We start from the raw sequence: 43,517 nt of genomic DNA, 5'->3' as shown, positions 1-43,517 counted from the left end.
CCGTGCCCGGCCTCTACGCCTGCGGCGAGGCCGCCTGCACCGGCGTCCACGGCGCCAACCGCCTCGCCTCCAACTCCCTCCTCGAAGGCCTGGTCTTCGCGGAGAACATCGCCGCTGACATCGCGGGCGGCGGCTCCGGTGCGGCTGAGCGTCTCACTCCCGCATCCTCAACTCCCGTACCGGACAAGGCCGTTGACGCCGAGCCGGACGGCGGGCCCGTGCCGCTGCTCGACCCGGGCGCCCGCATCCAGATCCAGCGGATCATGACCAACGGCGCCGGGGTGCTGCGCTCCGCCGAGAGCCTCGCCGGGGCGGCCGCCCGCCTGGAGGCGATCCGCGCCGACGAGCACAAGGCCGCCGTGCCGGGCGTCGAGGCGTGGGAGACCACCAACCTGCTGCTCGTCGCCCGCGTCCTGGTCGCCGCGGCCGCCGCCCGCGAGGAGACCCGCGGCTGCCACTGGCGCGAGGACCGGCCGGACCGCGACGACGCGGCCTGGCAGCGCCACCTCGTCGTCCGCGTCACCCCCGAGCGGTCGCTGGACATCCGTCCCACCGCAAGCGCCACCTTCCCCCCGACCGTCGCCGCCACCCCCCTGGAGCCGTAACCGTGAGCACGCCCGAGGAACTCCGTCCCCAGCCGGTGGACGTCCCCCTGATCCAGATCGGTGCGCCCGTCCAGGGCGGCGGCTGCGGCGACGACTGCGGCTGCGGCGGCGAGGAGGTGTACGAGTGCGGGCTCGACCCCGCGCTCGCCGCGCTGCTCGCCGAGTCCGGCCTGGACCCGGTCCAGGTCGAGGACATCGCCCACCTCGCCATCGAGGAGGACCTGGACGGCGGCGTCGACGTGACGTCGGCGGCCACCGTCCCCCAGGACGCCGTCGCCACCGGCGACTTCACCGCCCGCGAGGCCGGTACGGTCGCGGGCCTGCGGGTCGCCGAGGCGATCCTGTCGATCGTCTGCACCGAGGAGTTCGAGGTCGAGCGGCACGTCGCGGACGGCGACCGCGTGGAGGCCGGGCAGAAGCTCCTCAGCGTCACGACCCGCACCCGCGACCTGCTGACCGGCGAGCGCAGCGCGCTCAACCTGCTGTGCCGCCTGTCCGGCATCGCGACCGCCACCCGCGCCTGGGCCGACGCCCTGGAAGGCACCGGCGCCAAGGTCCGCGACACCCGCAAGACCACCCCGGGCCTGCGCGCCCTGGAGAAGTACGCGGTCCGCTGCGGCGGCGGCGTCAACCACCGCATGTCCCTGTCGGACGCGGCGCTGGTCAAGGACAACCACGTGGTCGCCGCGGGCGGCGTCGCCGAGGCCTTCAAGGCCGTGCGCGACCGCTTCCCGGACCTGCCCATCGAGGTCGAGGTCGACACCCTGGCCCAGGTCACCGAGGTGCTGGACGCCGGGGCCGACCTGATCCTGCTGGACAACTTCACCCCGGCCCAGACCGCCGAGGCGGTCGCCCTGGTCGCGGGCCGGGCGATGCTGGAGTCCTCGGGCCGACTGACCCTGGCCAACGCCGCCGAGTACGCCGCCACGGGCGTCGACTACCTGGCGGTGGGCGCCCTCACCCACTCCTCGCCGATCCTGGACATCGGCCTGGACCTGCGCGAGGCCGGGCGAGAGGGCGCGGCCTGATGCTGCTCACCATCGACGTCGGCAACACCCACACCGTCCTCGGCCTGTTCGACGGCGAGGAGGTCGTCGAGCACTGGCGGATCTCCACCGACGCCCGCCGCACCGCGGACGAGCTGGCCGTGCTGCTCAACGGCCTGATGGGCACCCACCCGATGCTCGGCGCGGAGCTCGGCGACGGCATCGAGGGCATCGCGATCTGCGCGACCGTCCCGTCCGTGCTGCACGAGCTGCGCGAGGTGACCCGCCGCTACTACGGCGACGTCCCCGCGATCCTGGTGGAGCCCGGCATCAAGACGGGCGTGCCGGTCCTGACCGACAACCCGAAGGAGGTCGGCGCCGACCGGATCGTCAACTCGATCGCCGCGGTCGAGCTCTACGGAGGCCCGGCGATCGTGGTCGACTTCGGCACCGGCACCACGTTCGACGCGGTCAGCGCGCGCGGCGAGTACGTGGGCGGCGTGATCGCCCCCGGCATCGAGATCTCCGTGGACGCGCTCGGCATCAGGGGCGCCCAGCTCCGCAAGATCGAGGTGGCCCGGCCCCGCTCGGTGATCGGCAAGAACACCGTCGAGGCCATGCAGGCGGGCATCGTGTACGGGTTCGCCGGGCAGGTCGACGGCGTCGTCAAGCGCATGAAGCGCGAGCTGGTCGGCCCCGACGGCGACCCGCACGACGTCACGGTCATCGCCACCGGCGGCCTCGCCCCGATGGTGCTCGGCGAGGCCGAGGAGATCGACGAGCACGAGCCGTGGCTGACCCTGATCGGCCTGCGTCTCGTGTACGAGCGCAACGTCTCGCGCTCCTGAGGAGGCGGCCGGGCGCCGGGGGCCCACCCCGACAACGCGCCCGGCATGCCCTCATTAACACGATTTTGTCCATTTAGGACGTATCGTCACCGCATGCCCACGCCATACGGATCCCGAGGCGGCATGGCGTTCGGTGCGGACGAGCTGCGTGTGCTCCGACGCGCCCTCGCCATCGCCCTGCACCCCACCGCCGCCCAGGACGAGGACATCCAGGACTGTCTGCGACTGGCCGACTCCGTGGACGAGGCCGTCCGCGAGGCGGGCCGGCTGCGCGCCTTCCTCCTCGCCGACCTCGCCCGTTACCGTGACGCCCTCCCCGGCTCCCTGCCCGGCTACACCGAGCTGCTCCAGGACGCCCTGGCGGCCGGCTACGACCCCGGGCCGGACGACCTGGCCGCCCTGCGCGCGCTGCGCTCGGACCCGGTCTGCGCGGCCCTCCTGGAGCGCTGCCGCCGGATCGCCGAGCGGTCGGTGCGAGCCCGCCTGGCGGGCCGCACGGTCACCGCTCCGGGGCAGCGCACCCGGCTCCTGACGCTGATCGGCGGGGGCGCGGGTGAGGCCGGGGGCAAGGACAAGGACAAGGCCGCCGAGAAGGACGAGGGGGCCGGTCCGGGCCGCCCGGGGCCCGTCCGGCCCGCACCCGAGCGCCCCGTACCGAAGCCCTCCGAGGTCTTCCCGCCACGCCGCCGCCCGGTGCCCCCGCCCGAGCAACGGCGGGCGGGCTAGCTACTCTGTCGGGTATGGACTACGTTTCCGCGCTTCTGCCCCCCGTGGTGATGGCCATCTTCTTCATCGCGCTCGTCGTGACGATCGTGAAGAGCCAGGGTGGTCCCAACAAGGGCAAGGAGGACGCGGCCGTGGACAGCGCGCTCGCCCGCGCCGAGGCCGCCCAGCAGAAACACCCCGCCTCCTGACCGCACGGTCCGGACGGCACACTCGCAGCGGGGGCGCACGGGGCATTTCCCCACGTGCGCCCTTTTTGCTGCGCGCTAACTGCAAATAACCAGCCATTCGCGACATCTCCCACTATGGTGCAGATGTGCCCCGTCAATTGGGAGAGCTGGAAGACGCCGTCATGACCCGGGTCTGGCAGTGGAACCGTCCGGTGACCGTCCGGGAAGTCCTCGAAGACCTTCAGCAGGAACGGTCCATCGCATACACCACGGTCATGACCGTAATGGACAATCTCCATCAGAAGGGCTGGGTCCGCCGGGAAGTCGACGGCCGGGCCTATCGATATACGGCGGTCTCCACGCGGGCCGCGTACGCCGCCGCCCTGATGAACGAAGCCTGGTCCCGGAGCGACAACCGGGCCGCCGCTCTCGTCGCCTTCTTCGGCATGATGTCCCCCGAGGAGCGCGAAGCGCTGCGCGATGCCGTGCGCATGGTGCAGGAGCCGGAACCCGAACGGGAGCGGGAAGCCGAACAGGGATCCGAAGAGTCGCCAGAGGCCGATGCGCCCGGGGACGGGACGGGGCGATAGCGTCCAGGCATGTCTTATCCCGCCGCAAATGCGGTCACCGTCCGCCGGGCCAGGACCGGCGATGTACCGTCCGTGCGAAGCCTTCTCGACGCGTACGTCGGTGATGGGATCCTGCTCGACAAAGCGACGGTCACCCTTTACGAGTCCATCCAGGAGTTCTGGGTCGCGGAACGTGACTCCGACGCCCGGGTGGTCGGCTGCGGGGCGCTGCACGTCATGTGGGAAGACCTCGCCGAAGTGCGCACTCTCGCCGTGGACCCCGAGTTCCACGGCAGCGGCATCGGACATCTGGTGCTCGGCAAGCTGCTCCAGACCGCCCGCTGGCTCGGAGTGCGCCGGGTTTTCTGCCTCACCTTCGAAGTCGCCTTCTTCGCGAAGCACGGGTTCACGGAGATCGGCGAGACTCCGGTCGATACGGTCGACACAGATGTCTACAGCGAGCTGCTGCGCTCCTATGACGAGGGCGTCGCGGAGTTCCTCGGTCTCGAACGAGTGAAGCCGAACACCTTGGGCAACACCCGGATGCTTCTGCACCTGTGATCGGGGAACCGGCAGGAAGCTGTCGGAACCCTATGTCCGAATCGCGTACGTTTCCCGCGGAGCAAGGATCCTGAACCTCTCCAGGGGGTTTGTGTTTTCCAGTCAAAAGCGGTTTCCTTTCCGCGTACTGCATTTTCGATGAAAGGAAATCCGGTGGCACAGAAGGTTCAGGTCCTTCTTGTCGATGACCTCGACGGTGGCGAGGCTGACGAGACCGTGACGTTCGCTCTTGACGGGAAGAGCTTCGAGATCGACCTCACCACCGCCAACGCGGACAAGCTCCGCGGTCTCCTGGAGCCGTACGTGAAGAGCGGCCGGCGCACCGGTGGCCGCGCGGCGGGCGGTCGGGGCAAGGCCCGCGGCGCCCTGCTCGGCACCGGCAACCAGAACACGGCCGAGATCCGCAAGTGGGCCAAGGAGCAGGGTTACAACGTGAACGACCGCGGACGCGTCCCGGCCGAAATCCGTGAGGCCTACGAGAAGCAGAACGGCTGAGTTCCCGCGTTCCCCGCACCACCTGGGGATTTCGCGTGAAACAACCGGGCCCGGTGGCATTCCGTCGCCGCCGCGGCCACCAGCCTCACGAGGCTGAGGCCCGCGGCGCGACCGCCCGGCAGGCCCTCGGGCCCCCCGGAAGGCCCCTTTCCGCCGGCACCACCGCACTGGGTGAGACCGGTGAACGAGGGCAGCCGCGCTTCCACCTCGCACCCGGGCTCGGGGGGTCGCAGCCACACGGCGGCCCCCCGCGAGCCGGCCCACCCCGGCGGGACGGGAGCGGTGATCCGGCCTCCGGCGCCGACGGCCGTCAGATCGAGGCCGACGCCGCCCCACTCCAGCCAGTCGAGCAGCCCGGGCAACTCGTCCGCGCTTCCGGCCGCGACGAGCAGCCGCATCCGGCGCCCCGCGAGGGCGACCGGGCCGGTGTGCTCGTACCGCTTCAGAAGGGCGAACCCGGCGGCCGCCGGGAGCTCCAGGACGTCGAAGCGCAGCCCGGTGAGCAACTGGACCGGGGGGCCCGCCGAAACGGCCCAGCCGAGCTCGCGCTCGTACCACTGCGCGAGCGAGTCATCCAGGGGGACGCGGGGTGCCGGCACGGTGAAGGCCATGTCCGGAGCAACTGGAGAAACGGCCCGGAGTTACGCAGGGTTTCCGGACGACTGCGCTCCGTCGCGGGAGGCGGGGCGCGCAGGGGTGTGAGCGGGGGCAAGGGTGTTCGCCCGTAGCTTACGGAACCGGGGTCTTCCGCATGGAGTGTCAGTCCCGACGGGTAAGACATTCCTAGTGGGGAGGGGCGACACGCTCGTCAGGCGGTCTCACGTTCGCCATCGGCGTAGTGGAGACAGGGGTATCTGTCTGGCCTGCGGGAACATCGTCTCGCACCATCGGGTTGGAGCAGTTGTCGGCTGTTCGGGCCGGGAGGCAATGAACGGGTGTCGGCAGTTGGAATGAGCTGTCCCGCCCTGCGGGACTAGCATGCGGAAGGACAGGGAGGGGACCGCCCCCTAACTGCCCGACCGCTCTGAGGAGCGATTAACGATGTTCGAGAGGTTCACCGACCGCGCGCGGCGGGTTGTCGTCCTGGCTCAGGAAGAAGCCCGGATGCTCAACCACAACTACATCGGCACCGAGCACATCCTCCTGGGCCTGATCCACGAGGGTGAGGGTGTCGCCGCTAAGGCCCTGGAGAGCCTCGGGATTTCGCTCGAGGCGGTCCGCCAGCAGGTGGAGGAGATCATCGGCCAGGGCCAGCAGGCCCCGTCCGGACACATCCCCTTCACGCCCCGTGCCAAGAAGGTCCTGGAGCTTTCGCTCCGCGAGGCCCTCCAGCTCGGCCACAACTACATCGGCACCGAGCACATCCTGCTCGGCCTGATCCGCGAGGGCGAGGGCGTCGCCGCCCAGGTCCTCGTGAAGCTGGGCGCCGATCTCAACCGGGTGCGGCAGCAGGTCATCCAGCTGCTCTCCGGCTACCAGGGCAAGGAAGCCGCCACCGCCGGCGGCCCTGCGGAGGGCACCCCCTCCACGTCCCTGGTGCTCGACCAGTTCGGCCGCAACCTGACGCAGGCCGCTCGTGAGTCCAAGCTCGACCCGGTCATCGGGCGCGAGAAGGAGATCGAGCGCGTCATGCAGGTCCTGTCGCGCCGTACCAAGAACAACCCGGTCCTCATCGGCGAGCCCGGCGTCGGCAAGACCGCCGTCGTCGAGGGCCTCGCCCAGGCGATCGTCAAGGGCGAGGTGCCCGAGACGCTCAAGGACAAGCACCTGTACACGCTGGACCTCGGCGCCCTGGTCGCCGGTTCCCGCTACCGCGGTGACTTCGAGGAGCGCCTGAAGAAGGTCCTCAAGGAGATCCGCACCCGCGGCGACATCATCCTGTTCATCGACGAGCTCCACACCCTGGTGGGTGCGGGTGCCGCCGAGGGCGCGATCGACGCGGCGAGCATCCTCAAGCCGATGCTGGCCCGTGGTGAGCTCCAGACCATCGGTGCCACCACGCTCGACGAGTACCGCAAGCACCTGGAGAAGGACGCCGCTCTCGAGCGCCGCTTCCAGCCCATCCAGGTCGCCGAGCCGTCGCTGCCGCACACCATCGAGATCCTCAAGGGTCTGCGCGACCGCTACGAGGCCCACCACCGCGTCTCGATCACGGACGAGGCCCTCGTCCAGGCCGCGACGCTGGCCGACCGGTACATCTCGGACCGCTTCCTGCCGGACAAGGCGATCGACCTGATCGACGAGGCCGGTTCCCGGATGCGCATCCGCCGGATGACCGCGCCGCCGGACCTCCGCGAGTTCGACGAGAAGATCGCGGGCGTGCGCCGCGACAAGGAGTCGGCCATCGACTCCCAGGACTTCGAGAAGGCGGCCTCTCTCCGCGACAAGGAGAAGCAGCTGCTCGCCGCGAAGGCCAAGCGCGAGAAGGAGTGGAAGGCCGGCGACATGGACGTCGTCGCCGAGGTCGACGGCGAGCTGATCGCCGAGGTCCTCGCCACGGCCACGGGCATCCCGGTCTTCAAGCTCACCGAGGAGGAGTCCTCGCGGCTGCTCCGCATGGAGGACGAGCTCCACAAGCGCGTCATCGGCCAGAAGGACGCCATCAAGGCGCTCTCGCAGGCCATCCGTCGTACGCGTGCCGGTCTGAAGGACCCGAAGCGCCCCGGTGGTTCGTTCATCTTCGCCGGCCCGTCCGGTGTGGGTAAGACCGAGCTGTCGAAGACGCTGGCGGAATTCCTCTTCGGTGACGAGGACGCGCTGATCTCCCTCGACATGTCGGAGTTCAGCGAGAAGCACACGGTTTCCCGCCTCTTCGGTTCGCCCCCCGGTTACGTGGGTTACGAAGAGGGCGGCCAGCTCACCGAGAAGGTGCGCCGCAAGCCGTTCTCCGTCGTCCTCTTCGACGAGGTCGAGAAGGCCCACCCCGATATCTTCAATTCCCTGCTCCAGATTCTGGAAGACGGTCGTCTGACCGACTCCCAGGGCCGGGTCGTGGACTTCAAGAACACGGTCATCATCATGACGACCAACCTCGGGACCCGGGACATCTCCAAGGGCTTCAACCTGGGCTTCGCCGCCCAGGGTGACGTCAAGACCGGCTACGAGCGCATGAAGGCCAAGGTCAACGAGGAGCTGAAGCAGCACTTCCGCCCCGAGTTCCTCAACCGTGTCGACGACACGGTGGTCTTCCACCAGCTCACCGAGGAAGACATCATCGAGATCGTCGACCTCATGATCGCCAAGGTGGACGAGCGCCTCAAGGACCGCGACATGGGCATCGAGCTCAATGCCGAGGCCAAGTCGCTGCTCGCCAAGAAGGGCTACGACCCGATCATGGGCGCCCGGCCGCTGCGCCGGACGATCCAGCGGGAGATCGAGGACATCCTCTCCGAGAAGATCCTCTTCGGTGAGCTGCGCCCCGGTCACATCGTGGTCATCGGCACCGAGGGTGAGGGTGAGGACAAGAAGTTCACCTTCCGCGGCGAGGAGAAGTCGGCCCTGCCCGACGTCCCGCCGATCGAGGACGCGGCCGCCGGCGGCGCGGGTCCGAACCTGAGCAAGGAGGCGTAGTCCTCTTCGGAGGCCTTGCCCGAAGGGGCTGCCCCGGCTCGTACACACCGTACGGGCCGGGGCAGCCCCTTTTTTGGGGCAGGGAAACCACCGGTGGACCGCAGCAACTCCTGGCCTTCTCAGGGGAGTTCGGGCGGTGGCGGGCCGCCGTTGACGGTGACCGTGAGGCCGGGGCGGCGCAGCAGGGCGGCCGGGTTCCACGAACCCGCCTGGACGGTGCCCACGGCTAGGTCCACCGTCGTCAGCGCGGGGAACACCGCGAGGACCGCCCCGAGGTCGCCGTCGGAGTTGGCGAGCCACAGGTCGAGGTGGCGGACGGTGGGCAGCGGCGCCACCCCGGCGAGCGCGGCCACCGAGCTGAGCGCCACGCCGAGCCGGCTGATCCGGGGCCTCCCGCGCACGTACGCGAGGAGCCGGCGGGTGGTGGCCGATGAGGAGGGGGCGAGCTCCAGGTAGGTGAGGGCGGGCCAGCGGCTCAGGGCGTCGAAGCCGACGACCTGGTCGGCGTCCAGATGCAGGGTGGTGACGCCCTTCAGGACGGGCAGCTGGGCCAGGTGGAGGTCGGTGCTGCTGCCGAACAGCAGGGTGCGCAGGGCCGGGATCTCGCCGAGCGGGCCGAGGTCGACCTCCTGCGCGGACAGGCCGAGCAGTCCGAGCGAGGTCAGCCGGGGCAGCCGGGCGAGCTGGCCGAGGTCGCGCAGGGCCGGGCCGCGCAGCACCTCCAGCTCTTCGAGGTGCTCCGCGCTGTCCCGCAGGAAGGCGAGGTCGGTGAGGCGCTCGGTGCCGTTGAGGCGCAGCGCCGCCACCGTCCGCCCGCGCAGCGCGCTGTGCAGCTCGTCGGCGGTCAGGTCGGGCGGCACGGTGATCCACAGCCGGCGGGCGTCGGGGACGTGCGGGAGCTGGGCGAGCTGCCAGCGGGTCTCCACGTGCAGCTCGGTCTCGCGCAGATCGAGGTGGGCGAGCACTTCACGGGCGTACCGCTCGGCCGGGTAGCGCGACCACTCGGCGGTGAACAGGTCGACCGCGTCCGGGTGGGCGGCGGACCAGGCGCGGGCGTGGTCGACGGACTCCGCGTTGCCCACCCGGTTGATGAGCCCCACGACGTTGGCGAGCGCCTCGGGTGGCGTCTCGCGCGGAGACGGCAGATGGTTCAGGACGGACGGGCCGAGGCGGGCGAGGAGCGTGATCGTCTCCAGGTCGCGGGGCGGGAGCAGCGCCTTGATGTGCTCGCGGACCCGGCGGGCGGTCGTCTCGTCGAGGTACGCGGCGTGCTGGGCGCAGCGCGCCGCGAGGACGTGGATCTTCGCCTTGTCCTGGTGGCCGGACTGCCGGGAACCCGCGTCGAGGAGGCCGTTGACCAGGACGGGCCGGTCGCGGCGGCCGCAGTGCCCGGCGGCGAGCAGGATGACGTCCTGCCACTGCTGCTCCTCCGAAGCGTGCCGCAGCAGCTCGCCGAGGTGGCCGTCCTCCACGAACTCCTTGGCGGCGAGGAAGTCCTGGAAGGTGCGGTGGGTGAACTGGAAGACGTCGTCGGCGCGTTCCTGGAGCAGTCCGCTGCGGTTGAGCAGATGGCGCAGGACGTCCTCCGGGGTGCCCTGGCCGCGTACGTTCTCCATGCCCGACAGGGCCCGCTTGAGCTGGCGCAGCGCCTGGTCGCGGGAGAACTCCGACTGGCCCTCGCGCACCAGCCACACCGCGATCCGCTGGAGCAGTTCGGTGCACTCCTCTGCGCTGATCTCGATGCCCTCGGGCGCCTCGACCTTGCGCTGCTGGTCCCGGTTGCCGAGCAGCATCCGTAACGCCGCCTCGTACAGCTTCCAGCGGGTGTCCGGCAGGAAGCCCTGGCGCAGCCGGTGCAGGGCGCAGATGACGGCGCAGAGCAGGGGGGTGCGGGCGAGGTCGCGCAGGGCGCTGTTCTGCTTGAACTGCTCGGACAGGTCGCGCTCCAGCTCGTCCAGGTCCTCGTGCGGGCCGCTGTCGAGCCGGGCCGCGCGGTGCCAGGCGGCGATGAACGCGGTGATGTCCTCGTCGTTCATCGGGAGCAGCCTGAGCTCCTCGAAGCCCGCGTACTTCAGCCAGTCCGGCTCGACCGCCATCGGCCGCACCGTCACCACGCAGCGGGTGCGCGGATAGCGGTCCAGGAGGGCGGCGAGCCAGCGGTTGGCCTCCTCGCGGTCCTCCTGCGGCACCTCGTCGAGGCCGTCCACCAGGAGGAGCGCCTGCCCGGTCTTCAGGACGCGCCCGGCCCAGCCGTCCGGCGCCGCGTCCACCACGAGCCGTGCCGCGGTGGGAAGTTGGGCGGGCAGCGGGAAGGTGGCGCCCTGGGCGCGCAGGCTGCGCAGCGGCACCACGAACGGGACGAGCGCGTTGAGGTCCGCGAGGCCCGGGCCGAGGCGGCCGGCGGCCGCGTGCGCCGCGAGCCACCACACCAGGGTGGTCTTGCCGGCGCCCGCCTCACCCCTAATCAGGACCCGGGGCCGGGAGGCGAGCAGGGCGTCGATGCGCTGCGGAGCGCTGTCCATCAGGGCGCGGGCGGCCTGCGGGGGCTCGGTGGCCTTGGGTCTCGCCTCCAGGCTCAGATAGGCGGTGTCCAGGTCCCATTCGGAGTCCCGCTTGTTCAGCTCGTCCAGGCCGAAGATCTTCGTCTTGCGGTAGGACGCGCCGATCGCCTCGGCGTAGTCGTGCTCGTAGCGCTGGTCCTCCGGGGGTACGCCGGTGACGAGTTCGAGGCTGGTCACGGCGGCCAGGGTGGCGAACGCGGCACGGAATCCCTCCGAGGCGAAGACCGAGCGCAGCGGCACACACACCACCCTGCGGTGGCCGCGCCCGCGCGGGATCTCCTTGACCAGGCCGAGCAGGGTCGCCGCGGCGAAGAGCGGCGCGCCGGAGAGGCCCGCGAGCGGCGAGCTGCCGTCGGCGCGTTCGGTGGCCGGGGGACGGTGCAGTTCGCAGACCAGGTCGTCGCGCAGGCTGCCCGCGACCGGCAGGACGGTGCCGATGAACTGGTCGTAGTCGAGGTGGTGGTCGGCGCCGTAGCGCTGGATGTCGGGGAAGCCGATGATCTCGCAGCCGGGCAGCGACTGCGCGGTGTCGACCGTGCCGAGCCGCAGCAGTCCGGGCAGCAGCTCCTCGTCGCTGTAGATCAGCGCTGCGTCCAACTCGCCGTCCTGCCAGAGGACTTGGCCGGTCACCTCGCCGATGGAAGGGTGGGCGAGCCGGACCGGCGGGGCGCCCACCAGGTTGTGCGCACAGGTCAGCACCAGCCAGGGGGACACGATGACCCCGCTGCCCTGGCGCCCGTCGGAGAGCACGGCCACGACCCGGTCGGCGGTCGTGGGCAGCGAGGTGCTCATCGTCGTCCGGTCCCGAACTGCCCGCCGGGCCGGTCGTTGCCGACTCTCCAGGCGGCGCCGTCGACCGCGGCGTGCGGCTTCAGGGTGAAGGACACCTTGTGCGTGCGCCCCGTGGCGCGCCCGGCGTCGGCGCCCGCGTCCACCACCCACGCCCGGACCTTGAGGCCGCCCTTGACCTCCTTGCGGAGTTCGAGCGTGAACTCCATCTGGATGTCACCGAGTTCGAAGACCAGCGGCTGTCCGGTGGCCCGGGTGGCGGCCGCGGTGAGCTGATCGCGTACGGACTCGATGGCGTCGGCCAGTTCGATCCCGTCGAATGCGTGCGTGTCGTCGGTCATGGTGGGCCCCCTCGCCTAGGCCCCAATTCTTGCTCTGCGTAAGGCAGTTGGGACAGGGTCGGGAAGGCGTCGGGAGCGGCGGACGGCGAAGCCGCCGGTACGGATCGACGAGCGGGTCGGGCTGCCTGGGAATATTAGGTTGCTGCCTAATGCCCCTAGCATTAGCGTCCTGGACCATGAAGGCAGTGACCGAGCGGGAGATCCGCGCATCGTTCATCAATTGCTCCAAGGGCGAGGCCGCGCGCCTGGCCGTGCCGCGCGAGCTGGACTCGCTTCCCTGGGACGACCTGGACTTCCTGGGCTGGCGCGAGCCGTCCGCGCCGGACCGGGCCAACCTCGTCACCGAGCACGGCGGGCGCCTCACGGCCGTCGCGCTGCGCTTCGCCTCCCGGCAGCGGGGCCCGCTCCAGCGCAGCATGTGCTCGGTGTGCCTGACGACGCACGCGGGCAGCGGGGTCTCCCTCATGACGGCGCGCCTCGCCGGCAGGGCGGGCCGCGAGGGCAACTCGGTGGGCATCTATCTGTGCACGGACCTCGCGTGCTCGCTCTACCTGCGCGGCAAAAAGGTGCCCGAGGGGATCGGTGGACGGTTCGAGGAGTCGCTCACGCCGGCGGAGCAGGTGGAGCGGGCCCGGGGGAACCTGGCCGGATTCCTGGCCAAGGTCGGCCTGCCGGAATGACCCGGGCGCCGCGACGCGTCCACTCCGCGATGGTTGCGGGCCCTTGGCCCCGAAAGGGAAGGGCCTTGGGCCCGGTCGCGGTGACAAGGCGCACAGGGGGTCACGCCCCTACTAGGCGGCTTAGGGGCCGTTGACGGGGGATCTGCGCTATTCCCGGGTTGATCCTTACGGCTTTCGATAGTAGATGGGCGTTTTGGGCGGAGATGGGGGCTCGGGTTACCAAGGTGAGGCCGACCCGGTGCGCCCTTGTGCGCGCCGGGTCCTCGCATGCCGCCGGACTCGCTCGGCGGCCGCCCCTGTCGCCGTACGGAGAGAGTCCCCGCATGCCCCAGCGCACCCCGTCCACGCCCTCCCGCCCGTCCGCGTTCCGGCTGCGCGCCGTGTCCGTCGCCGCGCTCGCCGCCGCCCTGGGCAGCGGGACGCTGCTGGGTGCGGGTGCCGCGGCCGCCGACGAGGTGGGCTCCGTGCCGCTCGCCACCGCGGCCACCACGACGACCGCTGTCGCCGACCAGGCCAAGGCGCAGACCAAGGCCGCCGCCGCGGTGCGCAAGGCCGCGGCCGCCAAGGCCGCCTCCTGGGTGGACCCGGTCGAGCACTACACGCTGAGCGCGAGCTTCGGCCTGGGCGGTTCGATGTGGTCGAGCAAGCACTCCGGGCAGGACTTCGCGGTGCCCAGCGGCACGCCCGTGGCGGCCGTGCACGGCGGAACCGTCGTGAAGGCGGGTCCGGTCGGCGCCGGTGACGGCCCGGCGTACGGCAACGCGATCGTGATCCGGCACGCGGACAACACGTACTCGCAGTACGCCCACCTCTCGCAGATCGGCGTACGCGTCGGCCAGAGCGTGGGCACCGGCGACCGGATCGCGCTGTCCGGCAACACCGGCAACTCCAGCGGCCCGCACCTGCACTTCGAGATCCGTACGACGCCGCACTACGGCTCGGCCGTCGACCCGGTCGCGTTCCTGCGGACGGTGGGCGTCACCGTCTGAGCGCGGCGCGCGTGACGGTCTACCGGCCGCGCGTGTTGTGGTGGGCCTGGACGACCAGGTCGCCCGCGACTTCGAGGATGCTGGTGCGCTTCTCCTCGGGGTCGCCCTCCATGTCCTTGAGGACGAACATCCCGGCGTGCATCGAGAACAGCGCCGTGAAGCAGCGGATGCGGTCGGCCATCGCGGAGTCCGGGTCCTTCAGCAGGTCGACCATCGCGTGCATCCGCTCCTTGAACATCTCGCCGATGCTCAGCTCGCGCATGGTCGCCTGGTTCTCCTGCATGAACCGGAAGAGCGGCTCGGCGCCGACGAGGGCCTCGCTGTAGCGGCGCAGGATCTCCAGCTTGACGTCGAGCGTCTTCGGCTGGGTCCGGCCCCACTCGATCACCTCGTCCATGGGCCTGGTGAGGTCCTGGAAGAGGCTGATGAGGATGTCTTCCTTGGTCTTGAAGTGGTAGTAGAGCGCGGCCTTCGTCACCTCCAGCCGCTCGGCGATCTCCCGCAGCGAGGTCTTCTCGTACCCCTGCTCACCGAAGAGCTCCAGGGCCACGTCCTGGATCCGCTGGCGGGTGTTTCCTCTGGCCATGCCGCTCTCCCGAATACGTACGGCCGCCGTCCCCCGGCGGCCGTGCCGTTTGCCATCAACTTACTTGACGCCCGGCAAGTTGGGGTCTACCTTCCCCAGTGTAGTGGTAACTAGCCGGGCGACAAGTAAGTACCTCGCCCGGTGGACAGCAGGCTCAGGGAGTTGGGGACGATGGCGACGGGGATACCGGACGAGGCGGCCGTGGAGGCGGGGGTGAGCGACGGCCCTCAGCCCCGCAGTGTGCGGGTCGTGCTGCTCGCGCTCATGATCGCGATGCTGCTGGCGATGCTGGACAACATGATCGTGAACACGGCGATGCCGACGATCGTGGGCGAGCTCGGCGGCCTTGAGCACCTGTCGTGGGTGGTCACCGCCTACACCTTGGCCACCGCGGCCTCCACGCCGATCTGGGGCAAGCTCGGCGACATGTACGGGCGCAAGGGCGCCTTCCTCACCTCCATCGCGATCTTCCTGCTCGGCTCCGCGCTCAGCGGCATGGCGCAGGACATGAGCCAGCTCATCGGGTTCCGCGCGATCCAGGGCCTCGGCGCGGGCGGCCTGATGGTCGGCGTCATGGCGATCATCGGCGACCTGATCCCGCCCCGGGACCGCGGCAAGTACCAGGGCATGATGGCCGGCGTCATGGCGCTCGCGATGATCGGCGGCCCGCTGGTCGGCGGCGCCATCACCGACCACCTCGGCTGGCGCTGGACGTTCTACATCAACCTCCCGCTCGGCGCGGTCGCGCTCGCGATGGTCACCGCCGTGCTGCACCTGCCCAAGAAGCGGGCCCGCGGCCGGATCGACTACCTCGGCACGATCCTGCTGACCGTCGGCATCACCTCGATCGTCCTGGTCACCACGTGGGGCGGCTCGCAGTACGCCTGGGGCTCCGCGATCATCATGGAGCTCATCGCCCTCGGCGTCGCCTCGATCGTCGGCTTCCTCTTCGTCGAGACGAAGGCCGCCGAGCCGATCGTGCCGCTGCACATCTTCCGCAACCGCAACTTCTCGCTCATGTCCGGGATCGGCTTCCTCACCGGCTTCGTGATGTTCGGCGCGATGCTCTTCCTGCCGCTGTACCAGCAGTCCGTGCAGGGTGCCTCCGCCACCAACTCCGGCCTGCTGCTGCTGCCGATGCTGCTCTCGATGATGGTCGTCTCGCTGATCGCGGGCCGGGTCACCACCAACAGCGGAAAGTACAAGATCTTCCCGATCCTGGGCGGCGCGCTCGTCGTGGTGGGCCTGTTCCTGCTCTCCACGATGGACACCACCACGACCCGGCTCATGTCCGGCGTCTACATGGCGGTGCTCGGTGCGGGCATGGGCTTCCTGATGCAGATCACGATGCTGGTCGCGCAGAACAGCGTCGAGATGAAGGACATGGGCGTCGCCTCGTCCTCCACGACCCTCTTCCGTACGCTCGGCTCGTCCTTCGGCGTCTCGATCATGGGCGCGATCTTCACGAACCGGGTCGGCGACGAGATGACGCGCCGGCTCGGCGCGGCGGCCTCCTCGGGTGCGGGCAAGCTGGCCAACGCGCAGCTGGACCAGGCGAGCCTGGCGAAGCTTCCGGCCCCGGTACGTGAGGCGTACCAGTACGCCGTGTCCTCCGGTACGCACGGGACGTTCCTGGTCGGTTCGATCATCGCGGTGGCCATGTTCGTGGCGGCCCTGTTCGTCAAGGAAGTCCCCCTGCGGGGCTCGGCCCCCGCCCCCACCCCGGACGAGCCCGCGGCGGCGGAGCCGGTGTCCGAGCGGGTCGCGTAGGCCGGACCCGGGGTCCCCTCCCGGGGGTGGTGGGGGTGACCCGGGGGGGGGCATGTGCGCCCCCGGACCCCTTGGGGGCTGCGCCCCCCCGGCCCCCCGGGGGGTTTGCCCACCCGCTCACCCGTGCGGGGGTTGGAGGGTTCGGCTCCTGGGGGCTGCGCCCCAGACCCCCGCGGGTTTGCCCACCCGCCCCCCGTACAGGGGGGTGAAGGGTTCGGCCCCTGGGGGCTGCGCCCCAGACCCCCGCGGGTTTGCCCACCCGCCCACCCGTACAGGGCGTTGAAGGGTTCGGCTCCTAGGGGCTGCGCCCCAGACCCCTGCGGGGAGTTGGTCCCCTGTACCCCAGTCGGTGGGTTGCGGGCCCCGATGCGTTGGCCTAGCTGCCTGTGAGGGGCTTTGGCTTGTGGGGCTGTGGTCCGGCTCCCCTGTGGGGCGCTTGCCCGCCTGCGACGGGGGTTGAATGGTTCGGCTCCTGGGGGCTGCGCCCCAGGCCCCAGCTGGGACTTCGTCCCCCCGCAGTCCTTTCGGGCTTCGCCCCATGCTGGCTGCCGCCCGTGGCGGGAGTGTCGGCCGATCGGGTTCAGCCGCACGGGCTCTCGCCTCGCGGAGGCCGGGGTGCACGCTGTCGGCGGGGTCCAGGGGCCGCAGGCCCCGGGGGGTTTGGGGCGGAGCCCCGAAGGGTTCCTCCATTCTGGGTTACGGGTGGGCGGGTGGGCAGGGCGCCCGGGGTCTGGGGCGGAGCCCCAGGGGCCGGCACCAAGCCGCCAGGGTCATGACGTGGCCTGTACGCGGCGCCCCGGGGCCAGGGGGCGGTACCCGCCAGGGTTAGGGCGTGGACTGGACGCGGCGGCGGTGGCTGGGGGCTTCCGCTGTTACTGACAGGGCCAGCAGCAGCGCCGGGGCCGCCAGCATCGCTGGGACCGGGGCGCGGCCCGCCGCAGGGACCAGGGCGGCGATGAGCAGCGCCGTGGCCAGGCGGAGGCGTACCACCGGGTCGCGTACACCGGTGAAAGCCGCTCGTACCGCCGCCGTGGACAGCAGGAACAGCGCCACCCCGCCCAGGATGCACAGGGCCAGCGCGGTGGTCAGATGGCGGCCCGAGCCGAGGACCGCCGTGCCCACCGCGCCTCCCGTCACGGCGAGCCCGAGCTGCACCGGCAGGTGGCCGAGGACGTACGTGTGCAACAGGCGCGGGTCACTGGCGAGTTCGGCGTGCGCGCCGGGCCGGGTCCCGCTGGCGCTGAAGTAGGACCACCACAGGCAGGCGCACAGCGCGAACGCCGCCGCGCCCGTCACCATCGCGGACCCGGCGGTCCGCGCCTGGACCAGCCCGTTGGTGAACCCCAGCACCGACTCCCCGAGCACGATGATCGTGAACAGCCCGAAGCGTTCCCGCAGATGCTCGGTGTGGTGCGGGGCCCGCGCGATCCGGCGGCCGGAGAGCAGCGGGATGGCGAGGTCGACCGCCATCCCGCCCGCCCAGATCCCGTACCGTACGGGCCCCGCCGGGGCGAGCAGCGCGCCCGACCAGAAGAGGGCCGAGACGGTCGAGCCGATGGTGAAGGACCGGAGCAGGGGGACCAGGCGGCGGTCCCGGCGGGCCTCCAGGGCGTACAGGGCCGCGACGCCGAGCCGCGCCCCGAGGTACGACAGGGCGAAGCCGGTGTCCGCGCCGTCGGAGGTGCCCACGCTGCCCACGAAGACGGCGAGCCCGCACACCGCCACCAGACCGGCCATGGTGAGCAGCCGGTGCGAAGTGACGTCGCGGTCCGCCCGGTTGGCCCGGACCGCGTACAGCACCCACGTCCACCACAGCGGCACGAACAGCGCGGCCGCCGCCGCCACCGAGCCGAGCGTGGGGTGGGCGCTGATGCGGCGGGTGATCTGGCCGACGGCGGCGACGAACACGAGGTCGCAGAACAGCTCGAACCAGGTGGCCCGCCGCTCGGCCTCCGCGGGCGGGGCGTCGGCCCGCGGCAGGTCTCGTACGGGTTCGGGATCGGACGGCGATGTGTAAGGGCCCTCATGCATGGTCAACAGTGTTGCCACTGCTGGCCGTTGACGCCCCCTGTTCGCCCACCGGGCCCGCTACACCTGGCGGGCGTCCTTCGTCGGCGGCTGGACCGGGAAGCTGCCCGTGTTGGTCGGCGCGTGTTCGGGGAGCCAGAGCACGGCGATCGCGCCGCCCGTGCCCGCCGCGTTGGGCGCCCCCTCGGGAGCGGCGTTGCGGAAGGTGAGCCGGGCGCCGAGCACCTTGGCCTGGCCCGCGGCGATCGTCAGACCCAGCCCGTGCCCGTTGCCCGCCCGGTCGCTCGACCCGGTGCGGAACCGGCTCGGCCCCTCCCGCAGGAGCGCCTCGGGGAACCCGGACCCGTGGTCGCGGACCCGTACGACCCGGCCCTCGACGGTGACCTCCACCGGCCCCCCGCCGTGCTTGGCGGCGTTGCCGAGCAGATTGCCTAGGATGCGTTCCAGACGGCGCGGGTCGGTGGAGACCCACGACTCGTGGACGACCCGCACCTTCACCTCGGGGTCGAACGCGGCGACCCGCCGGCTCACGAACTCGCCGAGCGCGATGTCCTGCAGCTCGGCCCGCTCGGACGCGCTGTCGAGCCGGGCGACCTCCAGGACGTCCTCGACCAGCGTCCGCATGGCCTGCGCCCGGTTGCGCACCAGCTCGGTGGGGCGGCCCGGCGGCAGCAGTTCGGCGGCCGTGAGCAGCCCGGTGACCGGGGTGCGCAGCTCGTGCGCGATGTCCGCGGTGACCCGGCGCTCGGCCTCGATGCGCTCCTGGAGCGCGTCGGTCAGCGCGTCCACGGCACGGGCGAGCTCGTCGGTCTCGTCGCGTACGACACCGCCGATGGCGTCCCGCACCCGTACCTCCGTGTTGCCCTCGGCGACCTTGCCCGCCGCGTCGGCCGCCTTGCGGAGCCTGCGCGAGATCTGGCCGCCGATGAGGATGCCGAGCGCGCAGCCGCCGAAGACCACCGCGACCGAGCCGATGACCAGGGCGCGGTCGAGGTCGGCCATCACGTTGGAGCTGCGGTCGGTGAAGGTGGAGTGCAGCGACAGGACGTCGCCGTTCCCTACGGGCACGGCGGCCCAGATGTCGGGCGGGCCGCTGCCGCGCTCCTGCACCGAGGAGACCTTGCGGCCCTGGAGGGCCTTCTCCTTCAGGGTGGGCGGCAGCGCGGGGTCATTGAGCTTGGTGCCGAAGCGGACCCGCTTGTTGCTGGTCTCGTAGTAGTTCTGCGCGAAGTTGAGCCGCTCCATCTGCACTTCGCGGGCGTTGTCGAGCATCGAGACGCGGGCCGCGTTGTGCACGACGAGGCTCAGCGCCATCACGGTGAGCGCGCCCACCGCCGTGATGGCGATACTGATCTTCCACCGGACGCCGGTCCGCAGGGCGGGACGCCTCACTCCCTCACGCCTTCAACTTGTAGCCGAAGCCACGGACGGTCTCGATCCGGTCCTGCCCGATCTTGGTACGCAGGCGCTGGACGTGGACGTCCACGACCCGGGTGTCACCGCCCCAGCCGTAGTCCCAGACCCGCTCGAGGAGCTTGTCGCGGGAGAGCACGGTGCCGGGCGCCGAGGAGAACTCCAGCAGCAGCCGCATCTCGGTCGGGGTCAGCGCGACGGGCTCGCCGCCCTTGCGGACCTCCATGCCCTCGGTGTCGATCTCGATGTCGCCGAAGGCGAGGACCCCCCGCTCGGGCGCCTCCTCGGGCGTCTCGGGGGCGGCGCCGGGCCCGCCCGCGTGCCCGAAGCGGCGCAGCACGGCGCGGATCCGGGCGACCAGGACGGCGCCGTCGAAGGGCTTGGTGACGTAGTCGTCCGCGCCCGCCTCCAGGCCGAGGACGACGTCGATGGAGTCGGCGCGCGCGGACAGCATGATGACCGGCACCGTCGACTCGTCGCGGATCCGGCGGCACAGGCTGACCCCGTCGAGCCCCGGCAGCATCACGTCGAGCAGGGCGATGTCCGGCCGGTCGGCGCGGAACGCCTCCAGGCCGGAGAGCCCGTCGGGCATGGCGGTCACGGTGAAGCCGTCCCGCTCCAGGGCGAGCTGGGTGGCTTCACGGATGACGTCGTCGTCCTCGACGAACAGAACATGGGTTTCGGCCATCGCGCTGCTCTCTCAGTTCTCCGGCGGTCTCTTCCGGCGCCCGGGGTGGTGCGGTGGGTCCGGGCGCAGTACCAGTCTGCGGCATGCCCGCGCCGCCGGTTGCCGACCCGGGCCGCCGGATCAGGGGGTGGCGGGCGCGGGGGCGGCGGTCTCGTTGCCGCCGACCGTTTTGCTGTAGTCGTTCTCCACCTGGTCCTGCTGGGCGAACTTACCGCCCGCGCCACCCGACCACCGGTAGGTCGTCACGACCTCGCTGGACGCGAAGGCCGGCTTGTCGCCCGCCGCGTACATCTGCCGGGTCACCACCAGGTCGCCCCGGTCGATCTCGGCGTACACGGGTGTCTCCTCGGCGGTGAAGACGTTGTCGTACGAGGTGCCGGAGGACCGGTACACGTACGCGCCGAGGCCGACGGCGTCCGCGCAGTTCATGACGTTCACGATCACGTCCTGGCCGGTCGCGCCGGTCAGGTGCCCGTACGTCACGTCGATGGGGTACTCGTTCTTGGAGCAGGGCTTGAGCTGGGACTTGACCCGGGTACTGACCTTCGGGTCGTCCTTGAGCAGCTTCACCGCGTCGACCTTCGCGAAGGGAGCCGGGGAGGAGGCGCTGGGCGACGGGCTGGCGTGGGCGACCTTGTCGGAGCGCGGGGCCTCGCCCTCGTCGCGGGTGCCGGTGCCACCGGTGGAGCAGCCCGCCATGAGCAGCCCGAGGGCGGAGAGCCCGGCCAGTGCCGTGGTCCCCGCCGTCAACGCGCCCCTGCTGTGCCTGCTCAGGCCGCGCACCGCTCCCGCCCCTTTACCTCGCGTACGTTGCCGTGCTCCAGGGCCCGGAAGTCCAGCTCGCGGCTCTCGAGCTCCTGGCGGAGCCGGGCCAGCGCGCGGTGCAGCGTGCTCTTGACCGTGCCGGCGGACATGCCGAGGGCCGCGGCCGTCTCCTCGGTGCTCATCTGCTCCCAGTGTCGCAGCACGACGACGCTGCGCTGCTTGGGGGCGAGCACCTTCAGGACGTCCATCAGCAGGGCGCGGTCGGCGCGCTGCTCGGTGCCGTCCTCGACGCGGGCGTCGGGCAGCTGCTCGGTGGGAACCTCTTCGAGCTTGCGCGCCCGCCACCACTCGGTCCGGGTGTTGATCATGACCCGGCGCAGATAGGCGTCGGCGAGGGTCTTGTCGGCGATGCCGTCCCAGCGGCCGTAGGTGCGGGCCAGCGCGGTCTGCAGCAGGTCCTGCGCGTCGACCGGGTCCGGAACGAGTCGCCGGGCACTCCGAAGAAGCGCGTCCTGCCGGGTGCGTACGTACTCCTCGAACTCAAGCACCTCGCCCTGCGCCATACCCAACCGCCTCCGTCGTCCCCGTGAGCTGGTCCCGCTCGTCCTGCTGGTCGCTTACCGGAATGAACCTACGGAGGACTTGTCACGGGCCTGTGCGGAGGAGCCGTCGGCCGACGCACGGAGAGCCATCGGTTGTGTAACAGCCGAGGTTTACCGCCGTTTTCCAGGGGTAACGCCGCTCTTTCGGACGTTACGGACACAGCCGGGCACCCCGCGAGGGGGCGCGGGTCAGGACTGCGGCAGCCGGTAGAAGCCGTCGTCGAGCGGCTCCACGAGACCGTCCGCGACCAGGCCGTCGAGCGCCCTGGCCCGCTGCACCGGCTCGCGCCACACCGCGTCCAGCGCCGACCGCGGTACGGCGCCGGTGGCCTCCCGCAGCACCGCGAGGAGCCTGCCGCGCACCTGGCGGTCGGTGCCCGCGTACGTCTGGCCCCGCCGCGGCGGGCCCTGGTGCGCGGGCTTTCCGGCCAGCCGCCACGCGCACTGCGCGGCGATCGGGCAGCTCAGACACGTCTCGTTCTTCGCCGTGCAGACCAGCGCCCCGAGCTCCATGGAGGCGGCCGCCCAGCGGGCCGCGGTGGCCTCGTCCTCGGGCAGCAGCGCCCGGGCCAGGCGCCGCTCGGCGGCGGTGGTGGCGGTCGGCGGGTACTGCACACCGGTGACGGCCCGCGCGAAGACCCGGCGGACGTTGGTGTCCAGGACCGCGTGGCGCTGCCCGTACGCGAACGAGGCGACCGCGGCCGCCGTGTACTCGCCGATGCCGGGCAGCGCGAGCAGCTGGCCGTGATCGGCGGGCACGTCGCCGCCGTGCCGTTCCGTTATGGCGAGCGCGGCGCCGTGCAGCCGCAGCGCCCGGCGCGGGTAGCCGAGCCGGCCCCAGGCGCGCACCGCCTCGCCGGGGGCCTCGGCGGCCAGGTCGGCCGGGCGCGGCCAGCGCGCCAGCCACTGCTCGTAGACCGGGAGCACCCGGCTGACCGGGGTCTGCTGGAGCATGAACTCGCTGACCATCACGCCCCAGGCGCCCGCCTCGGGGCGGCGCCAGGGCAGATCGCGGGCGTTCTCGCCGAACCATCCGATGACGGATTCGTGGAGAACGGCATTCTGGGCGGGCTGGGTGGTCGCGTTCATCTCGTCCATGGGCACGGTGGGCATCGTCGGCAGAGTGTTCATCGCAGAGCCGATCCTGGCATGTTCGGCCTCCGAGGGGGGCGCGCAGAGGCGCTCAGCGGCGTGCGTGCTGCCTGGCGTGCAGGCGTGCGCCGGGCCCGGCGAACCAGGCGACGGCCGAGATGTCGCTCGCCCGCATCGACTCCGACAGCGCCCGCACCGGGCGGGTGCCCGCCTTGACGACCAGGAGCGCGGCCACGGTGCCGAGCACCAGGCCGACCGCCACGTCGTGCGGGTAGTGCACCCCGACGAAGACCCGCGAGAAGGCCATCGCCAGCGCCATCGGCACGGTGAGCAGCCAGATCCGCGACCAGGCGAGCGCCAGCGCGACGGCCGCCGCGCCCGCGATGGTGGCGTGGTTCGACGGGAACGACCAGTCTCCGTTGGCCGGGCAGGCGATCAGCGAGGTCGCCGCGCCCGCCACCGCCCGGCAGGGCCGCTCCTCGTCGACCAGCGACTTGATCACCTCGCTGCACAGGTAGGCGACGGCCGTCGCGAGGGGTGCGAGCAGGGCGAGGGCGAACGACGTGGTGTCCCGGCGGCGGGCCCGCCACCAGGCGCAGACGAACAGCACGCCGAACAGGAGCAGGCCGAGCTCCGTCCAGACCTCGACGAAGCTCTGCACCCAGGACGGCATGTCGTGGGCGAAGTCGGTGATGTTGCGGTAGAGCTCACTATCCATGGTGACGGACAGTATGGATCATCCGCGGGGGGCGACCACGAGCGACCGGTGGGGGACGCGTGTGAGCGATGGGTGGGTGGCGACCCCGGGGGAGGGGGGCGCGCCGCCCCGGAGGGTGCGGCTCCGGGATGATGATCCGGAAAACTTGGGGACAGTGGCGGCGGGTGGGGCGGGAGTTGGCCCCGATCTCTCGTAAGGTTCGGTGCGTGGGATCTCTGCGCAATCCGGTCGGGCCGCTTCCCTCCTCCATCTACTGGCGACGGAGGGCAGTCGCGCTGTCCTTGATCGCGCTGCTCGCGCTCCTCGTCCTATGGATCGTCACCTCCGGGGGTGGCAGCGGGAACAAGAGCGGCAGCAACAACAAGGGCCCCACGCCCACCCAGTCGATCACCCCGGGCCCCTCCGGCTCGGGCCCGGCCGTCAGCACCGCGCCGGGCGGCCGCGACGAGACCGGTGGGTCGGGCGGGTCCGGAGGCTCGGGCGGCTCCGGTGGTTCGGGCGGCTCTGGCGGCGCTGGTGGCGCCAACTCGGGCTCCGGCGGTACGAGTACGGGCTCGGGCGGCTCCGGGGGCGCCAACTCCGGCTCGGACGGCGGGAGTTCGGGTGGCGGCGGCAGTGCGGGCAGCCGGGTCCCGGCCGGGTCCAGCCTGCCGACCTGTGCGCCGGGCTCGCTGACCCTGACCCTGCGCAGCACCAAGACGACGTACGCCGTGGGGGAGAAGCCCCGTATCGAAGTCGTCCTCAAGAACAACGCGGCGTCCACGTGCAAGGCGGACCTCGGGCCCAAGGGGGCGGTTGTGACGGTGACCTCCACCGGGAACGACCGGGTGTGGTCCACGGACGACTGTCCGGTGGGTGACGCGAGCGTGTTCTTCCAGGTGCCGGGGGGGTCGACGATCACGCACACCGTGGAGTGGGACCGGGGGAAGTCCGCGCCGGGGTGTGCGACTCCGGGGGCGGGGGGTGTGGGGCCCGGTACGTACCTCGTGGAGGCCCACTTCCCCGGGCTCCCCGTGGCCCGGGCGTCCTTCGCCCTGGCCCAGGACTAGCCCGCCCCGGGGCTCCGGCCCTTCCCTGAACCCGCCGGGGATCCGGTTCGCCGCGGACCGTGCCCGCTTCTCGCGCAGTTCCCCGCGCCCCTTGGCGGCATCGTGCTGGCCCGCATCGGCAACCTCAGCCCGTCATGGGGGTCCCCCCTGGCCCTTAAGGCCTTGGGGGAGATTGAGGACGAGCGCCGTTCGGGCGCGAATGGGGGGGGCTGGGGGCGGAGCCCCCGGGCGGGAGGCGAGGGCGGGGCTCCCCCTCGGTCGGCTATACGTAGCGCTCCAGAATGGACGACTCGGCCAGCCTCGACAGGCCCTCCCGGACGCTGCGGGCCCGTGCCTCGCCGACGCCGTCGACGGTCTGGAGGTCGTCCACCGAGGCGGCCAGGAGCTTCTGGAGGCCGCCGAAGTGCTCCACCAGGCGCTCGATGATCGCCCCCGGCAGCCGCGGCACCTTCGCCAGGAGGCGGTAGCCCCGCGGGGACACCGCGGAGTCCAGCGTCTCGGGGGAGCCGCTGTAGCCCAACGCCCTTGCCACTATGGGCAGTTCGAGCAGCTCCGCATGGGTGAGGTCATTGAGCTCGCGCAGCGCCTCGTCGACGGTGCGGGAGCGCTTGGCGGTGGGCTCGGGAACGTAGTCCCGGACCACCAGCTCACGCTCGGGCTCGACCCCCGCGATCAACTCGTCCAGCTGGAGCGAGAGCAGGCGTCCGTCCGTGCCCAACTCCACCACGTACTCGGCGATCTCGGTGGCGATGCGGCGCACCATCTCCAGGCGCTGGGCGACCGCCGTGACGTCCCGGACCGTCACCAGGTCCTCGATCTCCAGGGCGGAGAGGGTGCCTGCGACCTCGTCCAGGCGGAGCTTGTAGCGCTCCAGGGTCGCGAGCGCCTGGTTGGCGCGGGACAGGATCGCCGCCGACTCCTCCAGGACCCGGCGCTCGCCATTCACGTACAGCGCGATCAGGCGCATGGACTGGGAGACCGAGACGACCGGGAAGTTGCACTGCTTGGAGACGCGGTCCGCCGTGCGGTGGCGGGTGCCGGTCTCCTCGGTGGGGATGTCCGCGTCCGGCACCAGCTGCACACCGGCGCGGTGGATCTTGGTGATGTCCTTGTCGAGCACCAGCGCGCCGTCGAGCTTGCACAGCTCGCGCAGCCGCGTCGCGGCGAACTCGACGTCCAGGACGAAGCCGCCCGTGCACATCGAGTCGACGGTCTTGTCGAGGCCGAGCACGATCAACCCGCCCGTGTTGCCCCGCAGGATGCGCTCCAGGCCGTCGCGGAGCGCGGTGCCGGGCGCGACGGCGCTCAGGGCGGCGCGCATCAGCGCTTCGTTACCGGAGCCTGTGCCGGACTTTCCGGGTGCTGATGCCCGGTCGTTGGCTGCCACTGCACTCCTCCGGTGTTGCTCATACGGCGCGTACTGCCGGCGTACCGCTCGTACGGACGGGCGAGACCAGGGCAAAGTCTACCGGCGCGGCTACTCCTCCCGTGGGGCCTGTGCACGACGCCCACGCGGGAGCACTCGCAGCGCGTCCCCCATGTCGGCGACTTCCGTGACCTTCATACCGGCCGGGACCTTGCCCGGGTCGGTCGGGACGAGGGCGTGGGTGAAGCCCAGACGGTGGGCCTCGGCGAGCCTGCGCTGCACTCCGGTGACCCTTCTGACCTCGCCCGCCAGGCCCACCTCGCCGATCGCGACCAGGTTCTTGGGCAGCGGGGTGTCGCTCGCCGCCGAGGCCAGGGCGAGCGCGATCGCGAGGTCGGCGGCGGGCTCGGAGAGCTTCACCCCGCCCACGGTCGCGCTGTAGATGTCGCGCTTGCCGAGCGCGGTGATCCGGCCCCGCTGTTCGAGCACCGCGAGCATCATCGACACCCGGGAGGTCTCCAGGCCCGAGGTGGTGCGGCGCGGGGAGGGGATCTGCGAGTCGACCGTGAGCGCCTGGACCTCGGCGACCAGGGGGCGGCGGCCCTCCAGGGTGACGGTCAGACAGGTGCCGGGCACCGCCACGTCGCGCCGGGTGAGGAACAGGCCGCTGGGGTCGGCGAGTCCGGTGATGCCCTCGTCGTGCAGTTCGAAGCAGCCGACCTCGTCCGTCGCCCCGTACCGGTTCTTGACGCCCCGTACGAGGCGCAGGCGCGCGTGCCGGTCGCCCTCGAAGGAGAGCACCACGTCCACCAGGTGCTCCAAGAGGCGGGGGCCGGCGATCGCGCCGTCCTTGGTGACGTGACCGACCAGGAGCGTGGACATGCCGCGCTCCTTGGAGGCGCGGATCAGCGCGCCCGCGACCTCGCGGACCTGGGCCATGCCGCCGGGGGCGCCGTCGATCTCGGGGGAGGCGACGGTCTGGACGGAGTCGAGGACGAGCAGGGACGGCTTGACCGCGTCGAGGTGGCCGAGGACGGCGGACAGGTCGGTCTCGGCCGCCAGGTACAGATGGTCGTTGAGCGCCCGAATGCGGTCGGCGCGCAGCCGGACCTGGCTCGCCGACTCCTCGCCCGTGATGTAGAGCGTGCGGTGGTCGTCGCTCGCCGCCTTGGCCGCGACGTCCAGGAGCAGCGTGGACTTGCCGACGCCGGGCTCACCCGCGAGCAGCACCACCGCGCCCGGCACGAGCCCGCCGCCGAGCACGCGGTCCAGCTCGTCGACCCCGGTCGTGCGCGCCGTCGCCTGGCGGCCGTCCACCTGGCCGATGGGCAGCGCGGCCGTGGAGACCCGGCCCGCCGCCGTGGTGCGCACCGCGGGCGCGCCGTACTCCTCGACCGTCCCCCAGGCCTGGCACTCGGGGCAACGGCCGAGCCACTTGGCGGTCGTCCAGCCGCATTCGGTGCAGCGGTAGGACGGCCGGTCCTTCGCGGATTTCGTACGGGCAGCCATGGCGTCACCGTATAGGGGGCCACTGACAATCCCGCACGGACGGTTGAAGCGGCCCCGGCGAGGGCCCCGCCGCGACGCCCCGGGCCCGGACGCGCGGCTCCGGGCGCGAACCCCGGGCTTTCCGCGCCCCGCCGTTCGGGTGGATGCCGCCGCCTCCGCGTCGCCCCGACTGGTCGCGTCCGTTTGCACAGTGCGTAGCTGGTCTGCCATGGAATGCCATGGAATTCCCGATTCCTGTCCCCTTTTGAGGGATACGTTCACCCGTAAGGATTAAATGTGCTCAACCGGTACGAAGAAGCCCTCATGCTGCGCCTACGGTCGCACGCGTGACGAGCAGCAGACTGGATCAGCCAGCGCACAACACCGGCGCACACCGGGCGCAGCGCCGTGCGCCCCGGACGCTGGCCCAGCGCCCGCCCGCGCGTTACGAGGCGTACCTGGACGGCCTGTTCACGTACTGCCTGTCCGTCCTGTGCGACCACGACGAGGCGACCGCCGCCCTCGGCGACATACTCGCCGTCTCCGAGCGCCAGTACGCGCGCTGCCCCGCGGCCGAGCCCGAACGCAAGGCGTGGCTGTACGCCCTCGCCCGCTGGGCCTGTCTGCGCAAGCTGGCCGAGCGCAGACGCGCCCGGCCCGGCGCCCACACCGGCCGCCCCGCCGAGGAGGCCCCCGCGGTCGAGGTGTCCGAGGAGGAGCGGGAGCGGCGCCGGGGCGAACTCGCCCTGCTCGCCTGGCCCGAGGCCGCCGGCACCACCCCCGAGCAGCGCGAGGCCCTGGAGCTGGCGGTCCGCCACCAGCTCGGCGCCCGCGAGGTCGCCTCGGTGCTCGGCATGAACTACCCGGCCGCGCGCGAGCTGCTCGCCGCGGGCGCCTGCGAGGTCGAGCGGACCCGCGCCGCGCTCGCCGTCGTCGAGATGGGAGGCTGCCCCACGGTCGCCCAACTCACCGGCGACCACCAGGTGTTGCTCTCCGCCGCGCTGCGCCGCGAGCTGGTCCGGCACGTCGACGACTGCCCCCGCTGCCGCCGCGCCGCCGAGCGCACGGGCGCGGCCGGGCCCTGGCCCGGGTCGACCGTCACCCCGGCCGCCCTGCCGCTGGCCGAGGCGCCGCGGGCCGCCGCGCAGGCCGCCATGCTGCACGTGCCGCGGGCGCGCGGCGGCGCCCCGCGCTTCGACCGCACCGGATTCCCGATGGACCCCAAGGACCGGGCCGCCCGGCGCGACCGGCTGCGGGCCAGGGCGGTGACCACCACCGTCGTCGCGACCGTGGTCGCGGCCCCCGTCTTCGCGCTCTGGGCCGCCTACCGCGGCGCCCCCGCGACCGGCGAGCCGGAGGGCGGCGCGAAGGTCACAGCCAGCGAGGCCGACACCCCCGGCGGCCTCAACGGCCGTCCCTCCGACCGCTACGAGAACGCGGGCAACGCCCGCAGCGAGCCCGACAACCGCTTCACCGCGGGCAGCCGCGCCCCCGACGTGTCGGTGGAGGTCATCAGCCCCTCGACCGCCCCGGCGGGACCCGCCCAGCTGTCGGTCGCCGCGAGTTCGGCGGGCGACACGACCGTGCTCACGCTGACCTCGACCGGCGGCGCGCCCGTCGACTGGTCGCTGCGCAGCCACGCCCGCTGGCTCGCCTTCAGCCAGAGCGCGGGGCGGCTGGCACCGGGCCAGAGCGTCACCGTGTACATCCGGGTCGACCACACCCACGAGCCGCACCACGCCTGGGCGGTCCGGGTCGAGGTGGCGCCTTCGGGGGCCGCGGTACGCATCGCGGGCGACGGCACGCCCATCGCCACGCCGTCCTCGCCCGACCCCGGGAACCCGGGGCATCCCGGCCCACCGGGATCGAGCGCGCCGCCGACGCCGCCCACCCAGACCCCGGGCAGCCCGACCCCCACGCCGACCCCGCCGAGCCAGAGCCCCACCCCGACGGCGACGCCCACGCCCACCCAGACGCCGCCCTCACCGACCAAGAGCGGCTGACAACTCCCGTACGAGGTAAGGCGGTTACCGCTTCGGGTCGGCCGGGTGCGGGGCGACCAGGGGCAGCTGCGAGGCGAGCCGCGCCTCGCACAGCCCGACGAGCACGGCGTACGCCTCCTCGCCCATCAGCTCGGTCAGCTCGGGCCTGTACGTCACGAAGACGGGCTCGCCCGCGCCGTGGGCGGAGGTCGCCGAGGTGCACCACCAGTGCAGGTCGTGGCCGCCGGGGCCCCAGCCGCGGCGGTCGTACTCGCCGATCGAGATCTGCAGCACCTTGGTGTCGTCGGGCCGCTCGATCCAGTCGTACGTGCGGCGCACCGGCAGCTGCCAGCAGACGTCCGGCTTGGTCTCCAGCGGCTCCTTGCCCTCCTTGAGGGCGAGGATGTGCAGCGAGCAGCCGGCGCCGCCCGCGAAGCCCGGCCGGTTCTGGAAGATGCAGGAGCCGTTCCAGCGGCGGGTCTGGCGGTCGCCGTCCTCGTCGGTCTGGACCCAGCCCGACGAGGTGCCGACGTCGTGGAACTGCCACAGCTCCGGGGTGAGCCGCGCCACATGCCCGGCCACCCGCTTCTCGTCGTCCTTGTCGGAGAAGTGGGCGCCCAGGGTGCAGCAGCCGTCGTCGGCCCGGCCCGCCTCGATGCCCTGGCAGCCGCTGCCGAAGATGCAGGTCCACCGCGAGGTGAGCCAGGTCAGGTCGCAGCGGAAGACCTGCTCGTCGTCGGCCGGGTCGGGAAATTCGACCCAGGCGCGCGGGAAGTCGATCCCCTGCTCGTCCTGAGCCCTCTTCTGCTCACCCGGTGACTGGTTCTCGGGGTTCTTCGGGGCTTTGGCTTTGCCCGGCTTCGCCTTTTTCGTCTTTGGCACACCTCAAGCGTATGTCCGAGGCCCCGTCCGGACGCGCAGTAGCGTTCAGTCCATGAGACTCGGAGTCCTCGATGTGGGGTCGAACACGGTTCATCTGCTGGTGGTGGACGCGCACGCCGGCGCCGCGCCGCTGCCCGCGCACTCGCACAAGGCCGAGCTGCGGCTCGCCGAACTCCTCGACGAGGACGGTGCGATCGGGCCGGAAGGCGTCGACCGCCTCGTCGCCACGATCAGCGGCGCGCTCCTCTCGGCCGAGGACAAGGGTGTCCAGGAACTGCTCCCCTTCGCGACCTCCGCGGTGCGCGAGGCCAGCAACGTGGACGAGGTGATCGCCCGGGTCCGCGCCGAGACCGGGGCCGATCTGGCGGTGCTCTCCGGCGAGGAGGAGGCGCGCCTCACCTTTCTCGCGGCGCGCCGCTGGTACGGCTGGTCGGCCGGGAAACTGCTCCTGCTCGACATCGGCGGCGGCTCGCTCGAAGTCGCGTACGGCATCGACGAGGAGCCGGACGCGGCGGTCTCGCTGCCGCTCGGCGCCGGTCGGCTGACCGCGGGCTGGCTGCCGGGCGACCCGCCGGACCCGGCCGACGTGCGGGCCCTGCGCCGTCATGTGCGGGCCCAAATCGCGGGCACCGTGGGGGAGTTCACCCGCTCGGGGCAGCCCGACCACGTGGTCGCCACGTCGAAGACGTTCAAGCAGCTTGCGCGGATCGCGGGGGCCGCACGGTCGAGCGAGGGCGCCTACGTCCAGCGCACTCTGAGTCGTAAATCACTGGAGGAGTGGGTCCCCAAGCTCGCCGCCATGACGACCGAGCAGCGCACATCGCTGCCCGGAGTGTCCGTCGGGCGGGCGCCGCAGCTGCTCGCCGGGGCGCTGGTGGCCGAGGGCGCGATGGACCTGTTCGCGGTCGATGAGCTGGAGGTCTGCCCCTGGGCGCTGCGCGAGGGCGTGATCCTGCGCCACCTCGACCACCTGCCCGTGAGGTGACGCGGGGGTGAGCGGTTCCCGGCGAGTGTGACGTTCGTCGGGCTCACCGGACCGCCTCCCCCCTCGGCGGTGGCGGCCCGTACCCTGTCTCCGTGGCAGAACCAGTGGTGCGCATCCCGGATGCGAAGGTCGCCCTGTCCACGGCCTCGGTCTACCCGGAGTCGACGGCGACGGCCTTCGAGATCGCCGCGCGCCTGGGCTACGACGGCGTCGAGGTCATGGTCTGGACCGACCCCGTGAGCCAGGACATCGAAGCCCTGCGGCGGCTCTCCGACTATCACCAGGTGCCGATCCTGGCCGTCCACGCGCCGTGTCTGCTGATCACGCAGCGGGTCTGGTCCACCGATCCCTGGGTGAAGCTGCAGCGCGCGCGGGCGGCGGCGGAGAAGCTCGGCGCGTCCGCGGTGGTGGTCCACCCGCCCTTCCGCTGGCAGCGTCAGTACTCCCGCGACTTCGTCAACGGGATCTGGCGGATGGCCGACGAGACGGACGTCAGATTCGCCGTCGAGAACATGTACCCGTGGCGCTACCGCGACCGCGAGATGCTGGCGTACGCCCCCGACTGGGACGTCACGAAGGACGACTACCGCCACTTCACGGTGGACCTGTCGCACGCCGCGACCTCGCGCACGGACGCGATGGCCATGGTCGACCGGATGGGGGACCGGCTCGCCCATTTGCACCTCGCGGACGGGCGCGGCTCGGCGAAGGACGAGCATCTGGTGCCGGGCCGCGGCACCCAGCCCTGCGCGGAACTCCTGGAGCGCCTCGCCCTCACCGGCTTCGACGGCCACGTCGTCATCGAGGTCAACACCCGGCGGGCCATGTCCGCCGCCGAACGCGAGGCCGACCTCGCCGAGGCCCTCGCCTTCACCCGGCTGCACCTCGCGTCCGCGCCGGCCCGCCGCGCATGACGGACGCCGCACCGCGCCGGCGCGGCCGCCCCCCTCGGGCCGCCGCCGAAGCGGGGCCGGGCGCCCGCGAACGCATCCTGACCGCAGCCCGTACGGAGTTCTCCGACCGGGGCTACGACAAGACGTCCATGCGGGGCATCGCCAAGGCGGCGGGGGTGGACGCGGCGCTCGTCCACCACTACTTCGGCACGAAGGACGAGGTGTTCGCGGCGGCCATCGAGGTCCACTTCGAACCGGCGCTGACGTTGCCCGCGGTGCTCGGCGACGACCTGGACGGCGTGGGCGAGCGGCTCGCCCGCTACTTCCTCTCCATCTGGGAGAACCCGGCGACCCGCACGCCGCTGATCGCCGTGCTCCGCTCGGCCCTCACGCACGAGGCGGCGGCGAAGGTCCTGCGGGGGTTCGTCCTGCGGCGCCTGCTGGAGCGGGTGGCGGCCGACCTGTCGGTCCCCGACCCCCGCTTCCGTGCGGAGCTCGCGGCGTCGCACATGATGGGGATCGTGATCATGCGGTACGTATTGGAGGTGGAGCCGCTCGCCTCCGTACCCGCGGAGGAGATCGTGACCATGGTCGCCCCCACCCTCCAGCGCTACCTGACCGACCCCGGCTGAGGCCGCCCACGCCGGCCGACACCGCCAGGGGCGCGAGGAACGGCGCGAGAAGCGAGCACGGCCCGCGGCCGAAAGCGGCTTTTAGGGGCGCGGGGAACTGCGCGAGCAACGACGCATGGCCTGCGGCCGAAGGCGGGTTTCAGGGGCGCGGGGAACTGCGCGAGCAAGTGGTCACGGCCCGCGGCCGAAGGCGGGTTTGAGGGGCGCGGGGAACGGCGCGAGCAACGACGCACGGCCCGCGGACGAAGCCGGGTGAAGGGGCGCGGGGAACTGCGCAGACGGGCGGGGCCGTCGCACCCCAGCCCCCCGACGGGGGTCACATCGCGAACCCCGGGTCCCGCCATCCGGACACCCTGTCCAGATGGCGGAGCCGCGGCGTAGGCTCACACACAGGCATACCCCCACGCTAAGAGGAGCAGGGGGGACCCGACGAGGAGACGAGCGACGATGCCCGAGCTGAGGTCCCGCACAGTCACCCACGGCCGCAACATGGCGGGCGCCCGCGCCCTGATGCGGGCCTCCGGTGTAGCGAGCGAGGACATCGGCAAGCCGATCATCGCCGTGGCGAACAGCTTCACCGAGTTCGTTCCGGGCCACACCCACCTCGCCCCGGTCGGCCGCATCGTCAGCGAGGCGATCCTCGCGGCCGGCGCCGTGCCCCGCGAGTTCAACACGATCGCCGTGGACGACGGCATCGCGATGGGCCACGGCGGCATGCTCTACAGCCTCCCCTCCCGCGACCTCATCGCGGACAGCGTGGAGTACATGGTCGAGGCGCACTGCGCGGACGCCCTGATCTGCATCTCCAACTGCGACAAGATCACCCCCGGCATGCTGATGGCGGCGCTCCGCCTCAACATCCCCACCGTCTTCGTCTCCGGCGGCCCGATGGAGTCCGGCAAGGCGACCCTGGTCGACGGCACGGTCCGTACCCTCGACCTCGTCGACGCGATCTCGGACGCGGTCAACGACAAGATCTCCGACGCGGACATCCTCCGCATCGAGGAGAACGCCTGTCCGACCTGCGGCTCCTGCTCCGGCATGTTCACGGCCAACTCCATGAACTGCCTCACCGAGGCGATCGGCCTGAGCCTGCCCGGCAACGGATCGGTCCTGGCGACCCACACCGCCCGCCGCGCCCTGTACGAGAACGCGGCCCGCACGGTCGTCGACATCACCAAGCGGTACTACGAGGAGGACGACGCCTCCGTCCTGCCCCGCTCCATCGCGACCCGCGCCGCGTTCGAGAACGCCATGGCGCTCGACATCGCGATGGGCGGCTCCACCAACACGATCCTGCACCTGCTCGCCGCCGCCCAGGAGGCCGAGCTCGACTACGGCCTCAGCGACATGGACGCCATCAGCCGCCGCGTCCCCTGCCTGGCCAAGGTCGCCCCGAACGTCGCCAAGAACCGTACGTACTACATGGAGGACGTGCACCGCGCCGGTGGCATCCCGGCGATCCTCGGCGAGCTGTACCGCGCGGGCCTGCTCAACGAGGACGTGCACACCGTCCACTCCCGCTCGATCAAGGAGTGGCTGGACGCCTGGGACGTGCGCGGCGGCTCCCCGTCGGCCGAGGCGGTCGAGCTGTGGCACGCGGCCCCCGGCTGCGTCCGCTCGGCGACCGCCTTCTCGCAGTCCGAGCGCTGGGACACCCTCGACACCGACGCCGCCGAGGGCTGCATCCGCGACGCGGCGCACGCGTACAGCAAGGACGGCGGCCTCGCGGTCCTGCACGGCAACCTCGCCGAGGACGGCTGCGTCGTGAAGACGGCCGGCGTCGACGAGTCGATCTGGACCTTCGAGGGCCCGGCCGTGGTCTGCGAGTCGCAGGAAGAGGCCGTCGACAAGATCCTGCGCAAGGAGATCACGCACGGCGACGTCGTCGTGATCCGCTACGAGGGTCCCAAGGGCGGCCCCGGCATGCAGGAGATGCTGTACCCGACGTCCTTCCTCAAGGGCCGCGGCCTCGGCAAGACCTGCGCGCTGATCACCGACGGCCGCTTCTCCGGCGGCACCTCGGGCCTCTCCATCGGCCACGCCTCGCCCGAGGCGGCGTCCGGCGGCACGATCGCCCTGGTCGAGGACGGCGACCGCATCCGGATCGACATCCCCCACCGCACGATCGAACTCCTCGTCCCCGAGCCCGAGTTGGCGGCCCGGCGCGAGGCGCTGGGCGGGGTCTACGCCCCGAAGAACCGCGAGCGCAAGGTCTCGGCCGCGCTGCGCGCCTACGCGGCGATGGCCACCAGCGCCGACCGCGGCGCCGTCCGCGACGTCTCGAAGCTGGGCTGACGGGGAGCGTCCCGGAAGAGGTGGCGGCGGCCCGCCCTCAAGCGGCCGTACGCCACCCGCACGGCGCGGCGCGTCCTGTGCGGGCGCGCTGCACCGCCGTCGCCGACCGTCCTCGGCGGGCGCTGGGCCATCGCCGCCACCCGGCCCTCACCAACTGGCGATGTCCGCCGGGTCGACCGCGAAGACCGACCCGTCGGGCGAGGCGGCGTACACCCGTCCTCCGGCGGCGAGCGGTGCGGGAAGCGCGGGCGTGAAGGTGTAACGCCCTTTGTTCATGCGGGGGTTGGTCTGCCCGGTGAATACGCCCCTGCGCGCGTCGAAGGCGAGCAGTCGGCCGTCGGCTCCCGTCAGGTACACCTGGCCGTCCGAGGCGACGGGCCGCGAGGCGCGGGCCACCCCCGTGTCCAGGCGCCACTTCTCGCCGCCCTGTGCCGAGTCGACCGCGACCAGCGCCCCGCCCGCCCCGAAGAGGTAGACGCTGTCCCCGTCGATCCCGGCCTGCGCCTGGTCGAGCGGGGCGGTCAGGGTGGTCCGGCGGGCGGCGTGGGTGGCGGTGTCGAGCCGTACCACCGCCGAGGTGAACCCCGCGGCGTCGGTCGCGATCAGGAACACGGCCCCGGGCCCGGCCCCGACGGGCCGCAGCCGCCCGTCGGCGCGGGCCTGCCACCGCACGGTCCCGGTGGCCGGATCCACGGCGGACACGGAGGTCGAGGCGCCATCGGCGGAGGGAGTGGCGACGTAGACCGGCCCGGCGGCGCCGCTCGCCGACCCCGCCCCCTCCCCGCCGGACGGCGCGACGCCGGGCGGTACGACCCACTGCGACCGAGGCCCCCCGAGCGGCTTGCGCCAACTCTCCTTGCCGGTCGCGGAGTTGAGGGCCGCGACGCGCCCGTCCGCCGTGGTGAGCAGCACGGTGGCGCCCGCGGGATGCACCCCGGAGTACGCCGATACGTCGGCGGACCACACCGGCTTCCCGGTGTCCGCGTCGTACGCCCGCAGCGGCCCGCCCGGGGCCCGCACCAGGACCCGGCCGCCCGCCGTGACGGGGGCGAGATCGTCCGAGAGCAGTTCCCCGCTCGCCCCGGGCACCGACCACACGGCCTTCCCGCCGCCGGGGTCGAGCCGGGCCACGACGACCCCGGGCGCGGAGCAGTACAGCGCGCCGCCCGGGTCGCCGAGTGAGCAGAACGCCGTACGGTTTCCCTCGCCCTTGGCCGCCAACTGGACGTTCCAGGGCCTGAAGCGGGGCGCCTGATGGTGTTCGGGGGCGGTGGCCACGGTCCCGGTGCCGTCGGGCAGCGCCTGGACGGCGGCCACCCCCGCGCCGGCCACGCCCGCCAGCGCGAGCGCCGCGACGACCCAGCGGGCCCGGCGCCACGCGGGCCGGCCGACGGAGGCGTCACGAGAGGTGCCCTCGCCGGAGGGCGCGCTCTCGTCGGGGGCGGGAGGGACGGGGTTGCGGAACCGCTGGGTGGGGGTGTGCGCCTCGGACCCGTACGCGGCCGAGCGCAGCGCGGACATCAGCTCGTCCGGGGTGGGCCGGTCCCCGGGGTCCTTGGCGAGGCAGCGGCTCAGCACCGGCACCAGATCCTCGGGAATCCCGGTCAGGTCCGGCTCGTTGTGCACCACCTGGTAGGCGACGACATAGGGCGAGTTCGAGTCGAAGGGCCCGCTGCCCGTCGCCGCGTGCACGAGCACCGCGCCCATCGCGAACACGTCCGCGGCGGGACCGACCTCGCGGGGCCGCTGGAACTGCTCGGGCGCCATGAAGGGCGGCGTACCGATCAGCTTCCCCGTCTCGGTCCGCAGATCGCTGTCGTAGGGACGCGAGATCCCGAAGTCGATGACCTTGGGCCCGTCGGCGGCGAGCAGCACATTGCTCGGCTTGAGGTCGCGGTGCACCACCCCGGCCCGGTGGATGTCGCGCAGCGCCTCGGCGAGCCCGGCGCCGAGCCGGTGCAGCTCGGCGGCGGCCAACGGCCCGTCCCGCTTGACCCGTTCGGCGAGGGTGGGCCCGGGGATGTGCACGGTGGCCATCCACGGCCGGTCGGCGTCCGGGTCGGCGTCGACGACGGAGGCGGTGAAGGCGCCGCTGACCCGGCGGGCCGCCGAGACCTCCTGCCGGAACCGCGCCCGGAACTCCGGGTCGGCGGCGTGCTGGGCGTGCACGACCTTCACGGCGAGCCGCATGCCGGAGGGGGACGTGGCCAGGTGCACCACACCCATTCCGCCCGAGCCCAGCACGGATTCGAGCCGGTACGCCCCGACGGATTCCGGATCCTCGGCGCCCTCCGCCCCGAATCCGATACTGCGCGGCGACGCCATGGCCCACCCCCGTGTGTCCGTTGTACGCGCGCGTCCGACGGAGCCTAGTCGATGGCACCTGCGGGCCCGATGGGGCTTGCTAGCCTGCGTGTTGCACGCAGAGTGAAGCCGACGGGGGAGATCGCCATGACAGCAGCGTCCGCAGAGTCCGTGTCCGCGGGGACCCAGCGCTACCCGGTGGCACCCGGCTGTGAACTGAACGTCCGCAGCGGCCCCGGCACGGGCTACTCGATCGTCGACGTCCTGCCCGTGGGCGCCACGGTCCCGGTGAACTGCCAGACCCCGGGCACCCGCGTCTCGGGCCCCTACGGCACCTCGAACATCTGGGACAACATAGGCAACGGCCGCTTCGTGTCCGACGCGTATGTGAAGACGGGCAGCGACGGCTACGTGGCGCCGCGCTGCGGGTAGCCGTACAACGGGTTCCGAGCTGAGGTGGGGCACTCCATGGGCGCAGCGCGTACACCGCCCGAGAGGTGGGTCGAGCAGGGCCTGCGGGCGCTGGCCGAGGGCGGGGTGGACGCCGTGCGCGTCGAGGCCCTGGCCAAGGCGCTCGGCGTGACCAAGGGCGGGTTCTACGGCTACTTCGCCGACCGCGACGCCCTGCTTGAGCGGATGCTGGACACCTGGGAACGCGAGAGCGTGGACGACGTGCTCGACCGCGTCGAGCGCGAGGGCGGCGACGAGCGGGCGAAGATCCGCCGTGCGGGCCAACTCACCCTCTCCGGGCGCCTGTTGCCCATCGATCTCGCGATCCGCGACTGGGCGCGCCGCGACGCCTCGGTCGCGGCCCGCCTGCGCCGCGTCGACAACCGGCGCATGGAGCTGCTCCGCGAGATGATCGGCTCCTTCTGCCCCGACCCGGACGAGGTCGAGGCCCGCGCCCTGCTCGCCTTCTGCGCGGCCATCGGCCACCACTTCCTGGCCGCCGACCACGGCGGCCGCCCCCGCAGCGAGGTCCTGGCCCGCGCCGGCGACCTCCTGCTCGACATCCCCCACGCCGAGCCCGGCGGCTGACCCGGCCCGGCGCCGCCGGGGATAATCGAGTCCATGAGCGAGAACAAGGGCGAAGGCGCGGGCAACGGCAACGGCGACGCCAAGGCGTCCGCCCCCGGCCCCCGGCCCGAGCCCATCCGTTTCTTCGGCACCACCTGGGTGGACCACGACCACGGGTACGGGCTGCGCCGGGCCGGTGCGGCGATCGGCTCGCTGGCCGCGGCGGTCGCGGGTTGCCTCGTCCTGCGCTTCGCGTACGAGGGCCTCCAGCTCTCGAACACCGGCACCTTCGTGAACGTGCTGGTCGTGGTGATGTTCGCGATCTGCAGCGCGCTGGCCTTCCGCAAGACCTGGGACGGCTTCTCGGCCCGCCCGGCCGACCCCGACGCGGACCGCTCGCTCCAGGGCCTCAAGGCCATCGGCTTCATCGGCTCGCTGCTCGCGTACTTCTTCCGTACGTTCACGGAGGCCCCCGGCGAGGGCCTGCACCGCAAGGAGTACGAGGCCGCCCGCGCCCAGTACGAACGCCGCCGCGGCACCCGCACGGGAAACCCCGCGGCGAAGAAGAGGCCGAAGCAAAAGTAGGCCGAGGCGCGCGGATCGGGGCGGCGGGCCGGGCGCGGGGCCTCCGGGAAATCACCCCGGGCCCGCCCGCGTCCGGGCAGACTCGCCCCATGGCACTCGACCTCTCCGCCCGGGCCCGGTCCTTCAACGCCGCCGCCGCTCAGTACGCGGCGAACCGCCCCTCGTACCCGCCGCTCCTCCTCGACACGGTCGAGGAACTCGCCGGACGCCCGTTGAAGGACGCCCGGGTCGTGGACGTCGGGGCGGGCACCGGCATAGCGAGCAAGCTCCTGCACGCGCGCGGCGCGCGGGTCATCGCGGTCGAACCCGGCGACGGCATGGCCGAGGAGTTCCGCAGGACCAACCCCGCGATCCCGCTGGTGCGCGGCGACGGCAACCACCTCCCGCTGGCCACCGCGTCCGCGGACTTCATCACCTACGCCCAGGCCTGGCACTGGACCGACCGGGCGAGGTCGGGACCGGAGGCCCGCCGGGTCCTGTGCCCCGGCGGCGCGCTCGCCCTGTGGTGGAGCTTCTCGGACCGCTCGGTCGCCTGGGTGGCCGCCCAGGACGCGCGGCTGTGGGAGTTCTTCCAGCCCGGGGTCCGGGCGGGCGACGGCGCGGACGCTCTGCGGGGCGGCCACCCCCGGGCCGACGTCCCGGGCCTGGAGTTCACCGACCACCGCATCCCGCACCGCCGCACCGTTCCCCTCGCCATGCACCTGGCGAACCTCGCGAGCCACTCCGCCTTCCTGGTCCTGGGCGAGGAGAGGACGAGGGAGTTCCTGGCGAGGGAGCACGACGTACTGAGCGAACTGTTCCCGGACGGCCGGGTGGAGGAGCGCTACGTGGTCCACCTCCAGCTGGCGATCAACGAACGCGGAACGGCCGAGGTCGCGGCCACCTGAATCGCCCCCTCCACCCGGGCGCCCCAGCGCCGCCCACCAGCCGGACGGGCCAGGGGGGATGACCCTGACGGCCCCCGATCCTTGACGCCCGAACCCCGTCGGGAGCACTATTCATCACATGGTGAATTACGAGGGGAACCCTCCGGGCGCCCCCACCTCCCCAGGGCCCGACGCCCGCACCCCCGCCGTGGCGGCCCGGGACCTCACCGTCGTGCGGGGCGGCCGCCGGGTCCTGAAGGGCCTGGACTTCACCGTCCCGCGCGGCCGCATCACCGGCCTCCTCGGCCCCTCCGGCTGCGGAAAGTCGACCCTGATGCGCGCGATCGTGGGGACGCAGGCGGAGGTCACCGGCACGCTCGACGTCCTGGGCGCCCCCGCGGGCGCCCCGGCCCTGCGCGAACACATCGGTTACGTCACCCAATCCCCGTCGGTCTACCAGGACTTGACGGTGCGTCAGAACCTGGACTACTTCGCGGCCGTACTGCACCCCGGCCGCGCCCACCGCGCGGCCCGCGCCGAAGCCGTCGCCCGGGCCATCGGCGACGTCGACCTCACCCGCCACGCCGACGACCTGGCGGGCCGGCTCTCCGGCGGCCAGCTCAGCCGCGTCTCGCTCGCGGTCGCCCTGCTCGGCACCCCGGAGTTGCTCGTCCTGGACGAGCCGACCGTGGGCCTCGACCCCGTGCTCCGCCGCGACCTGTGGAACCTCTTCCACACCATCGCCGCCACCCGGGGAACCACCCTCCTGGTCTCCTCGCACGTCATGGACGAGGCCGAGCGCTGCCACCGCCTGCTCCTCCTGCGCGACGGCGAGCTCCTGGCCGAGGACACCCCGGACGCCCTGCGCGCCCGTACCGGCGCCGAAACCGTCGAGGAGGCCTTCCTGCACCTGGTCGACGAGGCCGCGGCCCGCACCGAGCCGTCCCGATGACGCCCGCACCCCGCATCCCCGTGCCAGCCCCCCACCCCGAGGCCCGCTCATGAACGCGTCCCGCACCCTCGCGACCGCCGCCCGCGTCCTGCGCCAGCTGCGCCACGACCCGCGCACCATCGCGCTGCTCCTGATCATCCCGTCCCTGATGATCATCCTGCTCCGGTACGTGTTCGACGGCAGCCCCACCGTCTTCAACAGCATCGGCGCCTCGCTGCTCGGCATCTTCCCGCTGATCACGATGTTCCTGGTCTCCTCCATCGCCACCCTGCGCGAACGCACCTCGGGCACGCTGGAACGCCTCCTCGCCATGCCGCTCGGCAAGGGCGATCTGATCGGGGGCTACGCGCTGGCCTTCGGCGCCCTGGCCGTGCTCCAGTCGCTCATCGCGACGGGCATCTCCGTCTGGCTGCTCGACCTCCGCGTGGTCGGCTCCCCGTGGCTGCTCCTCCTGGTGGCCCTGCTCGACGCGCTGCTCGGCACCGCCCTCGGCCTGTTCGTCTCGGCCTTCGCCGCGTCGGAGTTCCAGGCCGTCCAGTTCATGCCGGCGGTGATCTTCCCCCAGCTCCTGCTGTGCGGCCTGTTCACCCCGCGCGACACGATGCAGCCGGTCCTGCGCTGGATCTCGGACGTCCTGCCCATGTCGTACGCCGTCGACGCCATGACCCAGGTCCTCCACCACCCGCAGGCGACCGCCGCGTTCGCACGGGACACCGCCGTCGTGGCGGCGGTCGCGGTCCTGGTCCTCGCCCTGGGCGCAGCCACCCTGCCCCGCCGAACCCCCTAGCGGACCGCCCGTACCGCCCTTCGGACACCCCGTTCGGCCACCCGCCCCCGATGCGAGGATGACGGCACGAACGCCGCACCACCTGGAGGGTGACCGCATGACCCAGACCGTCGCAGTCCTCGGCACCGGCAAGATCGGCGAGGCCCTCCTCAGCGGAATGATCCGGGCCGGCTGGCACCCGGCCAACCTCCTCGTCACCGCCCGCCGCCCGGAGCGCGCCGCGGAACTGCACGCCCGCTACGGCGTGGACGCGGTCACCAACGCCGAGGCCGCCAAGCGCGCGGACACCCTGATCCTCGCGGTGAAGCCCCAGGACATGGGCAGGCTCCTGGACGAGCTGGCCCCGCACCTCACGAGCGACCGCCTCGTGGTCAGCGCCGCGGCGGGCATCCCCAGCGCCTTCATCGAGGGCCGCCTCACCGCGGGCACCCCGGTCGTCCGCGTCATGCCGAACACGCCCGTCCTGGTCGACGAGGGCATGTCGGTGATCAGCGCCGGCAGCCACGCGACCCCGGCCCACCTCGCCCATACGGAGGAAATCTTCGGGGGAGTGGGCAAGACCCTGCGCGTACCGGAATCCCAGCAGGACGCGGCGACGGCCCTGTCCGGTTCGGGCCCGGCGTACTTCTACTACCTGGTCGAGGCGATGACCGACGCCGGAATCCTGCTCGGCCTGCCCCGCGCCCAGGCGTACGACTTGATCGTGCAGTCCGCGATCGGAGCCGCCGTGATGCTCCGCGACAGCGGCGAGCATCCGGTGAAGCTGCGCGAGGCGGTGATGTCCCCGGCGGGCACGACCATCAGCGCGATCCGCGAGCTGGAGAACCACGGCGTACGAGCCGCCCTGATCGCAGCGCTGGAAGCCGCCCGAGACCGCAGCCGCGAGCTGGCGTCCGGCAACGGCTGACCGGCTGGTCCCCGGTACGCGGCCGTCGCGTCACGGCGGCGGCCACACCCCCACCGACCAGCGCCAGCGCCCCTCCGCCGACCAGACTCAACACCCCGGTCGGCGTGTGGGGGATGGCCGTACGCGCGGCCTGGAACACGCTCTCGCCGGACGACCGGCCGCCGTCACCGGCCGGAGCCCGGCCGGACCCGGCGGGGACGGCCGCGATTGAGGCACGCGGCCGGACCTCTCGCACGGCCCGCAGGTCCGCCGCGAGCCGGCACCCCTCCCGCAGCTTGTGCTCAAGCCGGGCCACCTCGCCGGACGCGTCCTCGCCCAGGCGCGCACGCATCCGCTCGATCTCGGCGCGGGTCCCCTCGTTCACGGCGTCGACGACCCGCAGCCGAATCCGGGCGACGCGCTCGTCGCCGTCCGCCGCCCGGGCGGTACCGGGCGCCACGGCCAGGCCGAGCAGGAGGAGGGTCGTGGCGGCGACGGCAATCCGAAGAAGAGACCTCATGCCGCCAAGCTAGGGCGCGGCCCGCCCCGCCAGATCGGCCGTCCCGCCAGGCCTGTCTCGGCCGAAAGCACGAGGTCCGGGGCGTGCGGGGCCCTCCGGCGGCAGCCTGGTCGAGGGTTGACACGGCCATCGTGGATACGTAGTGTTCTCCGAGTTGTCCGACGTGAGCGCCGACTCCGGTCGGTCCCCGGACAGCCATTCCGCATCAACCACTTCTTATGAACGACACCTCGTCGTCTCGTTTTTCGTGCGCTTTTGCGAAATGAGGAATCCGCGTTCGAGAACGCGCCCCGATTGGCGTCGGGGGCCAGGATTCCGCTAATATCTCACCCGTCGGAACGGCCCAACGGCCGGGAAGACAAGCCGACTTGGCCCCGGGAGACCGGGAATCGGGCCCGAAAGGATCTGATAGAGTCGGAACCGCCGGAAAGGGAAACCCGCAAGGGAGAACCGGAAAGGCGCCGAGGAAATCGGAC

General features: G+C 72.3%; 40 protein-coding genes. 25 read left to right on the top strand and 15 right to left on the bottom strand.

What is annotated here, in order from left to right; all coding sequences use genetic code 11:
• The 8 genes from DT019_RS37000 to DT019_RS36970 all read left to right on the top strand — a co-directional run.
• On the top strand, positions 1–605 hold a 605-nt coding region (locus tag DT019_RS37000), incomplete at its 5' end, for an FAD-binding protein (protein WP_114041389.1).
• Positions 606–607: 2 nt separating this feature from the next.
• Positions 608–1,633 carry a carboxylating nicotinate-nucleotide diphosphorylase gene (nadC, locus tag DT019_RS36995; protein ID WP_114041388.1) on the top strand — a complete coding sequence of 342 codons (1,026 nt, stop codon included), beginning with the start codon at positions 608–610 and terminating at the stop codon, positions 1,631–1,633.
• Positions 1,633–2,439 (top strand): type III pantothenate kinase, encoded by an 807-nt coding sequence (locus DT019_RS36990; protein ID WP_114041387.1) that lies wholly within the window; start codon positions 1,633–1,635, stop codon positions 2,437–2,439. The genes nadC and DT019_RS36990 overlap by 1 nt, the downstream gene beginning before the upstream one ends.
• 123 nt (positions 2,440–2,562) lie before the next feature.
• Positions 2,563–3,165, top strand: coding sequence for a hypothetical protein (locus tag DT019_RS36985; protein WP_114041386.1), 603 nt, complete (start codon positions 2,563–2,565; stop codon positions 3,163–3,165).
• Positions 3,166–3,179: 14 nt separating this feature from the next.
• A complete protein-coding gene (locus DT019_RS40010; protein WP_189390283.1) occupies positions 3,180–3,353 on the top strand; it encodes a hypothetical protein in 174 nt (57 codons plus the stop codon).
• Positions 3,354–3,478: 125 nt separating this feature from the next.
• On the top strand, positions 3,479–3,922 hold the full coding sequence (locus tag DT019_RS36980; protein ID WP_114041385.1) for a BlaI/MecI/CopY family transcriptional regulator: 444 nt from the start codon (positions 3,479–3,481) through the stop codon (positions 3,920–3,922).
• Positions 3,923–3,931: 9 nt separating this feature from the next.
• A complete protein-coding gene (locus tag DT019_RS36975) occupies positions 3,932–4,462 on the top strand; it encodes an amino-acid N-acetyltransferase (RefSeq protein WP_114041384.1) in 531 nt (176 codons plus the stop codon).
• Between the two features lie 153 nt (positions 4,463–4,615).
• Entirely contained in the window at positions 4,616–4,957 is a 342-nt protein-coding gene (locus tag DT019_RS36970) for a histone-like nucleoid-structuring protein Lsr2 (protein WP_053729112.1), read from the top strand.
• Here DT019_RS36970 and DT019_RS36965 read toward each other — a convergent pair.
• On the bottom strand, positions 4,936–5,568 hold the full coding sequence (locus DT019_RS36965; RefSeq protein WP_114041383.1) for an SCO3374 family protein: 633 nt from the start codon (positions 5,566–5,568) through the stop codon (positions 4,936–4,938). The two genes, DT019_RS36970 and DT019_RS36965, sit on opposite strands and share 22 nt — an antisense overlap.
• 430 nt (positions 5,569–5,998) lie before the next feature.
• Here DT019_RS36965 and DT019_RS36955 point away from each other — a divergent pair, with 430 nt between their 5' ends.
• On the top strand, positions 5,999–8,527 hold the full coding sequence (locus DT019_RS36955; RefSeq protein ID WP_114041382.1) for an ATP-dependent Clp protease ATP-binding subunit: 2,529 nt from the start codon (positions 5,999–6,001) through the stop codon (positions 8,525–8,527).
• Positions 8,528–8,646: 119 nt separating this feature from the next.
• Here the strand turns inward: DT019_RS36955 and DT019_RS36950 are convergent, their stop codons facing one another.
• A complete protein-coding gene (locus DT019_RS36950) occupies positions 8,647–11,880 on the bottom strand; it encodes an NACHT domain-containing protein (RefSeq protein WP_114041381.1) in 3,234 nt (1,077 codons plus the stop codon).
• Complete coding sequence (locus tag DT019_RS36945; protein ID WP_114041380.1) at positions 11,877–12,218, bottom strand: trypco2 family protein; 342 nt, start codon at positions 12,216–12,218, stop codon at positions 11,877–11,879. Before DT019_RS36945 ends, DT019_RS36950 begins: the two co-directional genes overlap by 4 nt.
• Positions 12,219–12,394: 176 nt before the next feature.
• Here DT019_RS36945 and DT019_RS36940 point away from each other — a divergent pair, with 176 nt between their 5' ends.
• Both DT019_RS36940 and DT019_RS36935 read left to right on the top strand, forming a co-directional pair.
• The gene (locus DT019_RS36940; protein WP_114041379.1) at positions 12,395–12,898 is read left to right on the top strand and encodes an FBP domain-containing protein; all 504 of its coding nucleotides are present in this window, start codon (positions 12,395–12,397) and stop codon (positions 12,896–12,898) included.
• Positions 12,899–13,221: 323 nt separating this feature from the next.
• A complete protein-coding gene (locus tag DT019_RS36935; protein WP_114041378.1) occupies positions 13,222–13,887 on the top strand; it encodes a M23 family metallopeptidase in 666 nt (221 codons plus the stop codon).
• Positions 13,888–13,906: 19 nt separating this feature from the next.
• Here DT019_RS36935 and DT019_RS36930 read toward each other — a convergent pair whose 3' ends face one another.
• The gene (locus DT019_RS36930; RefSeq protein ID WP_114041377.1) at positions 13,907–14,473 is read right to left on the bottom strand and encodes a TetR/AcrR family transcriptional regulator; all 567 of its coding nucleotides are present in this window, start codon (positions 14,471–14,473) and stop codon (positions 13,907–13,909) included.
• Between the two features lie 171 nt (positions 14,474–14,644).
• Here DT019_RS36930 and DT019_RS36925 point away from each other — a divergent pair, with 171 nt between their 5' ends.
• Complete coding sequence (locus tag DT019_RS36925) at positions 14,645–16,243, top strand: MDR family MFS transporter (protein ID WP_114041376.1); 1,599 nt, start codon at positions 14,645–14,647, stop codon at positions 16,241–16,243.
• A gap of 825 nt (positions 16,244–17,068) precedes the next feature.
• Here DT019_RS36925 and DT019_RS36920 read toward each other — a convergent pair.
• The 7 genes from DT019_RS36920 to DT019_RS36890 all read right to left on the bottom strand — a co-directional run bounded on the left by DT019_RS36920 (position 17,069) and on the right by DT019_RS36890 (position 23,549).
• On the bottom strand, positions 17,069–18,274 hold the full coding sequence (locus DT019_RS36920) for a low temperature requirement protein A (RefSeq protein ID WP_114041375.1): 1,206 nt from the start codon (positions 18,272–18,274) through the stop codon (positions 17,069–17,071).
• A gap of 57 nt (positions 18,275–18,331) precedes the next feature.
• Complete coding sequence (gene cseC / locus DT019_RS36915; protein ID WP_114041374.1) at positions 18,332–19,663, bottom strand: two-component system sensor histidine kinase CseC; 1,332 nt, start codon at positions 19,661–19,663, stop codon at positions 18,332–18,334.
• A gap of 4 nt (positions 19,664–19,667) precedes the next feature.
• Positions 19,668–20,372, bottom strand: a complete 705-nt coding sequence (cseB, locus tag DT019_RS36910; protein WP_114041373.1) for a two-component system response regulator CseB — start codon at positions 20,370–20,372, stop codon at positions 19,668–19,670.
• A 120-nt stretch (positions 20,373–20,492) separates the two neighbouring features.
• Positions 20,493–21,155: a hypothetical protein gene (locus DT019_RS36905; RefSeq protein ID WP_114041372.1), complete on the bottom strand. Its 663-nt coding sequence runs from the start codon at positions 21,153–21,155 to the stop codon at positions 20,493–20,495.
• The gene (locus tag DT019_RS36900) at positions 21,143–21,700 is read right to left on the bottom strand and encodes a SigE family RNA polymerase sigma factor (protein ID WP_114041371.1); all 558 of its coding nucleotides are present in this window, start codon (positions 21,698–21,700) and stop codon (positions 21,143–21,145) included. The genes DT019_RS36905 and DT019_RS36900 overlap by 13 nt, the downstream gene beginning before the upstream one ends.
• Positions 21,701–21,928: 228 nt before the next feature.
• Positions 21,929–22,870, bottom strand: coding sequence for an A/G-specific adenine glycosylase (locus DT019_RS36895; protein WP_114041370.1), 942 nt, complete (start codon positions 22,868–22,870; stop codon positions 21,929–21,931).
• 52 nt (positions 22,871–22,922) lie between these two features.
• Positions 22,923–23,549, bottom strand: coding sequence for a phosphatase PAP2 family protein (locus DT019_RS36890; RefSeq protein ID WP_189390282.1), 627 nt, complete (start codon positions 23,547–23,549; stop codon positions 22,923–22,925).
• A gap of 206 nt (positions 23,550–23,755) precedes the next feature.
• On the opposite strand from DT019_RS36890, the gene DT019_RS36885 reads away from it, so the two are divergent.
• Entirely contained in the window at positions 23,756–24,598 is an 843-nt protein-coding gene (locus DT019_RS36885) for a hypothetical protein (RefSeq protein ID WP_114041368.1), read from the top strand.
• Between the two features lie 262 nt (positions 24,599–24,860).
• On the opposite strand, the gene disA is transcribed toward DT019_RS36885, so the two are convergent.
• Positions 24,861–25,985 (bottom strand): DNA integrity scanning diadenylate cyclase DisA, encoded by a 1,125-nt coding sequence (disA, locus tag DT019_RS36880; RefSeq protein ID WP_114041367.1) that lies wholly within the window; start codon positions 25,983–25,985, stop codon positions 24,861–24,863.
• A 90-nt stretch (positions 25,986–26,075) separates the two neighbouring features.
• Positions 26,076–27,473: a DNA repair protein RadA gene (radA, locus tag DT019_RS36875; protein WP_114041366.1), complete on the bottom strand. Its 1,398-nt coding sequence runs from the start codon at positions 27,471–27,473 to the stop codon at positions 26,076–26,078.
• 326 nt (positions 27,474–27,799) lie between these two features.
• On the opposite strand from radA, the gene DT019_RS36870 reads away from it, so the two are divergent.
• The gene (locus DT019_RS36870) at positions 27,800–29,455 is read left to right on the top strand and encodes a BACON domain-containing protein (RefSeq protein WP_114041365.1); all 1,656 of its coding nucleotides are present in this window, start codon (positions 27,800–27,802) and stop codon (positions 29,453–29,455) included.
• A 24-nt stretch (positions 29,456–29,479) separates the two neighbouring features.
• On the opposite strand, the gene DT019_RS36865 is transcribed toward DT019_RS36870, so the two are convergent.
• Positions 29,480–30,316, bottom strand: coding sequence for a hypothetical protein (locus DT019_RS36865; RefSeq protein ID WP_114041364.1), 837 nt, complete (start codon positions 30,314–30,316; stop codon positions 29,480–29,482).
• 52 nt (positions 30,317–30,368) lie between these two features.
• Here DT019_RS36865 and DT019_RS36860 point away from each other — a divergent pair, with 52 nt between their 5' ends.
• From DT019_RS36860 to ilvD, 4 genes are all read left to right on the top strand, one after another.
• Positions 30,369–31,301 carry a Ppx/GppA phosphatase family protein gene (locus tag DT019_RS36860; RefSeq protein ID WP_114041363.1) on the top strand — a complete coding sequence of 311 codons (933 nt, stop codon included), beginning with the start codon at positions 30,369–30,371 and terminating at the stop codon, positions 31,299–31,301.
• A gap of 92 nt (positions 31,302–31,393) precedes the next feature.
• The gene (locus DT019_RS36855; RefSeq protein WP_114041362.1) at positions 31,394–32,215 is read left to right on the top strand and encodes a sugar phosphate isomerase/epimerase family protein; all 822 of its coding nucleotides are present in this window, start codon (positions 31,394–31,396) and stop codon (positions 32,213–32,215) included.
• Positions 32,212–32,826 carry a TetR family transcriptional regulator gene (locus DT019_RS36850; protein WP_114041361.1) on the top strand — a complete coding sequence of 205 codons (615 nt, stop codon included), beginning with the start codon at positions 32,212–32,214 and terminating at the stop codon, positions 32,824–32,826. Before DT019_RS36855 ends, DT019_RS36850 begins: the two co-directional genes overlap by 4 nt.
• A 447-nt stretch (positions 32,827–33,273) precedes the next feature.
• Positions 33,274–35,124, top strand: a complete 1,851-nt coding sequence (ilvD, locus tag DT019_RS36845; protein ID WP_114041360.1) for a dihydroxy-acid dehydratase — start codon at positions 33,274–33,276, stop codon at positions 35,122–35,124.
• Between the two features lie 147 nt (positions 35,125–35,271).
• Here the strand turns inward: ilvD and DT019_RS36840 are convergent, their stop codons facing one another.
• Positions 35,272–37,449 carry a serine/threonine-protein kinase gene (locus tag DT019_RS36840; protein WP_114041359.1) on the bottom strand — a complete coding sequence of 726 codons (2,178 nt, stop codon included), beginning with the start codon at positions 37,447–37,449 and terminating at the stop codon, positions 35,272–35,274.
• A gap of 126 nt (positions 37,450–37,575) precedes the next feature.
• On the opposite strand from DT019_RS36840, the gene DT019_RS36835 reads away from it, so the two are divergent.
• The 7 genes from DT019_RS36835 to proC all read left to right on the top strand — a co-directional run bounded on the left by DT019_RS36835 (position 37,576) and on the right by proC (position 42,542).
• Positions 37,576–37,860, top strand: coding sequence for an SH3 domain-containing protein (locus tag DT019_RS36835; RefSeq protein ID WP_114041358.1), 285 nt, complete (start codon positions 37,576–37,578; stop codon positions 37,858–37,860).
• Between the two features lie 36 nt (positions 37,861–37,896).
• Entirely contained in the window at positions 37,897–38,466 is a 570-nt protein-coding gene (locus DT019_RS36830) for a TetR/AcrR family transcriptional regulator (RefSeq protein WP_189390280.1), read from the top strand.
• 33 nt (positions 38,467–38,499) lie between these two features.
• On the top strand, positions 38,500–39,030 hold the full coding sequence (locus DT019_RS36825) for a hypothetical protein (RefSeq protein ID WP_114041356.1): 531 nt from the start codon (positions 38,500–38,502) through the stop codon (positions 39,028–39,030).
• An 89-nt stretch (positions 39,031–39,119) separates the two neighbouring features.
• Positions 39,120–39,917 carry a class I SAM-dependent methyltransferase gene (locus DT019_RS36820; protein ID WP_114041355.1) on the top strand — a complete coding sequence of 266 codons (798 nt, stop codon included), beginning with the start codon at positions 39,120–39,122 and terminating at the stop codon, positions 39,915–39,917.
• A 118-nt stretch (positions 39,918–40,035) separates the two neighbouring features.
• Positions 40,036–40,848 carry an ABC transporter ATP-binding protein gene (locus DT019_RS36815; RefSeq protein WP_114041354.1) on the top strand — a complete coding sequence of 271 codons (813 nt, stop codon included), beginning with the start codon at positions 40,036–40,038 and terminating at the stop codon, positions 40,846–40,848.
• A 49-nt stretch (positions 40,849–40,897) separates the two neighbouring features.
• A complete protein-coding gene (locus DT019_RS36810) occupies positions 40,898–41,635 on the top strand; it encodes an ABC transporter permease (protein WP_114041353.1) in 738 nt (245 codons plus the stop codon).
• A 97-nt stretch (positions 41,636–41,732) separates the two neighbouring features.
• Complete coding sequence (gene proC, locus DT019_RS36805) at positions 41,733–42,542, top strand: pyrroline-5-carboxylate reductase (RefSeq protein WP_114041352.1); 810 nt, start codon at positions 41,733–41,735, stop codon at positions 42,540–42,542.
• Positions 42,543–43,517 lie beyond the last annotated feature (975 nt).

The organism is Streptomyces sp. SDr-06 (assembly GCF_003324565.1).
In the GTDB taxonomy this organism is placed as follows: domain Bacteria; phylum Actinomycetota; class Actinomycetes; order Streptomycetales; family Streptomycetaceae; genus Streptomyces.
Note: the sequence above shows the minus strand (reverse complement) of the source record. Positions and strands in the feature narration are given on the sequence as shown.

What these genes read in the sequence shown, in the direction of transcription:
- DT019_RS36990 (WP_114041387.1), top strand. Translation starts at nt 1,633, where the DNA reads ATGCTGCTCACCATCGACGTCGGCAACACCCACACCGTCCTCGGCCTG.
- DT019_RS36985 (WP_114041386.1), top strand. Translation starts at nt 2,563, where the DNA reads ATGGCGTTCGGTGCGGACGAGCTGCGTGTGCTCCGACGCGCCCTCGCC.
- DT019_RS40010 (WP_189390283.1), top strand. Translation starts at nt 3,180, where the DNA reads ATGGACTACGTTTCCGCGCTTCTGCCCCCCGTGGTGATGGCCATCTTC.
- DT019_RS36975 (WP_114041384.1), top strand. Translation starts at nt 3,932, where the DNA reads ATGTCTTATCCCGCCGCAAATGCGGTCACCGTCCGCCGGGCCAGGACC.
- DT019_RS36965 (WP_114041383.1), bottom strand. Translation starts at nt 5,568, where the DNA reads ATGGCCTTCACCGTGCCGGCACCCCGCGTCCCCCTGGATGACTCGCTC.
- DT019_RS36955 (WP_114041382.1), top strand. Translation starts at nt 5,999, where the DNA reads ATGTTCGAGAGGTTCACCGACCGCGCGCGGCGGGTTGTCGTCCTGGCT.
- DT019_RS36950 (WP_114041381.1), bottom strand. Translation starts at nt 11,880, where the DNA reads ATGAGCACCTCGCTGCCCACGACCGCCGACCGGGTCGTGGCCGTGCTC.
- DT019_RS36945 (WP_114041380.1), bottom strand. Translation starts at nt 12,218, where the DNA reads ATGACCGACGACACGCACGCATTCGACGGGATCGAACTGGCCGACGCC.
- DT019_RS36940 (WP_114041379.1), top strand. Translation starts at nt 12,395, where the DNA reads ATGAAGGCAGTGACCGAGCGGGAGATCCGCGCATCGTTCATCAATTGC.
- DT019_RS36935 (WP_114041378.1), top strand. Translation starts at nt 13,222, where the DNA reads ATGCCCCAGCGCACCCCGTCCACGCCCTCCCGCCCGTCCGCGTTCCGG.
- DT019_RS36930 (WP_114041377.1), bottom strand. Translation starts at nt 14,473, where the DNA reads ATGGCCAGAGGAAACACCCGCCAGCGGATCCAGGACGTGGCCCTGGAG.
- DT019_RS36925 (WP_114041376.1), top strand. Translation starts at nt 14,645, where the DNA reads ATGGCGACGGGGATACCGGACGAGGCGGCCGTGGAGGCGGGGGTGAGC.
- DT019_RS36920 (WP_114041375.1), bottom strand. Translation starts at nt 18,274, where the DNA reads ATGCATGAGGGCCCTTACACATCGCCGTCCGATCCCGAACCCGTACGA.
- cseB (WP_114041373.1), bottom strand. Translation starts at nt 20,372, where the DNA reads ATGGCCGAAACCCATGTTCTGTTCGTCGAGGACGACGACGTCATCCGT.
- DT019_RS36900 (WP_114041371.1), bottom strand. Translation starts at nt 21,700, where the DNA reads ATGGCGCAGGGCGAGGTGCTTGAGTTCGAGGAGTACGTACGCACCCGG.
- DT019_RS36895 (WP_114041370.1), bottom strand. Translation starts at nt 22,870, where the DNA reads ATGAACACTCTGCCGACGATGCCCACCGTGCCCATGGACGAGATGAAC.
- DT019_RS36890 (WP_189390282.1), bottom strand. Translation starts at nt 23,549, where the DNA reads ATGGATAGTGAGCTCTACCGCAACATCACCGACTTCGCCCACGACATG.
- radA (WP_114041366.1), bottom strand. Translation starts at nt 27,473, where the DNA reads ATGGCTGCCCGTACGAAATCCGCGAAGGACCGGCCGTCCTACCGCTGC.
- DT019_RS36860 (WP_114041363.1), top strand. Translation starts at nt 30,369, where the DNA reads ATGAGACTCGGAGTCCTCGATGTGGGGTCGAACACGGTTCATCTGCTG.
- DT019_RS36850 (WP_114041361.1), top strand. Translation starts at nt 32,212, where the DNA reads ATGACGGACGCCGCACCGCGCCGGCGCGGCCGCCCCCCTCGGGCCGCC.
- ilvD (WP_114041360.1), top strand. Translation starts at nt 33,274, where the DNA reads ATGCCCGAGCTGAGGTCCCGCACAGTCACCCACGGCCGCAACATGGCG.
- DT019_RS36840 (WP_114041359.1), bottom strand. Translation starts at nt 37,449, where the DNA reads ATGGCGTCGCCGCGCAGTATCGGATTCGGGGCGGAGGGCGCCGAGGAT.
- DT019_RS36835 (WP_114041358.1), top strand. Translation starts at nt 37,576, where the DNA reads ATGACAGCAGCGTCCGCAGAGTCCGTGTCCGCGGGGACCCAGCGCTAC.
- DT019_RS36830 (WP_189390280.1), top strand. Translation starts at nt 37,897, where the DNA reads ATGGGCGCAGCGCGTACACCGCCCGAGAGGTGGGTCGAGCAGGGCCTG.
- DT019_RS36825 (WP_114041356.1), top strand. Translation starts at nt 38,500, where the DNA reads ATGAGCGAGAACAAGGGCGAAGGCGCGGGCAACGGCAACGGCGACGCC.
- DT019_RS36820 (WP_114041355.1), top strand. Translation starts at nt 39,120, where the DNA reads ATGGCACTCGACCTCTCCGCCCGGGCCCGGTCCTTCAACGCCGCCGCC.
- DT019_RS36815 (WP_114041354.1), top strand. Translation starts at nt 40,036, where the DNA reads ATGGTGAATTACGAGGGGAACCCTCCGGGCGCCCCCACCTCCCCAGGG.
- DT019_RS36810 (WP_114041353.1), top strand. Translation starts at nt 40,898, where the DNA reads ATGAACGCGTCCCGCACCCTCGCGACCGCCGCCCGCGTCCTGCGCCAG.
- proC (WP_114041352.1), top strand. Translation starts at nt 41,733, where the DNA reads ATGACCCAGACCGTCGCAGTCCTCGGCACCGGCAAGATCGGCGAGGCC.